General features: G+C 46.4%; 67 protein-coding genes. 52 read left to right on the top strand and 15 right to left on the bottom strand.

Going from position 1 to position 57,671, the window contains the following annotated elements:
- Positions 1 to 140: 140 nt before the first annotated feature.
- Complete coding sequence (locus PPRES148_RS03695; protein ID WP_223127937.1) at positions 141 to 500, top strand: hypothetical protein; 360 nt, start codon at positions 141 to 143, stop codon at positions 498 to 500.
- Positions 501 to 508: 8 nt separating this feature from the next.
- On the opposite strand, the gene PPRES148_RS03690 is transcribed toward PPRES148_RS03695, so the two are convergent.
- From PPRES148_RS03690 to PPRES148_RS03670, 5 genes are all read right to left on the bottom strand, one after another.
- A complete protein-coding gene (locus PPRES148_RS03690; RefSeq protein ID WP_149453287.1) occupies positions 509 to 982 on the bottom strand; it encodes a hypothetical protein in 474 nt (157 codons plus the stop codon).
- A 610-nt stretch (positions 983 to 1,592) separates the two neighbouring features.
- Entirely contained in the window at positions 1,593 to 1,898 is a 306-nt protein-coding gene (locus PPRES148_RS03685) for a hypothetical protein (RefSeq protein ID WP_149453286.1), read from the bottom strand.
- Between the two features lie 388 nt (positions 1,899 to 2,286).
- Entirely contained in the window at positions 2,287 to 3,306 is a 1,020-nt protein-coding gene (locus PPRES148_RS03680; protein ID WP_149453285.1) for an ABC transporter permease subunit, read from the bottom strand.
- Positions 3,303 to 4,238, bottom strand: coding sequence for an ABC transporter ATP-binding protein (locus PPRES148_RS03675; RefSeq protein WP_149453284.1), 936 nt, complete (start codon positions 4,236 to 4,238; stop codon positions 3,303 to 3,305). Before PPRES148_RS03675 ends, PPRES148_RS03680 begins: the two co-directional genes overlap by 4 nt.
- A gap of 3 nt (positions 4,239 to 4,241) precedes the next feature.
- Entirely contained in the window at positions 4,242 to 5,075 is an 834-nt protein-coding gene (locus tag PPRES148_RS03670) for a GDSL-type esterase/lipase family protein (RefSeq protein ID WP_187820536.1), read from the bottom strand.
- Between the two features lie 322 nt (positions 5,076 to 5,397).
- On the opposite strand from PPRES148_RS03670, the gene PPRES148_RS03665 reads away from it, so the two are divergent.
- The 6 genes from PPRES148_RS03665 to PPRES148_RS03640 all read left to right on the top strand — a co-directional run bounded on the left by PPRES148_RS03665 (position 5,398) and on the right by PPRES148_RS03640 (position 9,790).
- Positions 5,398 to 6,018 carry a LysM peptidoglycan-binding domain-containing protein gene (locus tag PPRES148_RS03665; protein WP_149453282.1) on the top strand — a complete coding sequence of 207 codons (621 nt, stop codon included), beginning with the start codon at positions 5,398 to 5,400 and terminating at the stop codon, positions 6,016 to 6,018.
- Positions 6,018 to 7,010, top strand: a complete 993-nt coding sequence (locus PPRES148_RS03660) for an aminoglycoside phosphotransferase family protein (protein WP_187820535.1) — start codon at positions 6,018 to 6,020, stop codon at positions 7,008 to 7,010. The genes PPRES148_RS03665 and PPRES148_RS03660 overlap by 1 nt, the downstream gene beginning before the upstream one ends.
- A gap of 70 nt (positions 7,011 to 7,080) precedes the next feature.
- Positions 7,081 to 7,935, top strand: coding sequence for a nitrilase-related carbon-nitrogen hydrolase (locus tag PPRES148_RS03655; protein WP_149453280.1), 855 nt, complete (start codon positions 7,081 to 7,083; stop codon positions 7,933 to 7,935).
- A gap of 6 nt (positions 7,936 to 7,941) precedes the next feature.
- Positions 7,942 to 8,799, top strand: a complete 858-nt coding sequence (locus PPRES148_RS03650) for an NAD+ synthase (RefSeq protein ID WP_246142889.1) — start codon at positions 7,942 to 7,944, stop codon at positions 8,797 to 8,799.
- 29 nt (positions 8,800 to 8,828) lie between these two features.
- Complete coding sequence (locus PPRES148_RS03645) at positions 8,829 to 9,569, top strand: YebC/PmpR family DNA-binding transcriptional regulator (protein WP_149453279.1); 741 nt, start codon at positions 8,829 to 8,831, stop codon at positions 9,567 to 9,569.
- Complete coding sequence (locus tag PPRES148_RS03640) at positions 9,566 to 9,790, top strand: hypothetical protein (protein ID WP_149453278.1); 225 nt, start codon at positions 9,566 to 9,568, stop codon at positions 9,788 to 9,790. Before PPRES148_RS03645 ends, PPRES148_RS03640 begins: the two co-directional genes overlap by 4 nt.
- Positions 9,791 to 9,892: 102 nt before the next feature.
- On the opposite strand, the gene PPRES148_RS03635 is transcribed toward PPRES148_RS03640, so the two are convergent.
- The gene (locus PPRES148_RS03635; protein ID WP_149453277.1) at positions 9,893 to 12,094 is read right to left on the bottom strand and encodes a hypothetical protein; all 2,202 of its coding nucleotides are present in this window, start codon (positions 12,092 to 12,094) and stop codon (positions 9,893 to 9,895) included.
- Between the two features lie 452 nt (positions 12,095 to 12,546).
- Here PPRES148_RS03635 and PPRES148_RS10870 point away from each other — a divergent pair, with 452 nt between their 5' ends.
- Both PPRES148_RS10870 and PPRES148_RS12840 read left to right on the top strand, forming a co-directional pair.
- Positions 12,547 to 12,708, top strand: a complete 162-nt coding sequence (locus tag PPRES148_RS10870) for a hypothetical protein (RefSeq protein WP_187820534.1) — start codon at positions 12,547 to 12,549, stop codon at positions 12,706 to 12,708.
- 315 nt (positions 12,709 to 13,023) lie between these two features.
- Positions 13,024 to 13,152 carry a hypothetical protein gene (locus PPRES148_RS12840; protein WP_281289909.1) on the top strand — a complete coding sequence of 43 codons (129 nt, stop codon included), beginning with the start codon at positions 13,024 to 13,026 and terminating at the stop codon, positions 13,150 to 13,152.
- 765 nt (positions 13,153 to 13,917) lie between these two features.
- Here PPRES148_RS12840 and PPRES148_RS03630 read toward each other — a convergent pair.
- The 5 genes from PPRES148_RS03630 to PPRES148_RS03610 all read right to left on the bottom strand — a co-directional run bounded on the left by PPRES148_RS03630 (position 13,918) and on the right by PPRES148_RS03610 (position 18,919).
- Positions 13,918 to 14,823 carry a metal ABC transporter permease gene (locus PPRES148_RS03630; RefSeq protein ID WP_246142888.1) on the bottom strand — a complete coding sequence of 302 codons (906 nt, stop codon included), beginning with the start codon at positions 14,821 to 14,823 and terminating at the stop codon, positions 13,918 to 13,920.
- 311 nt (positions 14,824 to 15,134) lie between these two features.
- Positions 15,135 to 16,013, bottom strand: a complete 879-nt coding sequence (locus PPRES148_RS03625) for a metal ABC transporter permease (protein ID WP_149453276.1) — start codon at positions 16,011 to 16,013, stop codon at positions 15,135 to 15,137.
- Positions 16,010 to 17,146, bottom strand: a complete 1,137-nt coding sequence (locus tag PPRES148_RS03620; protein ID WP_149453275.1) for a metal ABC transporter permease — start codon at positions 17,144 to 17,146, stop codon at positions 16,010 to 16,012. The genes PPRES148_RS03625 and PPRES148_RS03620 overlap by 4 nt, the downstream gene beginning before the upstream one ends.
- A 7-nt stretch (positions 17,147 to 17,153) precedes the next feature.
- The gene (locus PPRES148_RS03615) at positions 17,154 to 17,960 is read right to left on the bottom strand and encodes a metal ABC transporter ATP-binding protein (RefSeq protein ID WP_149454219.1); all 807 of its coding nucleotides are present in this window, start codon (positions 17,958 to 17,960) and stop codon (positions 17,154 to 17,156) included.
- A gap of 11 nt (positions 17,961 to 17,971) precedes the next feature.
- On the bottom strand, positions 17,972 to 18,919 hold the full coding sequence (locus PPRES148_RS03610; protein ID WP_187820533.1) for a metal ABC transporter solute-binding protein, Zn/Mn family: 948 nt from the start codon (positions 18,917 to 18,919) through the stop codon (positions 17,972 to 17,974).
- Between the two features lie 506 nt (positions 18,920 to 19,425).
- Between PPRES148_RS03610 and PPRES148_RS12835 the strand changes: the two genes are divergently transcribed.
- The 6 genes from PPRES148_RS12835 to PPRES148_RS12235 all read left to right on the top strand — a co-directional run bounded on the left by PPRES148_RS12835 (position 19,426) and on the right by PPRES148_RS12235 (position 25,152).
- On the top strand, positions 19,426 to 19,551 hold the full coding sequence (locus PPRES148_RS12835) for a hypothetical protein (RefSeq protein ID WP_281289908.1): 126 nt from the start codon (positions 19,426 to 19,428) through the stop codon (positions 19,549 to 19,551).
- A 75-nt stretch (positions 19,552 to 19,626) separates the two neighbouring features.
- A complete protein-coding gene (locus PPRES148_RS12830) occupies positions 19,627 to 19,752 on the top strand; it encodes a hypothetical protein (protein ID WP_281289907.1) in 126 nt (41 codons plus the stop codon).
- Positions 19,753 to 20,756: 1,004 nt separating this feature from the next.
- Positions 20,757 to 21,362, top strand: a complete 606-nt coding sequence (locus PPRES148_RS03605; protein ID WP_149453273.1) for a GNAT family N-acetyltransferase — start codon at positions 20,757 to 20,759, stop codon at positions 21,360 to 21,362.
- 1,337 nt (positions 21,363 to 22,699) lie between these two features.
- Entirely contained in the window at positions 22,700 to 23,050 is a 351-nt protein-coding gene (locus PPRES148_RS03600; RefSeq protein ID WP_149453272.1) for a hypothetical protein, read from the top strand.
- Positions 23,051 to 23,246: 196 nt separating this feature from the next.
- Positions 23,247 to 23,690, top strand: coding sequence for a hypothetical protein (locus tag PPRES148_RS03595; RefSeq protein WP_149453271.1), 444 nt, complete (start codon positions 23,247 to 23,249; stop codon positions 23,688 to 23,690).
- A 1,153-nt stretch (positions 23,691 to 24,843) separates the two neighbouring features.
- Entirely contained in the window at positions 24,844 to 25,152 is a 309-nt protein-coding gene (locus PPRES148_RS12235) for a hypothetical protein (protein WP_149453270.1), read from the top strand.
- 107 nt (positions 25,153 to 25,259) lie between these two features.
- Here the strand turns inward: PPRES148_RS12235 and PPRES148_RS03585 are convergent, their stop codons facing one another.
- The gene (locus tag PPRES148_RS03585; protein ID WP_281289970.1) at positions 25,260 to 25,544 is read right to left on the bottom strand and encodes a group II intron maturase-specific domain-containing protein; all 285 of its coding nucleotides are present in this window, start codon (positions 25,542 to 25,544) and stop codon (positions 25,260 to 25,262) included.
- 113 nt (positions 25,545 to 25,657) lie between these two features.
- On the opposite strand from PPRES148_RS03585, the gene PPRES148_RS03580 reads away from it, so the two are divergent.
- From PPRES148_RS03580 to PPRES148_RS12805, 10 genes are all read left to right on the top strand, one after another.
- A complete protein-coding gene (locus PPRES148_RS03580; protein ID WP_149453268.1) occupies positions 25,658 to 25,846 on the top strand; it encodes a hypothetical protein in 189 nt (62 codons plus the stop codon).
- 127 nt (positions 25,847 to 25,973) lie between these two features.
- On the top strand, positions 25,974 to 26,228 hold the full coding sequence (locus PPRES148_RS03575; protein ID WP_149453267.1) for a UDP-N-acetylmuramate dehydrogenase: 255 nt from the start codon (positions 25,974 to 25,976) through the stop codon (positions 26,226 to 26,228).
- 846 nt (positions 26,229 to 27,074) lie between these two features.
- Entirely contained in the window at positions 27,075 to 27,512 is a 438-nt protein-coding gene (locus PPRES148_RS12230; RefSeq protein ID WP_149453266.1) for a hypothetical protein, read from the top strand.
- A gap of 376 nt (positions 27,513 to 27,888) precedes the next feature.
- Entirely contained in the window at positions 27,889 to 28,053 is a 165-nt protein-coding gene (locus PPRES148_RS10860; RefSeq protein ID WP_187820528.1) for a hypothetical protein, read from the top strand.
- A gap of 15 nt (positions 28,054 to 28,068) precedes the next feature.
- Positions 28,069 to 28,344 carry a reverse transcriptase domain-containing protein gene (locus PPRES148_RS03560; protein WP_149453265.1) on the top strand — a complete coding sequence of 92 codons (276 nt, stop codon included), beginning with the start codon at positions 28,069 to 28,071 and terminating at the stop codon, positions 28,342 to 28,344.
- Between the two features lie 671 nt (positions 28,345 to 29,015).
- Positions 29,016 to 29,141 carry a hypothetical protein gene (locus PPRES148_RS12825; RefSeq protein WP_281289906.1) on the top strand — a complete coding sequence of 42 codons (126 nt, stop codon included), beginning with the start codon at positions 29,016 to 29,018 and terminating at the stop codon, positions 29,139 to 29,141.
- Between the two features lie 36 nt (positions 29,142 to 29,177).
- Entirely contained in the window at positions 29,178 to 29,303 is a 126-nt protein-coding gene (locus PPRES148_RS12820; protein WP_281289905.1) for a hypothetical protein, read from the top strand.
- 6 nt (positions 29,304 to 29,309) lie between these two features.
- Entirely contained in the window at positions 29,310 to 29,432 is a 123-nt protein-coding gene (locus tag PPRES148_RS12815; RefSeq protein WP_281289903.1) for a hypothetical protein, read from the top strand.
- Positions 29,433 to 29,438: 6 nt separating this feature from the next.
- On the top strand, positions 29,439 to 29,561 hold the full coding sequence (locus PPRES148_RS12810) for a hypothetical protein (RefSeq protein ID WP_281289904.1): 123 nt from the start codon (positions 29,439 to 29,441) through the stop codon (positions 29,559 to 29,561).
- Between the two features lie 6 nt (positions 29,562 to 29,567).
- Positions 29,568 to 29,690: a hypothetical protein gene (locus PPRES148_RS12805; RefSeq protein ID WP_281289903.1), complete on the top strand. Its 123-nt coding sequence runs from the start codon at positions 29,568 to 29,570 to the stop codon at positions 29,688 to 29,690.
- 62 nt (positions 29,691 to 29,752) lie between these two features.
- Here PPRES148_RS12805 and PPRES148_RS13285 read toward each other — a convergent pair whose 3' ends face one another.
- On the bottom strand, positions 29,753 to 30,034 hold the full coding sequence (locus PPRES148_RS13285) for a hypothetical protein (RefSeq protein ID WP_425468258.1): 282 nt from the start codon (positions 30,032 to 30,034) through the stop codon (positions 29,753 to 29,755).
- Between the two features lie 793 nt (positions 30,035 to 30,827).
- Positions 30,828 to 32,165, bottom strand: a complete 1,338-nt coding sequence (locus PPRES148_RS03550) for an IS256 family transposase (RefSeq protein WP_149453264.1) — start codon at positions 32,163 to 32,165, stop codon at positions 30,828 to 30,830.
- A gap of 1,220 nt (positions 32,166 to 33,385) precedes the next feature.
- Between PPRES148_RS03550 and PPRES148_RS03545 the strand changes: the two genes are divergently transcribed.
- The 8 genes from PPRES148_RS03545 to PPRES148_RS03525 all read left to right on the top strand — a co-directional run bounded on the left by PPRES148_RS03545 (position 33,386) and on the right by PPRES148_RS03525 (position 36,202).
- Positions 33,386 to 33,640 (top strand): hypothetical protein, encoded by a 255-nt coding sequence (locus PPRES148_RS03545; protein ID WP_149453263.1) that lies wholly within the window; start codon positions 33,386 to 33,388, stop codon positions 33,638 to 33,640.
- A gap of 305 nt (positions 33,641 to 33,945) precedes the next feature.
- On the top strand, positions 33,946 to 34,080 hold the full coding sequence (locus PPRES148_RS12800; RefSeq protein WP_281289901.1) for a hypothetical protein: 135 nt from the start codon (positions 33,946 to 33,948) through the stop codon (positions 34,078 to 34,080).
- A gap of 65 nt (positions 34,081 to 34,145) precedes the next feature.
- Positions 34,146 to 34,319: a hypothetical protein gene (locus PPRES148_RS10855; RefSeq protein ID WP_187820525.1), complete on the top strand. Its 174-nt coding sequence runs from the start codon at positions 34,146 to 34,148 to the stop codon at positions 34,317 to 34,319.
- A 350-nt stretch (positions 34,320 to 34,669) separates the two neighbouring features.
- Entirely contained in the window at positions 34,670 to 34,825 is a 156-nt protein-coding gene (locus PPRES148_RS12225) for a hypothetical protein (protein WP_223127936.1), read from the top strand.
- Between the two features lie 211 nt (positions 34,826 to 35,036).
- A complete protein-coding gene (locus PPRES148_RS03540) occupies positions 35,037 to 35,312 on the top strand; it encodes a hypothetical protein (RefSeq protein WP_149453262.1) in 276 nt (91 codons plus the stop codon).
- A gap of 98 nt (positions 35,313 to 35,410) precedes the next feature.
- Positions 35,411 to 35,614, top strand: coding sequence for a hypothetical protein (locus PPRES148_RS03535; protein WP_223127935.1), 204 nt, complete (start codon positions 35,411 to 35,413; stop codon positions 35,612 to 35,614).
- On the top strand, positions 35,598 to 35,942 hold the full coding sequence (locus PPRES148_RS03530; RefSeq protein WP_149453260.1) for a hypothetical protein: 345 nt from the start codon (positions 35,598 to 35,600) through the stop codon (positions 35,940 to 35,942). The genes PPRES148_RS03535 and PPRES148_RS03530 overlap by 17 nt, the downstream gene beginning before the upstream one ends.
- An 8-nt stretch (positions 35,943 to 35,950) precedes the next feature.
- On the top strand, positions 35,951 to 36,202 hold the full coding sequence (locus PPRES148_RS03525; protein ID WP_149453259.1) for a hypothetical protein: 252 nt from the start codon (positions 35,951 to 35,953) through the stop codon (positions 36,200 to 36,202).
- A gap of 472 nt (positions 36,203 to 36,674) precedes the next feature.
- On the opposite strand, the gene PPRES148_RS03520 is transcribed toward PPRES148_RS03525, so the two are convergent.
- Entirely contained in the window at positions 36,675 to 36,932 is a 258-nt protein-coding gene (locus PPRES148_RS03520) for a hypothetical protein (protein WP_149453258.1), read from the bottom strand.
- 147 nt (positions 36,933 to 37,079) lie between these two features.
- On the opposite strand from PPRES148_RS03520, the gene PPRES148_RS12220 reads away from it, so the two are divergent.
- The 19 genes from PPRES148_RS12220 (at position 37,080) to spoIIIAG (ending at position 57,619) form a co-directional block, all read left to right on the top strand.
- Positions 37,080 to 37,325, top strand: coding sequence for a hypothetical protein (locus PPRES148_RS12220; RefSeq protein ID WP_149453257.1), 246 nt, complete (start codon positions 37,080 to 37,082; stop codon positions 37,323 to 37,325).
- Between the two features lie 426 nt (positions 37,326 to 37,751).
- Positions 37,752 to 38,804: an ABC transporter substrate-binding protein gene (locus PPRES148_RS03510; RefSeq protein ID WP_149453256.1), complete on the top strand. Its 1,053-nt coding sequence runs from the start codon at positions 37,752 to 37,754 to the stop codon at positions 38,802 to 38,804.
- A gap of 228 nt (positions 38,805 to 39,032) precedes the next feature.
- Positions 39,033 to 39,917, top strand: coding sequence for an ABC transporter permease (locus PPRES148_RS03505; protein ID WP_149453255.1), 885 nt, complete (start codon positions 39,033 to 39,035; stop codon positions 39,915 to 39,917).
- Positions 39,918 to 40,576: 659 nt separating this feature from the next.
- On the top strand, positions 40,577 to 41,437 hold the full coding sequence (locus PPRES148_RS03500; RefSeq protein WP_149453254.1) for a hypothetical protein: 861 nt from the start codon (positions 40,577 to 40,579) through the stop codon (positions 41,435 to 41,437).
- Between the two features lie 371 nt (positions 41,438 to 41,808).
- Complete coding sequence (locus PPRES148_RS03495) at positions 41,809 to 43,923, top strand: ABC transporter permease family protein (protein ID WP_149453253.1); 2,115 nt, start codon at positions 41,809 to 41,811, stop codon at positions 43,921 to 43,923.
- A gap of 154 nt (positions 43,924 to 44,077) precedes the next feature.
- Positions 44,078 to 44,365, top strand: a complete 288-nt coding sequence (locus tag PPRES148_RS03490) for a hypothetical protein (protein WP_149453252.1) — start codon at positions 44,078 to 44,080, stop codon at positions 44,363 to 44,365.
- A 122-nt stretch (positions 44,366 to 44,487) separates the two neighbouring features.
- Entirely contained in the window at positions 44,488 to 44,835 is a 348-nt protein-coding gene (locus PPRES148_RS03485) for a hypothetical protein (protein ID WP_149453251.1), read from the top strand.
- A 108-nt stretch (positions 44,836 to 44,943) separates the two neighbouring features.
- Positions 44,944 to 45,258 (top strand): hypothetical protein, encoded by a 315-nt coding sequence (locus PPRES148_RS03480; protein WP_149453250.1) that lies wholly within the window; start codon positions 44,944 to 44,946, stop codon positions 45,256 to 45,258.
- A gap of 1,954 nt (positions 45,259 to 47,212) precedes the next feature.
- Complete coding sequence (locus PPRES148_RS03475) at positions 47,213 to 47,869, top strand: hypothetical protein (RefSeq protein ID WP_149453249.1); 657 nt, start codon at positions 47,213 to 47,215, stop codon at positions 47,867 to 47,869.
- 895 nt (positions 47,870 to 48,764) lie between these two features.
- The gene (locus tag PPRES148_RS03470) at positions 48,765 to 49,100 is read left to right on the top strand and encodes a hypothetical protein (RefSeq protein WP_149453248.1); all 336 of its coding nucleotides are present in this window, start codon (positions 48,765 to 48,767) and stop codon (positions 49,098 to 49,100) included.
- Between the two features lie 1,167 nt (positions 49,101 to 50,267).
- Positions 50,268 to 50,777 (top strand): hypothetical protein, encoded by a 510-nt coding sequence (locus PPRES148_RS03465; RefSeq protein WP_149453247.1) that lies wholly within the window; start codon positions 50,268 to 50,270, stop codon positions 50,775 to 50,777.
- Positions 50,778 to 51,520: 743 nt separating this feature from the next.
- A complete protein-coding gene (locus PPRES148_RS03460; RefSeq protein WP_223127934.1) occupies positions 51,521 to 51,979 on the top strand; it encodes a hypothetical protein in 459 nt (152 codons plus the stop codon).
- A 701-nt stretch (positions 51,980 to 52,680) separates the two neighbouring features.
- Positions 52,681 to 53,643 carry a stage III sporulation protein AA gene (gene spoIIIAA, locus PPRES148_RS03455; protein ID WP_149453245.1) on the top strand — a complete coding sequence of 321 codons (963 nt, stop codon included), beginning with the start codon at positions 52,681 to 52,683 and terminating at the stop codon, positions 53,641 to 53,643.
- A complete protein-coding gene (locus PPRES148_RS03450) occupies positions 53,633 to 54,154 on the top strand; it encodes a stage III sporulation protein AB (protein WP_187820516.1) in 522 nt (173 codons plus the stop codon). The genes spoIIIAA and PPRES148_RS03450 overlap by 11 nt, the downstream gene beginning before the upstream one ends.
- Before the next feature lie 68 nt (positions 54,155 to 54,222).
- Positions 54,223 to 54,429 (top strand): stage III sporulation protein AC, encoded by a 207-nt coding sequence (spoIIIAC, locus tag PPRES148_RS03445; protein ID WP_149453243.1) that lies wholly within the window; start codon positions 54,223 to 54,225, stop codon positions 54,427 to 54,429.
- A gap of 36 nt (positions 54,430 to 54,465) precedes the next feature.
- Complete coding sequence (gene spoIIIAD, locus PPRES148_RS03440; protein ID WP_149453242.1) at positions 54,466 to 54,855, top strand: stage III sporulation protein AD; 390 nt, start codon at positions 54,466 to 54,468, stop codon at positions 54,853 to 54,855.
- Positions 54,856 to 55,022: 167 nt separating this feature from the next.
- A complete protein-coding gene (spoIIIAE, locus tag PPRES148_RS03435; protein WP_223127933.1) occupies positions 55,023 to 56,324 on the top strand; it encodes a stage III sporulation protein AE in 1,302 nt (433 codons plus the stop codon).
- Between the two features lie 18 nt (positions 56,325 to 56,342).
- Positions 56,343 to 56,993 carry a stage III sporulation protein AF gene (locus tag PPRES148_RS03430; RefSeq protein ID WP_149453240.1) on the top strand — a complete coding sequence of 217 codons (651 nt, stop codon included), beginning with the start codon at positions 56,343 to 56,345 and terminating at the stop codon, positions 56,991 to 56,993.
- A gap of 35 nt (positions 56,994 to 57,028) precedes the next feature.
- Complete coding sequence (spoIIIAG, locus tag PPRES148_RS03425) at positions 57,029 to 57,619, top strand: stage III sporulation protein AG (RefSeq protein WP_187820514.1); 591 nt, start codon at positions 57,029 to 57,031, stop codon at positions 57,617 to 57,619.
- Positions 57,620 to 57,671: the final 52 nt, after the last annotated feature.

The following is a 57,671-nucleotide window of genomic DNA, read 5'->3' as shown; positions in this document are numbered from 1 at the left end:
GGAGAAAAAATTTATATAGTGATCGAACGCAGACGGGATAGGAGATCCTTTATGTTGGATACGGCCTTTCCGAAATGTCGAGCAACCTTGGAACCAGGCCCTCAAAAATCTTCGTTCATTGGGGTTTATCATCGGGTCCCTTGATCGTCACCGACGCCCACCCTGGCTTCAGGACAGCCATTCGTGGGAACGATTCCGCATTGGACTGGCAACGGAGCCCATTTCCTTTGTGGAGATTCGTGTGTCGTATCGTGCTCTATGAGGGAGGGGGAGGGGCCCCTGAAATCGGCAGGTTGGTATGCAGGTTTCAAACCGACCGGTGCTGCTGTTGTAAAGAGCAAGGGTGGTGGGCGTTCTGGGAAAAGGCAGGACGAAAGAATCCTGTCTGGTGTGAATCAGGGAGATTAGTAAAGCGAACCACGGGAAGAAAGCATCGAAAGACACAGTCGACGTCGAAACAAAGGGTATCATCGGATTCTATCCTTGGAACGAAGCCATGAAGGGTGAATCACCTACTGTCCTGGCGGCATCCGGTGCGCCGCAGATGGAATGAACCCTGATGTAGGCCCTCATAGGGAACCACGAGAGACTGTCGCACGGACACCTTGGTCTTAGCCGGGTGTAAAGGGCTTAAGGGTATACCAAGACCTTCGTGAACAGGGTCGGATCGACTCATAGTAGTGGAGAAACCCTTGTAATGAGGGTGGAGTGAAGGGGTTGAAGGGTCCGCTTGAACCAGCCGACGTACAATCCGAAGCAAAAAGAGATGATCGTGGGTTAGACCAGGCAACATCGGATCGAAACCCGGATCGAACACAGCAAAGGAAGGTACGAAGAACGGTGACACCAGACTGGGGTTCTGAACGGGGCAAAATCCCATGGGACCATCATAAGAGCCACATAATGCGAGAGTAGTACGTGTGGTCCTGTGAGAGGGTTGGCTGAGATGCCAGCCCTCCTCGACGGGGGGATGATGAAACAATGGCCCCGAAAACTCCAAAGATAATGCAAAAGAGCCCACGCAAGATCACGATCCATCCGATCGTACCCATCGAAAGTCGAATCGGAGTATCCCAGGAAACCTCATGCATTGATGGGGAAAATGAACGATAAAGGGAGGAAGAACAAGAACGAATTTTCTATCTATAAAAATTAATAATAAAATTATTCTTCAAAGAAACTCTAGGGAGTGTTCCCCTGAAGGGCTAACAATTGGAGAGTTCCCCCGGGGGACGCACACACCCGTTAGGATGCTGCCTTCTTTCTGTTCCATCCTACCCTCGAGCCTATATTCTAGTCCTTTGGGATACAAGCACGAACGACAGGCATTACTGTATCCATTTCCCAGGGGTATCCTTGCATCGGATCTCTTCCTCCTACTGTCAATACGGACGAATTTTATATCACTTCTATGTATTCTGTCTACTAGCGGGGGACGGAATGTACCTGAGGATGTGATTAGGGGGTCTGGGAACATCGGGGGCCCCATGCATGGGATCGTTCCCGTGGAGAAAAACCCCCCCGTGGGGGGGTTATAACGAAACACAGGGGGTATATACATTTGCACCCTATGCTTCTGGTTATTCCACTCATCAAATATCGAAACAACCGGCCAGCTCGCATACGCCTCTTATTTTCTGGCATACTCTTTCTGTGTGACGATCTAATTGATTTATGTCCATAATATCACATTCACCTACAGCGGGCACACATTGGTAACAAAGATTTCTTTTACCACGTGGATGTGTACCCTCTTCTCCTCCCTTGTTGGGTGATTCTTGTCTACCTATTGGTACTACTGTTTCTGGTGGTATTGCTGCTTCTGAGGCAGAGGAAGCTAACAGCGTAGGCGTGCCCAGGAAAGCCACGAAAGGTACAATCAGAAATCGGAATCGCATACCATCAACGTCCTTTCTAGAGGATGATCAACCCTTGCTTGTGCTTCTTGGTTACAATCTCCCTTGTGTCTGGCCCAGATGTATCTACGAAGATCGAACCTATGTACGATTATATTCATAATAATTTTTGCTAGTCAAGTTCACACACCTTTTTTTAGTAGTTTACAATAGTTTCCACCTCACTCCTCCCAATGATGTTTTGAAAAGGACCACAACGAGGATAGCCCCTACGACCCCTTTCGATGGTCCATCCATAGTTACAATATAAATTGTATATTAGCATTTATAAAAAAATGTTATAAAAAAGTCATAATAGTCATAAGGACATTATGATTATGGCGGGAAAGGTATCCGCGCTCGTGTTCCTAAGTTACTTTGTATTTCCTTGTTATTCCCTGATGTCTTGTCGGTAGAATAGTATCATTGCTAACAGGAGGGAAGCCAGGGACCATATTCCGAGGACAGAGAGGGAGAATGACAATCCTACATCCTTCAAATATCGAAACATCGAGTCACTGAGGAGGTAATGAGGTAGTCCTAGGTGGAAAAAGGGAAGGTAATGTAGGATCTGCCATTTGGGTACCATGATCTTGGCAACGTGAGTTATAGATATACTGACAAGTAGGATACAGGCGGCTGTGGTGGAGTTACGAACCCAAACAGAGGTCAAGAGACTGAAAGCAGCAATTGCGAGGGAGCTGAGCCAGGCCAGTCCCATGCTCATGATCATTGCTTGGATTTGTGAGATTACTTCGATTTGAGGATCCAATCTCCAAAGACTGGAATCCATGACAAGAGGTGCATTCCCATTTTTGTAACCCAAAAAGACGCCGGATAGGAGAAAGGTCAGACAGGTAAAAAGCAGGAGGAGGAGGGATACGGTTGCTATACATGTGATGGTTTTACTGATCAGAATATAAAATCGGCCGGGTACGCTTGTCAATAGGGCACGTAGGGTTTTTCGTTCGCGTTCTCCCGAGATGATGTCGGCGGTGAGGAGAATGACCAGTGCAGGTAATAGAATTTCTGAACTCATAGATATAAATTTTTCCGTAAATCTAAATGCAGTTTGCGATCTTGGATCCATGTCGTAATGTAATGCATACTGTAAATTTCGTATTTGTTTATGTATCATGCTAATTCTATTATTCTTTTCAACGGGTTGCATGTGAGAATAGAATCGATGTTCCCCTTTTTTGATCTGTTCCTCCCGCTGTTGCAAACGTAAAATTTGTTCCTGCACGTGTGCCCGCCAACCTTTGGATCCTATATTTTCTGTCTCACGATTGTATTCCCACAGGATGCCCGTACTGATCAGAAGGACGAGGAGGCTGATGATAGCGGAAGCGATCCACCAGCGTCGGATATACCATGTCTTTGAAAACTCATTGTGTATGAGCAACATCATAGAGGCATCGTCCCCCCTGTTGTTTTGGCTATGAAATGTTCTTCTAGAGTGGGCTGACGAACCCGGATCCCCTCTACCTGGATTTCTTGTTCGACCAGAAATCGGGTCAATGCGGCGATAGAGGTAGTCTCCATAGTGACGATCATACCATCGGGGGACAAGGTACGCACTTCCCCTGAAATGGTGGGATGATTCTTCAAGGAATCGACGGCCTTCTTTAAGGGTCTTACCTTCCAGATCACCTCCTGCTTATCGGACGTGTTTTGGATCCTTGGGGATCCTAGGTATAGTAGAACCCCTTCATAGATCATAGCGATCCGATGACAGAGGATTTCGGTTTCATGCAGTAAATGGGTGGAGAAAAGCACACTTACTTGTTGATTTTCCACTAGACCCTGTAGAAGGGTGCGTAATTCTTGGATACCCAATGGATCCAAACCATTGGTGGGTTCATCGAGAAGGAGCAGTTTTGGTTTTGTTAGTAACGCTTGGGCAATTCCCAAACGTTGTTTCATTCCGGTGGAATAGGTTTTGACCTTATGATTCAAATATTGGGTCATTTTCATCTGCTCGGCGACTTCGTTCAGGCGTTCTTTAGGTATGGAGGAAGGGGACATATTACGAAGAAGCTGCAAATTTTGCCGACCCGTGAGAAAGGGATAGAGAGTGGGGGGGGATTCCAGCATACAATCTACATAACGGATGGCGGAACGAAATTGTCGTTTTACGCAGTGACCCGCAATGTAGATACGGCCCAATGTAGGGCGGACCAAACCTACCAACATGCGCAGGAGGGTGGATTTTCCTGCGCCATTGGGTCCTAAGAGGCCGAATAATTCGCCCTCTTCCACAGTGAAACTGACATGTTTGATAATGGCACGTTTACGGGTTACTTTGCAGAGATCTTTCACAACAAGAATGGGCTGGGCCACGGTTCAATCACCTTCTTTTGATGTGGGGTGTGGTGTGAATCGTGGGAGGAGGTGTTGCAGAAGGCGCATCTGGATGTCGCGATAACCATTGTGACTGGGATGTATGCCGTCCCTGGCCAGGGCGTCCCTACGGTTTCTAAAAATGTCATTGACGGGTATGACAACCACATCAGTGAATTCATTACTGAGGTTTTCAAGTTTCAGATTCCATCGGTTTACAACGGCATTATTTTCATCGAGGGATTTTGTGGGAAAGGGATTGTAGAGACCGATCAAGTAAAGGGGTGCGTCGGTGAGGGATCGAATTTTTTCCAGGGAAGCGCGTAGGGAATCTATATAGTCCTTCAATTCCCTCTCCTGATCTTTTCCCTTGTTCCTTTGCAATTTTAAAAGAGAATTACCACCTATAGAAATGCATAGGAAACCGATATCCCTGCGGAGTAGGACATCATACCTACCTCCCTCCAACTTCTCTTGCAAATGAATGGGTAAGCTTCCTGGTTCAGAGAAATCGGAGAAATTCCATTTCTTTCCTGTGCGTTGATCCAGGGCTGATTTCAAAACAGGCAAGTAACCAGGTGGTTCTTGGTCATCCCCCGTACCACTGGTGATAGAATCACCGAAGGCAAGAAAGGAGGGACCATTGGGTTTGGCGACGGGTACGGAGGAAGGGGGGGGAACGGAGGCGTATGTCAGTGTTTCCTTGGTGGGGGGATTGAGGAGGAATCTGCAAACATAAATGGCCGCCGCTGAAGTAAGGGCAATCGCCGAACCTGCGATTGCAATGGTAGTATAATGGGGGTTGTCGCGGAGAAGAGATCGAAATCGAAACCACATGCAGATATCCTCCTTTAGGGGTGGTTGAACCGGGTGCGGGATGTAAATGATGGTGGACTCATGAATGATGTGGGTGCAAATCATAGGGACGGCCCTAGTCATCGTCCCAGCCACGTTCTTTTTTACTCCCTACTATCCACTCTATAGAATTTCGGGAAATACAACGGTTGATCAGCAGATGCAGATCAGGGGGCGATTTTGTTTTTGCACCGGAACTATGAATTGAAAATTCGTAAAAATTAGGGGACGCAGATCTCGGAGGGGTTGCGTGTGCATAGGCATGGGTGAAGGAGAATTTTACGATTAGGGGGCTGAGGAGACGGTGAAGATTCACATCGCGCGCGCTGGGGATCGCCTTGCCGATCTTATCAGGAAGTACAAAATTGGGCAAGAGCAGTTGCTGTCTGCTAATCCACACCTTAACTTGCATGGTTCCCTGTCAGCCGGGACGAAGGTTCGAATCCCTACAGGCCGGATCCCTGTGGCAACGATCGAACGGGGAGGGGTGGGTACCCCCCCCCCTGTCGTGGAGCCATCCCCCCAGCCACCCATGGGTTCCCAACATACGGGGGAGGAGGGGGGATGGCAGGTGGGGGATTTGCCACAGGTGGGCTCGAATGCATCGTTTTCCGTCGTATCTTCCTTCAGCAGCGCGGCCCAGGTCCATGAGGGGGATCCCTCATTGATGGTGGCAGAGGAGGGATGGCTATCGGAACAGGAGCAGGTCCTACCCGAGGATGTTTCCCCTGTGCTTCATCCACCGGGTAATCCCTTCCCCCTATCCATGGCACCAGCGCCATGGGGGGGGGGCATCCAATCATTGGTTCCCCCACTCCCCCCTGTCCCCTTTTCCCAATTATCCCCCCTTTTGGTTGGTTCCTCCCCCTGCCCGTCCGAAGGACTGGGTGTCCCCCCTAGCAATCATCAAGGAAAGCTCGTCTAGTGAGGCCTAGAACCGGGATGGCTTTGGCAACGGTACCATCGGAGCCCCATGTACGTGACTGGGCTAGGGTTCTCCAAACGGATGTCCACCACGTTACTGCCTACAGGAAAAACTATCGTTTAGAAACAGGACAGGGAACGTGGATAGCGAAAAAAATTGAACACGTGGAGCGAATGCGTTGGTGGCTAGAGGTAGATCGTTATATGCGTACCCAGGGGTTTCGTTCCATGCCGATTCCCCTGATGGGTGGACAATGGTTACTGACACCCTTTGTTCCAGGTACCATAGCTTCCTACGCAAATCGGGAACATATAACGGCGACAATGGTTGAGTTGGGGCGTTTTCATCGAATGGGGCGCTGCATCGCAGTCCCTCCTTTTGCATCGAAGCCCTTTCTACTATATCGTCGTGTATATCATCGCCTATCCCAATTTTACCGTTTGTTGCGTCGTTCCACAACGATGGATGGGGAACTTGGTGAGTTACTACAAACCTATGGACGTCCCTTTTATCTTGATGGGTTCAAGGCCTGGCAACGGTTGTTACGATTGCCCCTACGTTCTTGGGTGGATGAGGCCCATGCCTCTCGTCAGATTGCCCACCGTGATTTGGCTAGCCACAATTGGATGATCGATGCCATAGGTCAGCCCTGGTTGATTGATTTTGAAACGGCAGAGTACGATTGCCAATTGGGGGACGTTTGGCAGATGGTAGCGCGTATGTTAGCGGAGAATCAGTGGGAGAGGGGAATGTTGGGTCTGGCTCTAGGTGCTTATCTCCAGGAGCGACCTTTAGCACCCTGGGAGGAAAAGGTGCTTGTCCTACTGCTCAGTTTTCCCAACGAATTCTTTCGCGAGGCGATTGGTCTGGCTTCACGTCGTAGGGGATACCATATGCGTTATGCGCTTCCCTATTTGCAACGCTTGGCAAGTACCCGGAAGAAATGGAAAGAGCAAACGAGGGTTTGGCTGGCGGGGGAGGATCTGTTTTGAGGGATGAATCACTTCTCCTCGTGTTTGTGGTATCCTGGTGTGGATACCAGCTTGGGGGAGGGGGCGGAGGATGCGTGTGGGGTTGGCCCAAATTCGGCCACGTTTGGGGAGCATCAAGGATAACTTAGAATTGCATCGAACCTTTGTGAAGAATGCGAAATCGGCCAAGGTGGATTTGTTGATTTTTCCAGAGCTTTCCCTGACGGGATACCATCTATTGGATCTCACGTATGAGGTGGCCCGCTCCCTTCATAGCCCCGATATTCAATCCCTGGTACGGATGTCTAAGGACATCGGTATTGTTTTCGGTTTTGTGGAGGAGAGTTCCCAGCATATTCTATACAATACGGTAGTTTATGCTGCCGAAGGAAGGATTCAAAGATGGTACCGCAAGGTACATTTGTCGACATACGGAATGTTTGATGAGGCCCGTTATTTGGGGGCAGGGTGCACGATTCGTAGTTTTGCTGATGTGACAGGGACAGTAGTAGGGTTTATGGTAGGCGAAGACGCATGGCATGTGATGACGGGCTATCTTTTGGCACAAACAGGGGCTACCGTTTTCATTGTGCCTGCTAATGTCCCGATTTGTGGCATGGATGAGAGCGGGGCCACCCTTCAGGGGAACTGGTTACGATTGTTGCAGGTTTTGTCCCAGGTGCATGGTGTTTATTGCTTATATGCGAATCGGATTGGGACAGAGGACGGGGTTACCTTTGCGGGAAATTCAATGGTCATTGACCCGCGTGGCCATGTCAGGGGGGAGTTACCCCTGTTGGAGGAGGGTTTGTTGGTGGAGATGTTGGATAAGGAAATCATCCGTCAGGCCCGCTTGAAGATGCCGTTGTTACGGGGTAGTCGGGCCGATTTGGTATTGCGGGAATTGCATTGGATTGTACGGCAATCCTATAGGGAAGGGGACTGAATTCTCTTGTCTCAGCAGTCGGACCCGTCCCTGCAAGGGGAATTGTCTCTTTTGCATTTGGATCCTGAGTTGACAGTGGAATTGCTTACCGTTTCCCTACGGGAGGAGATTCAGAAGGCCTCCTTTTCACGTGCTGTGGTGGGGGTGTCGGGTGGGATCGATTCTGCGCTTAGTTTGTCTCTTGCAGTGCGGGCGTTGGGTAAGGAAAGTGTGTTGGCTGTCTTCATGCCTTTTCAGGAGAGTGCCGTTGAAAGTCATGAAGATGCTGGGACCCTCATTCAGCAGCTAGGCGTGGAATCCCTTACGATCGATATCACACCGCAAATTGAGGCTTATTTTTCTTCCATGAAGGAGGTTTCCCCTCTGCGTCGTGGGAATAAGATGGCCCGTGAACGGATGAGCATTCTATACGATCTCTCGTCGGAAAGACAAGCCTTGGTGGTGGGTACAACCAACCGAACGGAGTTGCTACTGGGATATGGTACGTTGCATGGCGATACGGCATCCGCCATCAATCCGCTGGGGGACCTGTACAAGACACAGGTTCGGCAGTTGGCAGCCTATATGGAGGTACCGGAATCCATTCTGACGAAACCCCCTAGTGCTGATCTATGGGAGGGGCAAACGGATGAACAGGAATTGGGGTTTTTGTACACCGATATCGACCGGTTGCTTTACTACATGATTGATCTACAATATCCCCTGATTAAGTTGCGTGCCCTACGGTTTGCGGATGCTTTCATTGAAAAGATCAGTCGGAGGGTGATCGGTACACAGTATAAGCGTTGTTTACCCATTATTCTCAAGGTGTCGCAGCGTACCATGGGGATGGATTTTCGTTATCTGCGGGATTGGGGATCGTAGACTGATATACCTGGGGGGTAGAAGAGGTTATGGCGGGGCATTCGAAATGGAAAAATATCCAACATCGTAAGGGACGGCAGGATACGAAGCGGGGACAATTGTTCAATAAAATTTCCCGGCAACTCTATGTGGCGGCGCGTGAGGGGGATAAGGATCCCGATGGAAATCAGCAGTTACGTGCAGCGATTGCGAAGGCACGCTCGTACAATATGCCTCAGGAAAATATTGATAGGGCTATTCAAAAGGCCTGCCGGGGGACAGAGGGTGATTCTTTTTACGAGATTTCCTATGAGGGATATGGACCCGGTGGTGCCGCTGTGCTGGTGGATTGCCTGACGGACAACCGAAATCGAACAGCAGCGGACTTGCGGTTGATTTTCAGTAAGAATGGCGGCAACTTGGGTGAGGCGGGTTGTGTTTCTTGGATGTTTTCTTGGAAGGGTCTTATCATTGTGGATCAGGGGAGTATGAAGGATGCGGAACGGATGCTCGAAGATCTCTCCGCCGATGTGGAGGAGATTGAGCTTCGTGATGGTATGTATGAGTTGGTAACTTTGCCGAATCGTATGTCTAGCGTGGAGGAATATCTACGGGACAAGGGGATCACCGTACAATATGCGGTGGTTACCATGTTGACGCCGCATCGACTGGAAGTGGATGTGGATACGGGGAGGGCTTTAGACGTTTTGCTTGAAACACTCGAGGATCATGATGACGTACAAAACGTGCATACCAATGCAGACATTCCGCAGGGAATTGGGACTTCGTGAGGATCGATTCCCAAGGGGGATGTCCTACAGTTGGGGGAGAGAGTCCCTTGTGGTTTGGGTTGATTGGCCGCAAAAGAGGGGGCCCGGGTCAAGCAAGCCGGGCCCCCTTTGTTTTCTGTAATGGCGCGTTGTTCTCATTCACTAGTACCTTCTTACTGGAACAGCAAGGGAAAAGTCATTCAACGAATACGATTATGGATGTTGGCAGGGTGTCCAGGTGATATAGGGTCGCTTGGTGATAGGGGGGAATACTAGGGGAGATCCCAAGTATATTGTGTCTCCCTAACCTGTGGTCCGCATAGTTTCGGAGGGCCCGGGTACCACTACAGGGATGGGATCCCATGAGAGGGGTATTTCACGTTGACCTTCTCCGGAGAGGTACTGCTATCATGTAAATCAACCTGCATCAATCTAGGCTCAGCAATAGCCACCTCATCCCGTAGCCTACTTGCAGTAGCCTTGAGGTGACCTATCCACAACTGCTTACTCCAAGTCACTAGACCCTCCCGCCTTACATCCGCATGGTTTTCATACATTTTCCCTATCACATTTCTTAACTTATTCCCAATATCCTTGGGAATATCAACCCAACTACTCTCTTGATATATACGTATCAACTCTGATCGCCACCAATCGAGTGATTCTTCGTCATACCCATGCGGAAACACAAGAGGAAACAAACGTTCCCGTTTCAGTACGTCTCTCTTTATCCACGGGGGTTGGAATATGAACCATTCTTTTGGACGAGGGTCATGATCCTCTCGCCACCTACCCCACGTTTGCTGCTCCCGGTCCCATGTCTGTTTTTCAACCCTTTCCACTGCCGTCTCAAAGGAATCGAAATCTTTCCCTTCCATTGCCGTCCTAAGGAGATCGACATCCTCCCTACTGTAGCGTCCTTCAGTTTCCTTTCGATACGATGGATCAATGATTTTGCTCCATAAACGTCTACCCTCAGTAGCCAACATTTCCTTAAGGTCCTCGAGCTCCCTTTTCTCCAAGTACCATTCCCGAGCGGGACGGTTCATGTTTTTCTGTATGTTTTGTATCCTCTGTTTGAAATTAAGCGCATCTGATAGTAAACTCTGCATCTTTCTCAATTTTTTCTGGGAACACTCCAGCTGTCCTTTTCCTATGCACTCTACATTCGATTCTGTTCCCTTCCCTGCTCCTTCTATGCTCCCTTCGGTATCCTGTTCCCATTTTTCCGCAGTATCTCTTGCCAATCCTTCCCATAGTTCTGCTGTGTGTAGCATATGGTTCGATCGCCATTCCCATCGAAGGAGATGTTCAAATGCCTCGTTGTACCGCGCATTACCTTTTCTCATATCCTCTTTATTTGTCTCTATGAGGGTTTTCATCTGTCCAGTAATCTTGCTCAAGAGAGCGGAATTTTTATCCCCCCTAAGCCCACTCATAAGGGAGGAGTTGGGGTAATCTCTTTTGAATTTCCTCTCATTCTCTAGATCATCCTCGAGTTCATCAAGTATACCCCTTGCGATGGATATCTCAGAATCAAGAGGGGAGAGCTCTCTTTTTTTCTTCTCAACTATTTCCTTCTGCGATTCCACCCAAAAATTCTTTATCCTTATTCTATTGTTGACATCCGAGAATCTCTGATCAGTTTTTTTCGTAGTATTCCACAATTCAGTGATATGGTTCCTTAGCGTGAATGAACTATTAGCAGTTCCCACTGCTCCCGCCACCCCCGCCACAAGAAAGGGCAGACTTCTCTTCACCCGATTCTGATTCGGAAACGTCCGATCTACGAATTCCCCTGCTTCACTGGGATTTTTCGTTTGGTTTTCATCCCCCGGCACGGGTAGGTCATGATTCCTTACAGGTACAACGGATTCCCCGGGGGAATGTTCATTCATGGCTGTTTCATGTAGCCCTCTGTTTTTCCTGTGGGGTTCCTTCTCTGATTCCCGGGATGATCGTAGGCTCTGATCTCTTACACTCGGCGGAGGACCCTCTTGGTTCCCATTCGGTGCCCCTCTTGTCTGTCCTATACCCAATGGGTTGCTTGTAGTATTCTGGTGTGCATTGTTGTCGTATCCCCTCCTATTTTCGGATGGGGGATTTTGAATCCGGCTTTCATCCTTCGGTAAAGTTATACTATTATTTTCTAAATACATAAAAGATTCCCCAAGGGGATGTTGATTTGTAGCCGTTTCGTGTAATCCCCCGTTTTTCCTGTGGGGTTCCTTCTCGGGTTCTTGGGATGGTGGTACGTTCTGATCCCCTACCCCGAGCGAAAGACGATCCCGGTTCCAACTCTTTTCCTCCCACGAGGGTTGTGCTTCCCTAAAGCGTAGGGCCTCTTGATTCGCTCCGCCATCCTCCCTCTTTCCTACTACAGAACCCAGCGGGGAGGAGTCCTGTTTTTCCGTGCCTAACTGCTCTCCAAACGAGATGGGAGAGGGTGAAAGCGCTACCATACCGATACTATAAAAAAATAGGGAACAATTGCAAAAAGACAAGGATCGAATCGATCCTTTTTTATCAATCTTATCCATACTCAACCATCATCCTCCTACTTCCCTAAAACTACAGCATAGCGTATTGTGGCATAACAATCGCTAGAGAGTCAATACCCTAAATTTTTAGGATCTACGGTGTTCATAGCGGGTAGATGAACAGCGGAGACCCTAGGCTTCCCTATCCATGGTGTACAAAAATATTTTTGCATTCAAATTTTTTTATTTTCTTTTTCCCTACATTGTTGGCTTTTTTTCTAACATTCTGTTAAGTTTATTATGGAACGAGGTTGTTAGAACGCTGGCTGCCCGTTGAAATAGAGGTAGGGAACAAGCTTTTTATTTCTACTGGGATCGTTATTTTTATGTGGTTGGCCTTCCAGGTTGCAGTTTTCTTTCCCGCGCGTTCATGGGTATTGCGTAGGATTAGGAGATCATAGGTTTCGGGTTGGGTCCAGAGGGATTTGTTTTGCTGCATTCGATTGGGGTGCGGAACCATGGCCGGGGAGAGTTGTTTAGGATGGAGGTTGTTTGGTCCACTATCATTGCCTGGTGGCAGTAAGGTTACGAACTGTCCCGGTAGTGTCGTTGGGGTAGAGCATCCTGGTCGTGGGCGCGGGCTTAGGATAAAGGGGCTCTGGACCGAACCTCAGGCCTAGGATCGTATCAGGTGGTTTTTTCCTAATTCTGGATTCTAAGGGCAGATGAAAGGAAAGGACCCTGATTCAGGCCCACGTAGGGAACCACGAGAGACTGTTGCACGGACATTTGGCCTTAGCCAGGTGTAAAAGGGTATACCAAGGCTTCCGTGAACAGAGTCGAATCAACAACTCATAGTAGTGAAGAAGTGAAGAAACCCTTGTAATAAGGGTGGGGCGAAGGGTTCGGTGGGTTTCACCTTCGCATTCCTTGCCTGCAGACCATTCTTCGTTACGGTTTCACACCCTTTGAGGGGCAGGGGACGGATCCGTACTGTGGGATTTTCCCCCAATTTTATCGATTACCGCCTCTCATTTGCCATTGCTGTTGTCCGGTTGGCTATAGGGCCGGATTTCTGTCCATCCTTGCTATTATGGTCCTATCGGTTGGAACCCATTTCTTAATCTACTGGGACGTTGTGGCTATGGTAGAAGGGACATGGACTTTTCAGCGCTTTTCCCTAATACGGGAAGTCAATGGACAGGCTGCCTATCCCCATCGAACTTCTAGCTATCCATGATTTTTCTTTCTGGATACTGATTTTTTCTGATCACGTTGTACCACGGGTGTGGATGTTTATGGTTTCCCTTCCCTGAGTTTGCTGTTGACCCATATTTTACCGGAGGTAGAGGACATGAGTCATTCCCTTTTTACATAGTAACGATAACTTTCATTCCTTTCCATTAGTAGATAGTGTCTCATTTGTTGATCGGATCGTCTTGTCCATGGTAATGGAACAAAGTTCCGTCATTTCTGTAACATTGTCAACATTACAGGTTTTTTTGTTGTTTTTGCACTCCCCATGAACAGAATGAATCTTATATGTAAATTTAATAAAAATTAATATGAAATAATGTACATCCCTGAAGATACAAAACAGTAAAATATTATTATGTTACCCATTGCTCCACCCTATAGTTGGACTAGATTCACAGATAGGGTATTCCCCACAAGAGGTTGCACGGTCCTGCAAGGGAATGTTTTCCCGGAGGGCCAAAAACCCCCCGGGGGAGTGTACACACCCGTTCGAATACTGTCAGGGAAATCCTAATCTTAAATATTTTTTATAAAAATTATTTTATTGTTTGGGTCTATTGTATATTGCATGATCCAACGTTTGCCCTACCTATACATGGGGATGGGACGATCAGGTAAGAAGGGCGGGATCCCTAGGACTGCAATGACGATTTCCCACGTTCCCAAATGCGGGATAACCACTTATAGCGGGGGGAAAAACAAAGAGCCAAAAGGAAGCAGGCCCCTGCGATGAAGGACGTAGTTCCTGCTATGCTGCTTCCCCATTGGAGGGATAGCCAATAACCTACAACGGAGCTGAAAATTCCGATTCCCATGCTGATCAGGAGCATGGGGGAAAAATGTTGTGTCAGCATATAGGCCGTGGCGGCGGGTAAGATGAGCATGGAGATAACGAGTACGATTCCTACGCTTTCGAAGGCAGCCACTGTGGTCAGAGAGGTGAGGCCGATGAGAATATGATGGAGAAGGAGGGTGGGTATTCCGAGGGCGGATGCAAACAGGGGATCAAAGGTACTAACTTTGAGGGGGTGATAACACAGGATGATGAACAGAAGGTTAGTACATAAAATTCCGATCATGATGATGAAGGAACGCGGGACCTCCCAAGTTCCTATGGACCATGTATCTAGGGGAACGTAGGCGATTTCGCCAAAAAGAACGCAATCAAGATCAAGGTCAATACTTTGTGCGAACAGTGAAATGAGTAATACCCCGGTGGCAAACAAGGTAGTAAAGGTGACGCTAATAGCAGCATCATTCTGCACTCCCGTTTGGCGCAGGTATTCTACAATGAATCCTGTAAGCCAGCCGCATAGGGTGGCACCAATGAGGAGGATGGGTGTATGGCGTACACCCGCTAGACAAAAGGATGCGGCGATGCCGAATAGGATGGCATGACCTATGGCATCCCCCAGCATAGCCATTTTACGCAAGAGAAGGAAGCACCCCACTAATCCGCAGGTGGCGGCTACGGTAGCACCCGTGAGGAGGATCCAGGTATGATCCATTTGTTTGTCCTCCCTTTTTGGTCCTATCATTTTACCCCCTGATGCCGGATGAGGGGTTCCCTTGTTCATATAGTACCAGATATTGGGGGAGGCAGCATATCAATGAATATAGGGGGACAGTATTATCAATGAATATAGAGGGGGAGGAATTTTTATACATTTTGTAGGGTGTGGAGTTGCCCCGGGGAGAGTATAGGTGTGTCATTCCAGGGGATGTCATTCCGCAACCGTTCCTATGGGGGTGGGTGATGAGCAGCTTCCAGTTACAAAATTGATTGCATTGGTTCTAGGAAGTCATTCAAAAAAAGTCCCCCGCATGGGGGGATCGGAAGATGCGGGGTTCAGTCACGGGATAGTTGAATTTTTTGACGACAGAGATATCCAATCCAGCCATAATGGGGGGAGAAGAGAAGGGCAAGAACAAAATATCCACCCGCGGCTAATGCGATAGCCCCTGAGGAGGATATGTTCCATCGTATGGCCAACCCATAACCCGTCATCGTACTCATAATACCAATTCCCACGCTGGATAAGAGCATAGTGGACAAGTGGCGTGTCAGCAGATAGGCGGTGGCGGCCGGTATGATGAGCATGGAAATGACAAGAACCAGACCGCCGCTTTTTAGGGAGGTAACGCTGGTTAGGGAAACCAGACTCATGATGACATGATGGAGAAAAGCGACGGGAAGCCCTAACGATGCGGCTAGGAGAGGATCAAAGGTGCTGATTTGCAGGGGACGGTAGAGGAAGAAGAGGACCGTGAGGATAAGAATCAGGACGGCCGTCATGATTGTAAGGGGATAGGGGATTTCCCAGGAACCCATAGATAGGGTATCCAGTGGTATATCCATGAGTTCTCCAAATAGAGCACACTCTAGGTCGAGATCGATATTATTGGCTACTGTTTTTAGGATGACAACCCCTAGGGCAAACAGAGTGGTGAAAGTGACACTGATCGCTGCATCATTGGGAACACCCTTCTGGCGGAGGTATTCGATAATGAAACCCGTTAGCCAGCTGCATAGGGTGGCACCGATGAGGGAAAAGGTTGTGTTTCCATTTCCTGTAAGGTAAAAGGAAATAGCAACTCCGAATAGAACGGAGTGGCCAATAGCATCCCCCAACATAGCCGATTTTCGCAGTAAAAGGAAACATCCCATGATCGCACACGTGGAAGCAATGATAGAACTCGTGAGTAGGATCCAAATGTGACTCATCATGGAACGTCCGGGCACCTCCCCCTTGTTTCTCCTGGATCAGGGGTGGTCGGTGGGGGTATGATTGCCCTCCCTTTGGTAGTCAACTGAATGGTTATTTGCCCATCCCCTTGGGTGGTAGTATTTAGGCAACCCTTGTGTTTCCAGTACTGGAGGGCGGGGCAGAGGGCACGATGTCTGGTATGTAGATCTTTCCATGACCAGCAAGTGATCTGTTTTTCCGCATAATCCTGCACGATGATATCCCATAATTGATCACATTGGAATTTTTTTCGAAGATGACGCCGTCGACGGATTCGAGCTATGAGTCCCGTGTGGGGTGCATAGAGGAAGGAGAGCATGAAACACATGGAAGTAACAAGTATGATTAGGGGCCCTGTGGGTAGATGGTCCCCTAGAGTACTCAGAAGGGTTCCCGTCACCCCGGAGAAGGCACCTAAGCTGGCGGCCAACCAAGTCATGCTACGTAGATCCTTTACCCAATAGCGCGCGGTGGCTGCGGGTGTGATGAGTAGGGAGGCAACTAAGATAACGCCCACAGCTTGTAGGCCGATGGTGACTGCCAATGTGGACAGTAAGAGGAGGAGTCCGTCCAGTCGGGATGTGGAAAAACCCATGCTTTCGGCGAAGGCTGTATCGAAACAGAGAATTTTCAATTCTTTGAAGGTGAGAAAGAGGAGAAGTAGTAGAAGGGCTGCCAGGATGGCCATGGCCTTTAAGTCATCCCGGATCAAGGAGGCCGCTTGCCCAAAAAGCATTCGATCTAGCCCACTTTGCTGGGCGTTTTCCATTTGCTGCAAGCGGGTTAGCATAACAATGCCGGCACTGAAGAACACAGAGAGAACAATGGCTAGGGTTGTGTCCTCCTGTAAGGGTGTATGACGGGGGAGCCAATAGATGCAGAAGGCGGCGCATAGAGAGGCCCCCATGGCCCCCATGAGGAAGGGTATAATTTCCTTTCCACCCGTTAGGAAGAAAGCAACACAAACCCCGGGCAGAGTTGCGTGCGCTAGGACGTCGCCTACTAGACCCCGACGGCGTAGGAAAACAAAGGTCCCCAGGGCCCCACAGCAAAATCCCAATAGGGATGTGCCTAGCAGTACCCACCAGAGATTAGGGAGTACATTCCAGAACATGGACGATTCACCCCGTTCTGCGTCGCGTAGTTACCCCCTGAGGAGTTAAGGGGCTCTGGATATGACCATATGCTTGTTGGAGAATCTCGGGATGTAGGATTTCGTCAGGATCACCAAGGGCCACCATACGTACATTGAGCAAGAGCATGGTATCGAAATATTCCCTTGCTGTGTGTAGGTCATGGTGAACCACCAGGATTGTTTTTCCTCCGTCGCGTAGATCTTTCAGGACATCGACGATGGATTTCTCTGTAGTGGCGTCCACACCCGCAAACGGTTCATCCATTAAGTAGATATCAGCATCTTGTGTCAGGGCACGGGCGAGAAAGACGCGTTGTTGTTGGCCGCCAGAGAGTTGCTGTAAGGGTCGTTTGGCTAGGTCTTGTAGTTGTACCTTCTCCAAACAGTTCCAGGCTATATCGCGATCCTCTGGGGTAGGACGTCGGAACCATCCACATTTTCCATAGCGTCCCATTAGGACTACGTCGAACACATGGGTGGGGAAGTCCCAGTTCACACTCTCGCGCTGTGGAACATAACCTACGCGAAGACGTTGTTTCTGGTAGGGCGCACCGTAAATCTCGATCTCCCCCTGGGAAGAGGGGGTGAGACCAACAATAGCTTTGAGTAGGGTTGATTTTCCCGCCCCATTAGGACCAAATATTCCTGTTAGGGTCCCTTCCTCCATTTTGCAACTGACCTGTTCTAAAACATACTTGTGGTGGTAGGCTACGGATACCCCTTTCAGATCTAGGGGAGGAAAGGCGTTAGGGATCGATTCTCCTTGCCGGGAGGTGTTCCCTTTATTTTCCATTTGATTGGTTATCATTTCAGTCCCTCCACAATGGTTTTCACATTGGCCCTCATCATGCCGAGGTAGGTACCGGCGGGCCTTTGTGGATGATCCAGGGAGTCAGCAAATAAAGTTCCCCCCTGACGTACGGTGATTCCTTTGTATTGTTTAGCGCCCTCAACGATGGCCTCGATACCCTTTTTGGGTGCGCTTGTTTCTATGAATATGGAACGAATGTTACGGTTTACGATGGTTTGTATGACCCGTTGGATATCGTTCATACCGGCTTCCAAGGAGGTGTTTATACCCTGTAGACTGGATATCTCTATTCCGTATGCTTTCATGTAGGAGAAGGCATCGTGGGAGGTGATGAGTACCCTCCTCTCCTCGGGTATGGAAGACAAGCTCTCCCGAATTTCGGTCTCTAATTGAATGAGTTTCTGGTCGTAAAGATTTGCTCTTTTTTGGAAGTCTGTGCATTTCCCCGGGGTCCCCTCACAAAGGGCTTTGGCAACGATAGGAACAGTTTTTCGATATAGATTGACGTTGTTCCAAAAGTGTGGATCGAAGGACCCCCCATCAGCCTGAATGAGCTGATCTTTGGGAAGGTGATCCCCTACTTGTACGACTTTTTTGCCTTTCTTGCTCATCTTCCTGATGACCTCATCGGTGCGTCCTTCTAGTTTCAGTCCGCTTGCGACAATGAGGTCGGCGTTTCGCAATTTACCAAGATCCCCAGGGGTAGCCTTATAGGTATGTGGGTCAATTCCGTGACCCATGAGGCTCCTGATTTCTACATCTTCACCGCCAATTTCCTTGATGAGGTTTTCCATGATGTTGGTGGTGGTGGTTACCTTCAGGCGGTGCGGGCCGATTGTGGTGGTTTCTGAGTTCTGAATTGTGTTGAGTATCCACAGGAAGAGGGCTACAAGGAATAACGAACAGCCACCCACCCAGAATATATAGCGACGGTTGATCATGGTGGGTAACAGACCTCCTTGAGGGGTTCTAAAGATTTTGCTGAACGATTCCTTATCGCGGGAAATTTTCCGCAAGTTGTGGCTACCTTGTGATTCCATTGTAATGAGAATCTTTCTCGATTGTCAATGTTGGGGTGGGGATCTTTTTCACTACAATCGGGGGATGGGTTGGACTAGGGAGACTGATGGAGGCATATGGGGACCCTGCATGGGATGGTTATTATACATATATGAATTCTAGAATATTTTTAAAACATGAATCTATTCTTTTTGCAGTAGGTAGTGCATAGGCATATGCTAGGAATGTCAGTCCTAATCGTGGGGTAGGCAATTTTCATCATTACTGGGAATATTTCCGTGGGTATCATTGGCATGGGACCGACAGAATTTGGTGCTTCCAGACTTTCTATTCAGAGGGCTTATCCGTTTGTTGTTTATTGTGGGGGGCCTCTTTTTTGTAGTTGATTCTATATTTCCCTTTTACCCTTTTCTGATGGGGTCTCCCCTTGGAGTTACTCGGGGCGGAAGCATGGGTTGCTGGGGAAATTCAACCAACCGGGAAGCTTATGGTAGCCCCGGGCCCTGTTTTGGGGTACCCCTTGGTTTCGGTTTGGTGTATTTCCTTCTGTTGACCTTCTTGGTTTTTACTTCCACCTCGGGGTGTTTCCTTCTTTCTCCTTATTTCCGCGTTTTCTGGGAGTCCTTGCTTGGCATACGATGTGGGAAAGTTTGTAGTTAGTGTGGCTAATTATGACACCTTGGATTGGGCTTGTTCTCCCCTTTGGAACTCCTTTCGAACCAAGAACCAGATGGTGGATACCCTAATAGGATGATTATTGCATTCAAACAGGACGTCCCTTTCAGTGGGGTTGGGATTTTGTAGGCAGACAGGGTTCGAGGGTTTACGGGACAAACCCGAAACCGATAGGGTTCAATTTGCCTATGGGGAGGGTGTGGCTAGGGACCGGGGGGTATAAATTTTTATTTAAATAAATTTTATATAATATTATAATCAATTCTATTTTTGTTTCTATTGATTGTTTCTATATATGCTCTATATGGTAAGGATGTTGCTCCCCTGGTCCCGTAGTTGGGAATAGGGAGGATTTTACTAGGGAAGTACCCTGGTTTTGGATTGTTATGTGCATTTCAGTAAAATATACATAATATTTTATTTTAATAAATATTATCATGCAATATCAATATCAATAAACAAATAAACAAGGTCTCGGGTGGTAATACCCACAAGCGTGAATGGGGGGTTATTTGTTCCCTCCTATGAGGGTTTTTAGGACGTCGGTCCTATGTGATGGTTGGCTTTTCCTCTTGTGATTTACTTCATGATCCAGTGCAGGGACCGTATGATCCCTGGGTGGCATTATATGTAGAAGGAGCTACGGGGTGGTTCAGGGTGGGGTGCGGTCCGAGATTCCCAATCGATAGGGGTATTGGGACGGGATGCTTATTGTTTATAGTTGTTTGCCAACAACATTATGATTAGGAAAAAGGGGGGAATTTTCTTTCCCTATGGTAGGGATGGTGGCTTTAGATATCCCGTTCTCTTCGAGTTATCTGATGGACCTGGTATGCATTAGGTCCGTTGCATTGATTATTTTTGTATATTTTTTCAAGGGGTGATCTTTTCTCTAGATTGGGTTTTCCGCTATCTCCTATAAGAGGTCCCCGTCAGACAGATGGGTCTACCGTTTCACACTGCAGGGACTACGCGCTTTGTATTTGTGAACGCACCAATATCGTATTGTTTACCACAGGATCAACATGTGAAAAATAATCGATCACCTAGGTATCTGAGTAAGGGGGAGGTGGTGGATATCATATGGGGTGCCACATCGAGACGGAACGCCTCATTCTACGGGATTGGGAGTATGAGGATTTAGAACCCCTATGGAAAATGAATCAGGATCCTAGGGTGAGAGAGTTCTCGCCTGTCGGATATACGGGATGGGAAACAGAGGACATGGTTCGGTGGTTTTGTCAGCACTGGTGGGAATATGGATTCACCAGTTTTGCTTGTGAAAGCAAGGAGAATGCAACCTTTATAGGCCATGTGGGATTGGTTGTCTGTTCTTTTGAGGCCCATTTTACCCCCAATGTGGAGATTGGGTGGCGCTTGGATGCACGGTATTGGGGTAGGGGGTATGCCACGGAGGCGGCTAGGGCGGTATTGGCGAAGTCCTTTACGGATTATGGACTGAACGAGGTAGTGTCGCTTACGGTTCCCAACAATATGCGATCGAGGAGGGTGATGGAGAAGATTAATCTCCTCCATGATGAGGATGGGGATTTTCAACATCCCTATCTACCCCAGAATCATCCGCTGAGTTGGCATGTTTTGTATCGATTATCCAAGGGTGAGTATATCCATAGTACGGATCAAAAAGCTCATGGGGATGAAGGAGGATGGGTGTGTTGGGGTGAGTGATGGTTTGCCAGTTTCGTAAGAGAGGGGTAGGAAGAACGTGACACCAGACTGGGATACTGAATGGGTAAAAATCCCATGGGACATAAGAGTCGCATAATGTGAGGAGTAGTGTGTGTGGTTGTATGAGAGGGTTGGCTGGGATGCTAGCCCTACTGGACGGAACACCAATCCCTATCAGGGGAGTATGTTTATCCTAAAAAAGCAAGGGGGGAGTGTAGGTAATTTATGGGCAGTAAAGGATAGGCGTTCTATTCACCCCTACCCGTCTACTGGCCTCAATGGCATTGGAGGATTGGGGGGATATAACATCGAATAAAAACAGGCATAAAAATAATGGTCCCAACTCGTCATACAAAAGTAAAGAGTTATTATTGGATATGAAGAAACTCGATAGTGAATTTAGTCTACTATTTGAAAAAACAATGCGGAATGAAATATCTAGGGAAGATGTGAGGGAGCTTGTATAGGTTGCATTTCAAATTTGGTGTCGGGGCCCCGTAGGGTCCCTTTTTTTGTCCTCCCCGCGTCGTCTGATGACCTGTCTCTGAATCTTCTTTTTTATTAATTATTTAAATATAATATATAATAAAATCTAAATTGACCCTATTTACTCTATAGATTCATTCCTCCCATTATTTTCCTTCCACATAGGACCCCTTTGTTGGACCTGTCTTAGTTACCTCCGATTGAAATCCCTTGCAGGGGGAGATTTTTTCCTCTGTACCCCTCCCTTTTGGTCCGTTGTTTCGCCGTTGAATAGGACTGATCCGTGGTGCACAGAACCCTTCCCTTTCTCTTCAGGGGTTTAGCGGTACATTGCTCGGTGAATGTACATCCCTCGCATATGATTATATAAAATAATAATATGTTGAATAAATCGTTGTAAAATTGACTTGAAAACATAAAAAACACTCTTAGGGAATGAATATCCCCTAAGAGGTTGCACGCAAAACGTATCGTAGCACGTGCTCAGGGTTCCCAAAAAAATTTACATGCCCGATCGAATGCAACTGAGGGCTTCTTTGCGTAGTTGACAAACCATATAATGGAAAGTTATGATTCTGTTGTGAGTGGATTTTCCGAGAAATTAGCCGGGGGAAGAAGGGAGAAAAGCCAGTTGAGTTATGATTTTTTAAGTTAATTTAATTATTTTGGACAAAGATGATATGATAAGTGAATCGATTTGTATCTACTCCTGAGGATGTACAAAAAAAAAAAATAAATTATTATATGCCTGTTTTTGAAAATAGAATAAATAGGGAACAGTTCAATGAAAGTATTGTAATAACATCATACTCCCTGTTCCATCACTGTAAAATACTACAAAAGGGGATGTGATGAGTTTGTTCTTCAACAGGAACTTGTATCGAAAATTGTCGCCTGGGACAAGTGCTATCGCGCTGGTTGCTGCTATCTCCTTTCCTGTAGGGGGGGCGGCGTCGGCAAAAGCCACTGCATTTGGATCCCCACTATCTGGTGGTCAAGAGCGTCAGGTAGGACTGAATGTCCCTCAGAATATGGGTGATTACCCTACAGGAGAGGGAATGGATGGGCAGATGTGTGACATGACTGCTTTGGGGAGTTTGTTCGTGGAAAATGAAATACCCCCCCATGCAGTTGCCCGGTTACGATCGGAACTTACACATAGAACGTGTGAATCGGTCCCCGGAGGCCATTCGGAAACTTGAAGCACATACATATTTGTAGGACAGGGATAGGGTCATCAGTGGGAAAGTGGAAGATGCTAAATTTTTTAAGGTTGATTTGAGGGACAGAGATGATGTCCCTGAGGGATTCAAGAAGGTATTGGGTTTCTCCCCTCCTGGATTTTTTGTTTCCTACCCAATTCTCCACAAAGAAACAGGGGAGAATATTGGGTCCATTATGAGGCTTTGGGCTGACGATGTGTCTACGCCCACGATAGCTGTAACTTCATACAATGGCAAGGATTCTTTTTATTTCTTTGATGAAAACAATATGGAATCTCTTCACCTTGATGAGAATAAGAATTTGTTGAATGACAAAGGCGAGATCATTCAGAAAAATTTAACTGAATATTATGTTAGAAATGGAATGGATGGGCGTAATAGAAGCAAGCGTTTTGGGTTTGGGAGCTTGTGTCATAATTGTACTGCAATACTAGATATGGTTTCTGCACTTGGTAGTGGAGGCTGCGGCTGGGCATGCTCTAGGGTAGCCGTAGTGTGGGGACGTGTGCCTATGGGTATGTTTCTCCTAGGTTTTGGCTGTTATGGAGCTTGTGAATATGTCAAGACTTATGGATACGGTCATGCACACAGGCGTTTCTGTGGGGGGCTTTGCGATTAGCTTGGTTGAGTTTTTGTTGGAATTTGGTACTGATGAGGATGTCCCGTTCTCTAGGGAGGGTATTCTGCTGATAGAGGCCCCTGCAGTGATAAATTTAGCATTACAATAATGGATGGAGGGTCCTTTCCTTATGGGAAGTAGCCTTAAAAAACTCTCACATCCTATAAACAGTATGCTGCTGAGAAGGACCCTATCGTGTGTACTGTTTTATTTTCACAAGGTTAGATTGTATATTTGATATAGAGTAAATCTATAGGTCTGTGTCCTCCCCTCTTCCCTAGATTTCAGAAAATTATGGGGAGTAGTTTTTATATCCTGGGTACTTGTTCTTTCAAATATGTTATTCCAATTTTACTATGTATGAAGAATTTGGATAATTTTTATGTTAACAATTTTCATATTTTTATTTCCCTTTTCTTACCCACGGATAGGATCGTGAAATACGGTTTTTTCTCAAAAATCATATTGTAATGGGAATCAGACAAGGTCTGGGGGAAATTCCCTATTCTCGACCCCAGGGGAGATTGCTATGAAAATAACATTTCTTTTTACCTTATATTTTTTTCTTCCATGTTTTTTATTATTTCTGCCTGTCATCATATGGATAGAGTCAGGTTTCTCCAATACAGGATATACTTTATCTGGTTTTGCTCCGGTTCCGGGTTTCCTTTCTTTCTATATTGTCCTATTCATTCTTTCTGTTTTTTATCCTATCAGTACAGTAAGAATACCCAATGATGATGTTTTGTCAAAAAAAAGGAGAACTACAACCATAGTGATGGGGATTGTTATAGGCATGTGTTTTGGAGTGGTAAGGAGGATTATACATGAATACAACACGGGTTTTGCCTATTCCTTGGTCTTTTGGTCCCTTTTGTCTATTTTTTTCTTGTTAGTCATGATTGTAGTAGTAATGTGGAGAAAATGTTCACAGTCCTTAGGGGAGAACAGCCGGATTTTAGAGCATTATTTGCTATTGTGGCATAAAGAATGGAGGAATAGTTCGTCTTTTAATAATAATTGTAATTATCATAAAAAATATTTTCACATTCCGTGGTTGGTATTGTACATCGCATCCACTTCTCTCATCTGTATGTACGTGGGTGAGACATGGCCAGTAGTCCTGGGTTTTTTAGTGAGTTACGGGAGTCTGATGGCTTTAATCTGGCAATTGGGTTTTGGTTTGGGACCCTTTCACCCTTGGTATCCTCCCCGTTGGTGTAATTCTGTAATGATGAGTGTAGTTGTTTTGATTGTGTTTGGATATTGGCTTACTCACCAAACTCATTTGCTGTTTCTTCGGGAGTATCTCTGGGATCATTTTCCCTATCTTTTTCTAAGTCATCCACCAATTTTGAGTCAAGTGGCTGCATTTAGCCTCTTTTTCTACCTCTCATATTGCCAGCCCAATTTTACTTATACATGGACACAAGGTCATGGTAAGGGGAGGAATGTCGAGTAGATCCGGCATCTCAGCCGTCGAGTAGGGTTGGCATTTCAGCCAACCCTCCCACAAAACCAAACGTAATACTTCCGCATTATGTGGTTCTTATGGTCTCATCTTAGCGCCTAATTGATGCCAATGGGCGAATATTTTCCCGTATCTTTTTCGTAATATACTGGATCCACATTCAGGCTTTTCGCATGCTGTTGAGCTTCCTGTATTTCTTTTTGGCCTATCAAGGCCAAAACATTGTCATCGAAGCTGCGTAGAGCTTTTCTTAGATGTGAGGGATAAAGGGCGCCATAGTAGTTGACCCAACCCATCAATATTGGATCGGATATTTCCTCTATCCCATGCAGTTCCATATCTGTCCTCAAATGCCTCCTTATTTCTTTCCCCCGCTTGGCAATCCTCTTCCTCGATTTTCGGCTGATGGCTGGATTGTATCCTAGAAACTATTAGGCCCCCTAGCATAATTGACCCTGATCGGTACAATAGGGGTACTTTCCCGTGAGGGGTAAACATGAAAACGGTTCGAAAAAAATTCCCGTTGGAATTCAAACAAAAGGCGGTTGAACAAGTAAAGAATGGACGTATCTCGGCTGAACTTCTGATTCCCCTCCCCGCGGAGTGGGGGGTCTTTCTGGAAAAGGGGTGCAAAGTAACAGACATCGATAGTCGGCAATCATTGGGCCATCAGCCCCCTCGGTGAAATGATGGCATTTTCTAGAGAACAACTTACTTTTCGCTATCGTTTCTCCTGTTTACAGGGGGGCGTTCAGCAGTATATAGTGGTGAGTGCTGATTTCCAGTTGTAGCCCGCCGAGGCTGGGCATTGTTTGGCTCGTATTGCTGCCTATAAGGAATATCGGCTGCGGACACAACCTATCTCTGATCCCTGTAGTGGTAGCGTATTTCGTAATCCGCCGGGCGACTACGCAGGTAGGTCGATCGAGGCTGCTGGGTTGAAGGGACACCGGATTGGTGATGCACAGATTTCCCCCCTGCATGGTAATTTTTTTCTCAATCGTGGTTCGGCCACTACTACTGATATGCTAGGCGTTGGTGGATCATGTTCAAGGGGTTGTAGATGAGAAATTTGGGAGAGATCTGGTATCGGAGATCCGGATGTTAGGACAAGATTCCATTTCCTACTAATCGTAGTCAATCTTAATAAACGGTTAAGCTTTCTGAGCCATAGGTTGTCGACATGGTACTGTTGGAGACCTCCCCAAGGAAGGGGTAGGTCCATTATACGCCTTGCGGCCTGCTCTGGGGGGACAGTAAACCAGTCTATTGTCCCTATAATTGGCCGGCGGAAGTTGCGTCTACCAGGTTCCGAAACCCCTTTGGTGGTTTTTGCAGGGGGGGGGAAGCCAGGGATCGCTATGGATCAATCAGTCTGTGCAGGTCCTTTTGCCTCGTTGCAAGGGTCGTTCTGGGGGTTAATTTTGTTTACATTACAGGGGATCGTGAGAGAGCTAAACAGTGTTGGGAGGGGTCGGGAAATCCATCCAACATAGCGGTTGTTCCTATGTGTACGTTTTCGGAAGTTTCAAGAATTTGATTTGTTGTATATTCGTAATATATTTTAAACTATGGAGGCAACATTTAATATAATGAATAAAGCAAATAATAGATGTGCGTTCGCTATATTTTTTATCGTTCCTATCTTATGGGGCCCTTACCATAAATCTACAGCTTCTCCCCCAGAGAAGCTAGCCGGGTCTGATATCCAAAATCTATCATCCCCATATTCGTTGCCCCCACATGGGGATATATTGTTACCCAAGGAAAACAATTCCGAACGTGGTAGACTTAGGGAAAAAAGGTCTCCTATGAGAAGGAGAGGTTCTAGAGAATACTCAGGATCCTCGTACGGATCCAACTCGCACGAATCCAATATAAATGATAGATCCCCTATGGATGGTGGATCCCCTATGGATGGTGGATCCCCTATGGATGGTGGATCTCCTATGGATGGTGGATCCCTTATGGATGTATCGGATCCAAATCTACCATCTTCGTCTTCGTCGGAGGCACAACTGGAACGACAACGGTGGCAACGACTGCAGCAACAACTGCAGCTGCAGCAACGGGTGCAGCAACAACTGCAGCAACGGATGCAGCAACAACTGCAGCTGCAGCAACAACTGCAGCAACAAATGCGGCAACGTGAACTGGATCCGGGGCCATCCATACCATCTTATGAGTCGGTGATAGCCCCCAATGGCCGCCAACACCGACAACCGCCGCCGTCGTATACTGCGTCGTATACTGCCCGCTATGACCAACCGCCACGTGTAGACGACACAACCCCGCCCCCGTATACTGCAGCACGCTCCCCACATGATACCCATTCCGATTCCGATTCATAGGGCAGAAATTCGCATCTACCATCATCAACTTCGTCTTCGTTGGGGACACCACAACTGAGGAATCAGCGACAGTAATAGGTGTAGGGGCCCCCTACGGGGCCCTTTTTTGTCCTCACCCTTCCAGGGGCGATATCAAAAAGCAGGAGGTACTGGATGCATGGTTCCAGGTTAAGCAAAATGGTGGAATACACGGGATAGATAAAGTATCTATTGCCAAGTTTGGAACCAAACGAAAGAAAAATCTATACAAGATAGGGAACCGAATGAATGCAGGGTTTTATTTCCCGCCCAAGGTCCGAAGGGTGGAAATCCCGAGCCGGACGGCGGGAAGAGACCCCTCAGAATACCCACAATAGGGGATAGGATCGCCCATACGGTGGTTAGGAACCGACTCGAATATTGTGAGAGGTGGCTCAAAGCTTCGGTGCAACTACTCGATGGAACGATTGAAGAAAGGACTAAGGGTACACCACAAGGGGGTGTAATTAGCCCCCTACTGGCCAATTTGTTTCTGCACTATGCCCTAGATCGATGGTTATAGGAACATCATCCAGATATTGAGTTCGAAAGATATGTGGATGACGTGATCCCTCGTTGTGAAAATCAAGTCCAAGCCGAAAATCTTCTAGGAGAACTGCAACAGAGAATGGCTCAGTGTGGTCTGGAACTACATCCGACAAAAACCAAAATCTTTTACTACAAGGATGGCTGGAAGACAGGGAAGTACAAAGGAACTTCTTTTGACTTCCTGGGGTTTACGTTTTGCCCGCGTCAGGCTGTAACCCGTGTGGGGAAGAGAAGGTTTTTAGGATTCAATTGGGACTCTTTGTAGGGAAGACGGGGAGCAAAGGGGGGCTTGTTGGGAGGGTTCAGGGGGGAACCCTCAAAAAAATAGATTCAGGGATGGGTCATCAGACGAAGCAGAGGGGACAAAAAAGGGCCCCTACGGGGCCCCGATACCAAATTTGGGATGCAACCGGAATGTACATTCATTCGCCGAGTAATGTGTCGCCAAACCTCTGAAGAGGGGGGGAAGGGTTTCTGCGCAGCACCACGGATCAGTCCCATTCAACGGCGGAACAATGGGACAAAATGTAGGGGTACAAAGGGATAACCATCATACAGCCGTGAAGGGGGTTTGTTGGCAGGGCATCCCGTTGGGTTGCATCCCAACGGGATGTAATCCCCTAGCTTAGATATACCACGTCGATCCTTTTGGCCTTATAGATGCTGCCGATTGTTCTGATCCCGATGTTGTCGATTGTTCTGATTCCGATATTGTCGTCGGCGTCGTACTGATGTCTGGGTATGAACTTGATGACTATTCCTGTCGTCTAGATAATGGACTCACTCGGGCCACTGATCGTCCAGGTGTTATGCCCCCTGACTGTCCGAGATTTTGCTAATGCTCGTTCTGTCCAAGCTGCGGTTGTTGTCATACTGGTGGTGGAGGGGGAGGTAAGGTAGGACGTTGCGGTACCTGAGCCACTGGTTGTCTAGATAATGGACTTACTCGGGCCACTGGTCGTCCAGGTGTTATGTTCCCTGACTGTCCAAGATTCTGCTGATGCTCGTTCTGTTCAAGCTGCGGTTGTTGTTGTACTGGTGGTGGAGGGGGAGGTAAGGTAGGATGTTGCGGTACCTGAGCCATTGGTTGTCTAGATAATGGATTTACTCGGGCCACTGGTCGTCCAGGTGTTATGTTCCCTGACTGTCCGAGATTCTGCTGATGCTCGTTCTGTCCAAGCTGCGGTTGTTGTTGTACTGGTGGTGGAGGGGGAGGTAAGGTAGGACGTTGTGGTACTTGGGCCACTGGTCGTCCAGGTGTTATGTTCCCTGACTGTCCGAGATTTTGCTGATGCCCGTTCTGTCCAAGCTGCGGTTGTTGTTGTACTGGTGGTGGAGGGGGAGGTAAGGTAGGACGTTGTGGTACTTGGGCCACTGGTCGTCCAGGTGTTATGTTCCCTGACTGTCCGAGATTCTGCTGATGCTCGTTCTGTCCAAGCTGCGGTTGTTGTTGTACTGGTGGTGGAGGGGGAGGTAAGGTAGGACGTTGTGGTACTTGGGCCACTGGTCGTCCAGGTGTTATGTTCCCTGACTGTCCGAGATTTTGCTGATGCCCGTTCTGTCCAAGCTGCGGTTGTTGTTGTACTGGTGGTGGAGGGGGAGGTAAGGTAGGACGTTGCGGTATCTGAGCCATTGGTTGTCTAGATAATGGACTCACTCGAGCTATTGGCCGTCTAGGTGTTGTGTCTTCTATTGGTATATTTGATACATGTCTTTGTGCAGACGATGGTATTTGTGAGTTCGATGTTATTGGTATATTTGATACATGTCTTTGTGCAGACGATGGTATTTGTGAGTTCGATGTTATTGGTATATTTGATACATGTCTTTGTGCAGACGATGGTATTTGTGAGTTCGATGTTATTGGTATATTTGATACATGTCTTTGTGCAGACGATGGTATTTGTGAGTTCGATGTTATTGGTATATTTAGTACATGTCCTTGTGCAGACGATGGTATTTGTGAGTTCGATGTTATTGGTATATTTAGTACATGTCCTTGTGCAGATGGTGAGGGAGGCGATGGACGGTGGGGACTACCTATTGCCATGGTCATGTTAGTGGGGAACATGCTAGCTAGAAAAAATGATGATATTATTAGTGTCGACACTCTTTTGTGGTTACTATTCACTACATTCGAACCCCTTTTTAAAGTTTTAATATTTTTTCATAAATTATCATTACTTGTCTTCATGGTACCCTAAATCATTATAGCATCGATTTTATCTATGTTGTATTTCTTTTTATATATATATAATTTCTATATTTACAAAATATTTACATGTACCCGATATCTTAGAAAAAATTGGGGGATGGTACGATCGCCCCTTCCCTGATGTTCAAACAGCCCGGGCCACCCTCTTAATTATTTATAGAAAATTTTATTATATATTTTATTCTATATATTTATCGATACTACCCCCTCGTCGTGATCAGATTGGGGTGGCTCAAGAGGGATTTTCTTCTTTCCCTTCCATAACCCCAAAGCATTACTGGTGATATCCCTTTTTCGGTTGTAATCTCCCCCTGATTGACTTTCTTGGGTTCCCCATCCTTCGGAAATCATATCATCGTAATGAATTATAACCATTGACATACATAATAAAAGTTAAAATTACACAATAATTTAAAAATTATAATAAAACATAAAAAATTACTGTAAATGGCAATTATGTAAAAAAATGGAAGCCATACCCATACTCAGGGTAGGTTGGTTTTCCTGAAAATAAATGTAAGAATATTATTTTTTTAGTGTGAAGATAGGGGATACATGGCAGGGATAGCGAATTCTCCCAGTCCCCATGCGGACACAGAGTGATTATCCATCCCACTAAGTTTCTTTGCCTGCTCTAAGTTGAAATTTTTATACACGGAATCAATCACCCTTTGGAATGAATCAAGGGTAGGATAACAGCTCACTCCATTCGTATAACGTCTGGCCTCCCTGTGATTTCTCTCTAAGGAACCCGTTGTACGATTTTGAACAGCATCCGCTAGGTCGTAATCGAGATACGTTGTCACATCATCAAAGGAAGCCCATAGACCTTCAACGAGCTTGGGCAACTTGGATTGATAGTCATCACTAAAGCGTATCAAGCCATGAAGGGCTTCTTTTTTGTCAAGAACATGAAAAATGTCTTGATAAATCCGGCTTCGGATGGGTTCCCACTTCACTCCTTTTTTTCTCGGTCTATCCTTTCTGAAGGCCTGGTAAAGATTCACCATTTTGTGGAATTGACACCCTTGAAAACCTGCTTCGGGATATACTTGGCTTAGCGCCTTTCTGATTCCCTTATGACCATCAGCAATAAAAAGGGTATCAGGACCCATCCGTAAACCACGGTCGTAAACATTTTGGAGGGCTTCATACCAAGTTTCAGCTGTTTCGGGGGGATTTACCAAACTTGATAAAACCTCATCTGTTTTTATCCCTGATGTATTTTTCCTACTCGCTTTTATGACATAGACAGCTACTTTCCCGAATCCACGAACGGGTTTGTAGTAAGCATCCACCTTTACGGTCCTAATTTCATGCGGGTTTCTTATGGGTTCCTCATTGAATCCTCTATTCTCTTCCTTTAGATGTCCCATAAGTAATCTTGACACAGTGGAGCGTGAGATTTTTGATCGCAGAATATCATTCGACAATTCGGATATTTTTTTTATGGACATACCGGCCTTACGTAAGGAGGAAAGAATATCTATACACGACTTCGTATATTTTTTGTAGGGTTTAGTAACCGCAGATCGGAAATGCCCTTTCCTTGGCTGGGGGTCATAGTAAACCACAATTCCTTTGCTGGTGCGTTTTTTACGTTTTTTATAACCATTTCGGTCTACTTTTGGGAAATCGGGACCCCTTTGGTGTTTCTCCCGGCCACCTAAAATTTGTTTTTTAAACTGATAATTGGCTATAAAAGTATAAGCCCTCCCCATGGGACCAGGAGCCCATTCAGAATCTTCCTCGATCTCTTCCACTACATGGGGGATGGATTCCTGAAGCGATAATCCTTTCTGTTCGTAATGTTGTATACGTTCTTCTATCCTTTTTTCCATTCTGTCTACATCCAAGTCAATTGGAATCATAAAACCAACCTTTCCTATATTAAGTTTTTCATTTCAGAAACCAAGCGGTTGTCCTCTATACATTTCCCCACTCTTGTCTTGTATTTCCCTTTTTTATCTCACCTAACCCTGTTGATCATCATGCATATCGCGGAGGATCCAGAAGGGATCATGGAACAGAGTTTTTGAGTAGAGGATCGACTGTTTCCCAAGGGCAATAGCGGGAATTGCGTATGTAAAAGTGAGAAGGACTATAGGGTCGCATAGGGCTACATAAGGGCAACGACAGTCATAGAAGAACCCCCCTTCCCCACAAGGGAGAGGGATAAAAGAAGGCCATGCAGCAGCGCCATTCTGGAGCCCCCACGATGGAGAAGCCAGGCGCCATTACACAATGGGCCAGGCCAACACAAACAACAATGGTGAGTTGGAGGGAGGAGGGGTAGGGGCGCGAAAACCCCCTGGCCTAGGCCAGGGGGCAAGGGGAAAAGAACAAAAACACAAGGGAATCAAAACAAAAGATCAAGGGACTAAAGGCAAAAACAGAGACCAAAAACAGGGGGAGGGAGAGCTTTAGGTTCTACTGAGATTCCCGTTTCGTGTAGGAGGGACGTTTTGCTGACCTATGGATTCCTCCAGAGGGAACCCCCTGATTAAAATAAAATTATTCTGAAGATATATCTAACCACGATTCCGAGAAAAAGCACCCCTATAACGCCTTTTGTGCTATTTACAATATGATTTAACAATAAATTTCTATCTATTTATTAAAAACATAAAAACAATTGTTAATCGAAAAGACGCAAATAGGGAATTTTTAGGGACCACAGACTACCCGCTCTTGAATCTTACAGCGGAAAGTGGGATATGACCGCATTACTACGTAAATTTTATGTAGGAAGGGCCCTAATTCGCTTATGTTAACCATGGGACCGGGGAAAATGGCATTCTTTACATATAAACTTATATTGAATAAATATGGAAAAAATAAATATAAATAAACATAGAACGGTGTATAAATATTATATAAAATTTATTTAAATAAAAATATACACATCTTCATTAGCCACTTCTTCATAAGTTTGAATTTCGATATTCCGGGATGAACAGGCCAACGTACGAACATTATGGATTGAAAATACAATGGGTTGGTATTGTAAGGGATCATTGGGAATTCCCTAACACTGCGGCACTTTCATATGGGATCAAACGAATTGCAAGGATCGGGGAACTGGGGTAGGATGAAAATCGGGAGGATCCCCTCTGGATACGCGGGATTCTGTCTCGTCTTGGAACCTGTTGCGTGTCGTTCCCCCGGGTCCTTGTGGGACCAGATACCATCCTATTTTCCCTCTAAGCGGGAAATTGTGGTGTGGGTTGATTGTATTGATCCGGTGGCAGATTCCGGAACCCACAATGTGTGGCGGTGGAGGGGGATTTTTTGTTTGCCAGGGCGTTTGTGTGTGGATAGGGAAACAGAGGGGTTCCCATCGTGATGGATTGCTTTGGGCACGGGGAAAGGGTGTGTGATCTTTGCATACGCATTGGTGTTGTGTGTCAAGAAGTCGTTCAAGAGATGAAGGTTGCTCGGCCCTTCGTAACCGGCTGGTAGGTAGCAGGTTACAAACCGCCTAGTGTTGCTGGGGTAAAGCGCCCTGGTAGTGAGCGATCTAGGAAAAGGCAGGGCATGACCCTGTCAGGTGGGAATCGGGGAGATCAGCGAAAGCGAACCGTTCGAAGACGCATCGAAAGGCGTAGTCCATGTCAAAACCGAGGTGGGGCACTAACGTCGGGATAAACCGTGGGGGACGACCTATCTTCTGCCCCGGTGGCATGCGGTGTACAGGCGGGATGTGTGTCAAGAAGTCGTTCAAGAGATGAAGGTTGCTCGGCCCTTCGTAACCGGCTGATAGGTAGCAGGTTACAAACTGCCTAGTGCTGCTGGGGTAAAGTGCCCTGGTTGTGAGCGATCTAGGAAAAGGCAGGGCATGACCCTGTCAGGTGGGAATCGGGGAGATCAGCGAAAGCGAACCAGCCGAAGACGCATCGAAAGGTATAGTCCATGTCAAAACCGATGTGGGTCCCGAACGTCGGGATGAACCGTGGGGGATGACCTATCTACTGCCCCGGTGGCATGCGGTGTTCAGGCGGGATGAACCCGATGTAGGCTCTTGATCGGAACTTGAGAGATCGTCGTACGGCGTCTGGCTGTCGCCAGATGTATAAAGACCGAGGACAAACCGAGGTTCCGTGCACGAAGTTGGATCAGCTCATAGTAGTGAGGAAGCTTCTGTAATGGAAGTGGAGCGAAGGGGCTGACTCATCCTGCGGAGGACAGTTAGATGAGAACTTTAGCGGGAGATCCGCTGGAGGAGATCAAACGACAACTTTAGTGGGAGATCCACTGGAGGAGGCCACTGGAACCTCGGAGCAACATCCCCATAATCGAAGTAGGACCTAAAGGGTCTGAAGATTGGGATGGGATGAGAAGAGCCGGATGATGCGAGAGTATCATGTCCGGATCTGTGAGGGACTCGGCTGAAATGCCGGGTCTACTCGACGAACCCGATTTAGGCTCTTGGTCGGAACTTGAGAGATCGTCGTACGGCGTCTGGCTGTCGCCAGATGGAAAGACCGAGGATAAACCGAGGTTCCGTGCACGAAGTCGGATCAGCTCATAGTAGTGAGGAAGCTTCTGTAATGGAAGTGGAGCGAAGGGGCTGACTCATCCTGCGGAGGACAGTTAGATGAGAACTTTAGTGGGAGATCCACTGGAGGAGGCCACTGGAACCTCGGAGCAACATCCCCATAATCGAAGTAGGACCTAAAGGGTCTGAAGATTGGGATGGGATGAGAAGAGCCGGATGATGCGAGAGTATCACGTCCAGTTCTGTGAGGGACTCGGCTGAAATGCCGGGTCTACTCGACGACCTTCATGGAACGGTGAAAGCTACACCTGCGGCAGCTAGGGTAGTGTGCAATCAATTGTTCAATTTGGGACTCTCACTGGAATCATCGGACTACCTTGCTTTTGAACCCTTTGGTGGTTGTGTGGAGGGTGGGCTGAGAGCGGGGGAAGCCGATCGTTTGTGGAGCCAGTGGGCAGCCTATTTTTATGAAAATGGTCATCCCTTGGAACATGCAGCCACTGCTCTGCAAAAACCCTAGGAGGATCACGAGATTCATTTCATTACCGCGGGAGGTTACGGAGACATGGTTGAAGAAGCACCTGTTTCCTTTCACGGGAAAAAAATTGCATATGACCTGTGGTTATGGAAAAAATAGGGTTATGTAAGGAATTAGGTATAGAAATATTTTTTGAAGATTATCCTTTTGAAGATTATCCTTTTGAAGATTATCCTGTTGATATTCGGGACCTGATTCATCATAAAATTCCGACTATCATCAAGGATGCACCGTACAATCAGTCTTTCCCATACCCCCTTGCGGCGGATGCGATGTTGGAGTGAGGCAGAGGGGCTTATTTGGATTGCATGCCAGGAGGCACGCAAGGTACTGAGGGCGTTGGGTGGGGACTATAAAAATATTCTATACGAAAATCTATTGTCCCGCCGATCCAATCCATTGGAAGTGCGGGGTTGTGGAGGGGAAACGGAGCGCGAACATTATGCGCGTGGGAACGGGGTCTCAGCTATATATCCGTCGGGGGATATCGGTTGCATGGTCAACGGTGTTGGACTAGCCATGGCAACGATGGATATTTTGCACCATTTTTGGGGTAGGCCCACCAATTTTCCTGATATAGGTGTGGGGTCACCGCTGATCGTATTGCGGTAGCCTTTGAGATGTTGATGTTGGATCGGCAGGTGCAGGTGGTGTTTATCAACATCTTTGGTGGTATGATCCGTTGTGATACCTTGGCGGAGGGTATCTTACAGGCAATGTCCTGGACGGCATGTCCCTATCCTCTCATTGTTCGTTTGGAGGGAACACATGCAAGGGAGGGTCTTGTGATGTTGAGGCGAGCCGTTCAGTTAGTTTGCCTATCATTACAGCTATCTCGATGGAAGAGGGGGCAAGATTGGCTGTTCAGGTAGCAAGAGAAGATGGACCGAAGAGTGTGCGCTGGAGGGAGGGCATGAGTAATTGACTGGGCCACCCCTGGCGTTTGTTGCTGTGTAAGAGATGACAGTGGGACAAGCTAGTTGTGTATGGAAATCATCTCTCCCATTGGACGAGTTCGTTGTTGGTGTGACATACAATGGGGGCCGGACAGAGGGTGGGGAGATTGTGTGCTATTATATTTATGTAGGTAGTGATATATTCCCATCGATACTAAAAAGGTTTTCGCGTTGAGGAAGGTATTCATACCCATTGGGGGGTCTGGCGGGTCGTGGACAGGGTGATTTGGATCTGGGATGCCGGTATGCGGGAAGTCTGTTCCTCCATGATCGGCTTTATTTGTGAGTAGCTATACCATCGGTTACGATAGTTGGTTTCGTGTGTCGTGTCGTGCTCTATGAGGGATGGGGGAGGGGCCCCCCGAAACCGGCAGGTGGTATGCAGGTTTCAAACCACCCAGTGCTGCTGTTGTAAAGAGCAATGGTGGTGAGCGTTCTGGGAAAAGGCAGGACGAAAGAATCCCTTCAGGTGTGAATCAGGGAGATTGGTAAAGCGAACCATCGGAGGAAAGCATCGAAAGGCGCAGTTGATGTCGAAACAAGGGTATCGGAACCTATCCTTGGAACGAAGCCATGGAGGGCGAACCACCTGTTGTCCTGGCGGCATCCGGTGCATAAATGGAATGAACCTGATGTAGTCCCTCATAGGGAACCACGAGAGACTGTCGGACGGACACCTGGCCTTAGCCAGGTGTAAAGGGCTAAGGGGTATACCGAGGCTTCTGTGAACAGAGTTGGATCAACCCACAGTAGTGAAGAAACCCTTGTAATGAGGGTGGAGCGAAGGGGTTGAATGGTTTGCCTGAAACAGCCAACGTACAATCCGAAGCAAGGAGATGCTCGTGGGTTAGGCCCGACGGGTCTAACTGGACGCACAATCTGCGATAAGGAGATGATCGCAAGTTGTTGGACCAGGCAACATGGGATCGAAACCCGTATAGAACACAGCAGAGGAAGGTACGAAGAATGTGACACCAGACTGGTGTTTAAAATGGGGAAAATCCTATGGGATCATAAGAGCCACATAATGCGAGAGTAGTACGTGTGGTTCTGTGAGAGGGTTGGCTGAGATGTCAGCCCTACTCGACGGTGAGGGGGGATTGGGGAGAATATCCTTCGGGCCCTTCTAGTTTGGAATTCCCATTGGGTTTCTGCTGAAATGGAAAATCCTGATGGGACGGGGTGGCTATTCAATACCTACACCGTTCTTTTCTATGATCTTCTCTTTTACCCAATGATTACGATCATCACATAAGGGCTTAGGTTGAAAAGTCAAGAAAGAGAAGGGATTATAATCTCCGGTGGCAAGGGTCTCGGTTCAGGGGTTTGCCTTCTATCCCCCTCTCGGAGGTTTAGTTTTGAATATGAATGTTATTAATATTGAAAAATAATGAAAATAGTACTTCCCCGGGAAATAGGTGTGGGGTTTATGGGTGGTTATGGACAGTGATCCTGTGGGAGGGGTTTGGGATTGTTTTTTTCCTTTTGGGATAGGATGAATCGGTTGAAATTGGGTTTTTTCATTTCCTTCATGATTTTAGGATTGGTGGGTTGTGGGGGGGACCCGGATCAAGGCCCCCCTGTTAGGATTGCGCTCGATTGGACCCAGAATACTCACCATACGGGTCTATACGTGGCGAAATACCTTGGCTTTTTCAGGAGGGAAGGTTTCGGTCACGTTGAAATCTTACCAACGAATGTGTCCGTGGAGAGGATAGTAGGCAGTAATCAAGCCGATGTTGGATTCATAGGACAGAAGGGTTTCTTAAGAGCAGTCGATCGGGACATTCCCATTCGCTCCATTGCAGCTGTTGTACAGAACAATGTGGAGGGAATTGCTGTGGCGGGGGATAGCAATATCATTCAATTTAAGGATCTGGAGGGTAAGAGATACGGGAGCTATGGGGGATCAACCGAACTTGCTGTTTTACAGTTTATGATGCGGAAGGCAGGGGGGGACCCCGGGAAAATGAGAATGGTTGAACTCGGCGATTTCAATGATTTGGAAGCAATTCGTCAGGGAATTGTGGATGCTGTATGGGTTTTTCAAGGATGGACGGGTATAGAGGCGGCTTTGAAGGGACACCCCCTACGTATGTTTTCTATAAAGGACGCTGATGGGCGGCTGGATCCTTATTATCCCCTCATAGTGGCTCATAAGGATGCCGTGCAACCACAGGGATCTGCCAGTACAAAACTCCATAGGATTATGCGTGCTCTAGATGCGGGGTATCGTTACGCTATCGAACATCCAAGGGAAGCATCCGAGATCTTCATGAAGGAAAATCCCCTCGCGAATAGGGAGTTAGTAGAGGCCAGCCAGCAGTTCTTAGCCCACCGTTACCAGGGACGGGCGTCTTGTTGGGGGTATCAGGAACCCAAACGATGGTTGGATCTTGGTGATTGGATGAAGGAGAACCAATTGATCTCACCATCGCTTAATGTCCAGAATTTCTTCACTAACGATTTTTTGCCTGGAGACTGTAAGGCCCTACACCCTTCCCCAAGGGGAGGATAGATGCCCAATAGTACGGACTCAGCCAAGCATTGGATTTATCATAGTCCTCTCCGATTCACGGTGACGTGCCCTTGAAGAGTTTCCAAAAAACCGGTAGCGGGATTATTTTGCGAGGGGTGAGTAGGTTCTGTGTATTTCATCGATTTCTCTGATAACATGCTGTAGGATTATGATGGGCGGGGTGTGTATAGTGTTGAAACCGTTCGATTCCCCCTCTGGGGTTTGGAGATGAAGAGGCGAGTCCATATGCTAGGAAGAGAACCCCATGAGCAACAGAGGAACGGGGTGATCATCAGGGGTTGGAGGGTGCTTATATCTCATTTAGGATGGGGCGGAATAGGGAATCGATGGCCAGCGTTTTTTTGTTTTTTACTTGGCATTCTATGTATTTTCTGCATTTGGGTGGGTTTGGCAACGATTTCCAAAACGCGGGGATGGGGTTATCCCTACCCTACCGAGGCCTTTCGTGCATTAGTACAGGACTATGAAATTTTGTGGGAGTGTACGAAAACAACGATGTCCCTATCGTTGATCGGGACGGTAGCCAGTGTTGTTTTCGGTATCCCAATGACTATTTTGCTTTATTTGTTACCCACACTCGGAAGATGTTTTCAACCTATTTTGACGGCCACTCAAAATGTTCCTTCACCCCTCTGGGCTCTTTTGCTGGTTTTACCCCTTGGTATGAACGTAGGAACGGGTCTCTTCATCGTTTTTCTGTCTACGTTTTTTCCCATTTTTGTTTCTATGAGCAATGGGATGCAACAAGTAGATCCCGGTCTACAGACCTATTTAAAGATTGCGGGGGCCTCTCGTTGGCAGCATCTTATCCACCTCGCGTTGCCTAGTAGTATAGGGCCCTGTTTTTCTGGGCTCCGGTTGGCTTTTACCTATAGTATATGGGCAGGTATATGGGCCGAGGGGATTGGGATAGGTGAAAATAGGAGGGGAATAGGATGGGTTGTTCGCGAATCCTCTCGTGTGAATTTTCGGATGGACCGCCTTTTTGCTGCCACCTTTCTCCTTGTGATTTCTGGTCTAATTTTCGTGGCTGTTCTTTACGTTGTTTTTTACTTTGTTTTCCGTCGATCAAGGAAGTGGGGAGGATTATAGAATGATAGTATTGTAAAGATTATGGATATATTGTCTGGTGGGTTCCTTCCCCGGCATGATGAATCCTCGGAAAAATCCTTTGGAAGTATCCCCCTGAAGGTAGGATGGTCGGACGCACCCAGAGATCTGTCCCCTCGGAAGGGGACAGGTTTTAACGTTCCGGTGGGTGCTTCTGTATAGAAAAATTGGGGTTTCCGGATCCTAATGGTTACGAAGGACCGGTAGGACTCAGCGATACTCTTTCAACGATGGATTATAGAAAGGTGAATGAAGGAATGATTTCAGAACTTTTCTATATTGCGATATTTTACTTAAAATAAAATGAATTTAAAACATATATTTATCTTACATATTTTCATAAATTAAATTATTTTTAAATAAAATTAATAAGTAAAAATGGATTTTCCTTATTCCCAGTGTCCTCGCCTGGTCTTGATGTTTTGGTCGGGACCCGTTCATTTTTTCGACCATCGTCCTTTCATAATATTGGACAGAATATATGAAAATGATATATCATTGTGACTAGTTCCTCCGGTGTTGATTGACAGGTAGGGGGGGTGGAATTTAGGTGTGGGAGGAAATTGTCTTGGGGGATATCATCGTACGTGTGTTGGATGGGGGTTCCTTCTGATTGTAAATTTATGATGGGGTGATCACATATGTTATCAAGAACATGGAGTGTGAAGTTATTATTAGGTGTGGGCGTTTGTTCATTGACCCTAGTACCCTCTTTCTCCCATGCTGAATCCATTAGGGTATCTGCCGAGGAAAAAATGGAGACAGCACCGGATCCTATCTTACAGGGTGAAGATTTTCGGGAAGTGGCTTCTATTTTCGAGAAAATAGGCAGAGGATTCGAAAAATGTTTAGGTTCAAGTGAGGATACGAATGGGGATACAAGGGATCTCGCCGATATATTGGGAAAAATGGATGAAAACGCACTAAGTTGTTTGAAGGAACAAGGGGGTTCCTACAACGAGGGGGACCTTCGGAAGGTATTCCAAACCCTTGGGAGAGCTGTTATGGGTACGGTTGATTACCTTGATATGGAGAGTTCGGTTGTACAGGGTGCTTCTATCCATAAAAAGTTACAGAAGTTTAATGAATACCTGCAAGGGAGAGGTATGAAAATTGGTGAAAATTCAGGTGATATAAAAGATATTCGTTTGACTTTAAAGAAAAATGCGCCTGAATTTATGAAAAAAGAGGAGGGGGGTATGGGATCTGGTCCTTTAATTATAAGGGTCTATCCTATTTACAAGGATGGGGAACTCGTTGGTTCCATATCGGATCCCCTGAATCCGACAAGGGAAGGGCTCCAAACGCAGGCTAATATTCTCGTCAATGGTAAGGCAAGTTCGTATAGTATTGGGCGGAATGGTACTATTGTACCCATAATCCTCGACGGGGAATTCAAAATACCACCCTTTACGGGTCTAAATCTCCCGTCCCCGGATGAACTACAGGGGGAGAATGCATTATGGGATCAGGTAGTGGAGGCGTCGCCTTTGGGCCAATGATCGAACCTATGGGCAAAAAATCCGGGTTCTTACCATCATTGAATTGAGGGCTGGTGTTTTAATGAAGAATCCCATATTCCGAATATGGGCTGCTTTTTTCGGCGGGGGCTTCCCTCCAAGGGATGTTCTTCCGGAGCGCTCCATCCCTGATGGGGCGCCTTTACCCCTTTGTATGGTTCCTTTCTTTTTGGAAGTGTACTATCGAAGGGATTGGCTCGGGTTGCTGCTATCAAAAAGAAGATGAAAAATATTGTATAAATTTAATTACATAATTATGAATAAAAAATGAGGAAGGGACCTGTTTTTTTTCGTACAAGACGAATGGTAGGGCTATTTTGCCATTGCTACCCTCAAGGGGAAGAGGGGATAAGGTGACGATTGTATCCTATGTATTTCGTATGGTTCAACGGAAACCGCAGGCCTATTTGGGTTTATTTATAAATGAGTTTATTAAATTTTCTTTTATTTTCGCTTATGATACGTTATTTTTTCATCCCCAATGGCAAATAGTACCAGGGTGGGAAAAATACATTCCCGTTTTATTATCCTTTATGGTTGCATCTGGTTTTGGTTTTTCCATTTACTATTCCCTGGCTACCCTTTATACAGGGCAGAGGAGGCAATTTGGAATTTTGTTGTCCTTGGGTATGGATAAAAGAATATTCAATATTATATTATTTTCTAAAGTTATGATCATTGATCTTTGTGCGTTTATGTTAGGGATACCGGCTGGATTGGCTCTGGGTTTTGGTCTATTATTTTTCGTTGGACATAGTTTAGAATATGTAGATCTATACCCTTATTTTTCTTTTGAGGCTTTGGAAATTTCTGTATTTTCCGCCTTAGGATCCTTTTTCATGGCTGTCGTTGCTATGCCCTTTTTTATGAAGGATAAGGTGCTGATTGGGTTGCTCCGGAATGAAAGGGGATTGGGGAACAGGTCGGGGAATTCTCTTTGGATTCTATATGTCATTTTTTTATTTTTTTCTTTAGGCGTCCTGGTCCCCATTTGTTTCTTCCTTCCCGTTGACTGGGGGTTGAATTTGTACGTGCCGGTACAGTTACCTCTCATGCCCGTTCCCCTGTTCATTCCTATGTCTGTGGTTGTATCTGGGTTTGTTATTTTACCTATTTTGTGTATGGGATTGGGTCAATGTTTCTACCGTCAGATTATTTTCTTATTTATAATTTTACTTCGTTGGAATAGGGATTTTTCATGGAAGGGCATACGATTGTTGTGGATAGGAAATTTGGTTCATCGTTTGCATGATAATGTCCGTTTTTTTCGTTCTTTTTCCATGGCCCTGGTGCCTCTTCTCGTTTTGGGTAGTTTTTTGGGAATCCTAATTCTGTTGCCAATAGATAGGATGGTGGGGGATGTTGGGGGATCGGAGTCAAGGGTGACTCCTATTTTTATTTATCGTCTTGGTGGGGGGGATAGGGTCGATTCCAACACATGGAGGAATCTAAATTTTGTCCATCGAACTCTCCTCAGCAATGGATTGACTCGTATAGATTCGTATCCGCTCGTGATGGGCCCTACTCCTACGAAAGATAGGGGGGAGTATATTTCTATATATGATAAACAGAAGAGGAATAGGGAAAATACACAGGATGGTTCTGTGGGGAACAAGGAAGGATTGTTTATTTCCTACAGGGATTATAAAAAAATACTGGACCTATCCGGGCATGATGTTCCTACCCTCGATCCCGATGAAATTGCGGTATTGTGTGCGCGCGGGGACTGCCCCGCCTCGGGGTCCCTTTCCTATTCTGTTCTTGAGGAATTTGGTGTCCGAGGGATGCAGTATTGGGATTCAGCGAAGTCCATTGTTTCTTTCCGTGATTTTTTTCCTCGGCAGTGGGTTCTAGGGGACAGGGTATATGCGAGGGCCTTGGAACACCGTGGTGTTCGTAAATTGTGGGATGTGAATTATGTACTGCCTAAGAACGGTATGAATACCCAAATTTTTGAGGCACTGTTTAGGGTGGGGTCTATGGATCTGGGGGGTGGAGGTAGGGGGAATATGGGGTTTCCCGATTCCTTTATTTATAATGGTGTGGTTGACTCATATACACCTCTCCTATCAGGAATTTTTTATTTAGTTATTTTTCTACTATGTTCCCTTATTATGGCTGTTAATGCAGGTAGTATGTTATTTCTCCGTATGTATAATGATGGGGAGAGCCAGAGAAGGCAGTTCCATAATCTACTACGGATAGGTTTTCCGGTACATTATCTACGAAAGTCAGTTACAGTGCAAGTTGCCCTGATTTTTTTTATACCTGTATTGTTTGCAGTACTCCTATCGGTTTGTGAGATTTATTATGGAGTAAGGGTTGCAAAATATTTTTCACATGGGGTTGGGGAAGAAGTAACAGAGATTTTATTCGCTGTTGGGTGGTCTATAGTTACCATTTTGTTCCTCCAGGTTGCAATGTTTTTTCCAATGCGTCTATGGGTATTGCGCAAGCTAGAGGGGTGAAGCGGGGTTCTCCTACTTACTAGTGATTTGCACCTCGGTCCCTTAATTGGGGCTGTTCAGTATGAAGGATCCCAACGCGGACTGCTAACGATGCATGGCCCACATTTTTCAGGAACATATGCAAAAAATCCTCTGGGAACTTTCCTGTTTGGGGGTGACACCAAATTTAGGATGCAACCTGCAGGATGGTCCTGTGGGGAACAAGGAAGGATTGTTTATTTCCTATGGGGATTATAAAAAAATACTGGACCTATCCGGACATCATGTTCCTACCCTCGATCCTGATGAAATTGCGGTATTGTGCGCGCGAGGGGATTGCCCCGCCTCGAGATCTCTTTCCTATTCTGTTCTTAAGGAATTCGGCGTCCGAGGGATGCAGTGTTGGGATTTAGCGAAGTCCATTGCTTCTTTCCGCGATTTTTTCCTCGGCAGTGGGTTTTAGGGTATATATGCAAGGGCCTTAGAGCACTGTGGTGTTAGGAAATTGTGGGATGTGAATTTATGTACTGCCTAAGAACGGTATGAAACACCCAAATTTTTGAGGCACTGTTTAAGGCGGGATCTATGGATCCGGAGGGTGGAGATAGAGGGAATGTGGAGTTTCCTGATTCCTCTATTTATAATGGTGTGGTTGACCTATATACACCCCTCCTATCAGGAATTTTTTATTTGGTTGTTTTCCTCCTATGTTCCCTTATTATGGCTATTAATGCAGGTAGTGTGTTATTTCTTCGTATGTATAATGATAGGGAAAGCCAGAGAAGGAAGTTCCATAATCTACTATGGATAGGTTTTCCAGTACATCATGTACGAAAGTTAGTTACAGTGCAAGTTGCCCTGATTTTTTTTGTACCTGTATTGTTTGCAGTACCTCTATCGATTTGTGATATTTATTATAAGGGGAGTAGTTGACAAACCATATAATGGAAAGTTATGATACCCTCCAATTAAGTATATTTTCCCGATTGATGCGTGATTGAGTTTCTGGCCTATTGGGTTTTCCTGGGGGATTGGTTCTCCTTGTGGTCCGGTAGATGCCTTCCCTTCACTAGTAGCGGGGTGTATAAGAGTACAATTGGTATTTTACGGGATTCTATTTTTAGAGTAGGAGTGATTCAGGCTGGGCAAGCGTCGTCTGCCGTGGAGGAGGCAACTAGCACGGTACATGCGGCGGAGGGGGATTTGCAAGCGGGCGATGTTATGTCAGATGTCGGTCGGATTCCTATCGTTGATGCTTATGTAGGGGATTTTGAGGAGAAACAACATAATCGTTCTAAGAGAGTGGCGTGTGCATTAATGGCTATGGGCCGTCGTATGTGTATTACGGCAGGGTAGGTTCAGGTGCGCGAATAGGTGCGGGTTACGGGTCGTCTGGTGGTTTCTGGGGTACGCTTGGTGGACTGCTGGTGGGTGGTGCTGTTGCCCTGTGAAGAGATGCTTTTAACAGCTTGGGAGTGAATCCGGGGTGCAGGGTTTAGTAAGAGTCCTTGTTATTATTAATTTTTCTACCGCGCGAGGGGTGCGAACAATCCTCTCCCATTTACCCAACGCCGCTGGTGTGGAAACACTCCGATGGTGAGCGGTTAGGAAAAGGCAGGGTTAGAATCCTCGTCCGCACGATTGGGGTCAATGGTACTCAAATGTGTTATACCCCTGGTCTTCGACTGGGGGTTTTGTTCGCAGGTTCCTTTGCTACATGCATGTTTTTGGAGTGATCATCAGGTTTGGAGCTTTTTTTGTGGTTTTTTGGTTTAAAACTGTGAAGTTATGGAGTTAGGGGATTTGTAACATGTTGGAAAAAATAATTATTTGTAGGTATGTATGGATACCTCGTATTTTTATAGATTATGCTTTAATTATATGGCTTTCTATTGTCATTCCCCCCTTTTACCTACCCTTGTCGCCGAGTTTGGGTATTGCGAGTAGTAAAGGGAGTATTTTATTGTGTTCCTGTGTTTTGTTTTCACTGCCTTATTTTCTCACTGTTTTTTGTATTTTTAGAAAAGAAAAAAACATTCTAATTGCTGCTAATCGTTCCCACGGAAGAAGGTTTGCCCTGTCTGCAGCTACAGAGGCAGTATGGTATGTTTTTCCGATTATTGTTTTTTTAATCAATTGGTATTTTTCTTTAGAAATATACTTAATACCATTTTTTTTGATATTAATTCTATATTCTGTGTTCATGTTTGGATTGATTGGTTCTACTAATTCAAATACAATCAAAAAACATTTAAAGTATAATGATTATATGACAAAATCACACAATGAATGGGGTTCCTTAGCCGTAAAACCCTGGCAGCGCCCTGCAACTTGGATCTGGATGTTTCTTTTTACTACATTTTTGATTGGTTTACCCTTTTGTCCCGACGGAACATGGGCCTCATGGATACTCTGTTTGATTTGTGGTACAGGAGTGTTGCTTATGCGTTGCATAGGTAGGGGTTTATCAGGGTGTCATCCCTGGCATCCTCGGCGATGGTATTGCATTTTTGGTAGTACGGTGATCCTATCTGTTGGTACCCAGGGGTTGTTTTGGTTCATTTCGAATCTTAATAGATATTCAACTTTCTTATTCCTTATTCCGGGGTTATTTTTTTCCTTTAGGGATCCTCTCTTTTGGGAAAAAGACAGCAGAAAAATTTCTCGGGTTTTATCCTCAAAATGAGCTAAAGTGGTCGAATAAGGGATGGTTTTGGGGGTTATGTAAGGTTGCTGTTGCTGTGTATCGTATCCTAGGAGGGAGGAGGGAGGGCTTAATTTCCAACAACCATGGTGTTTCCTATTCTCCTAGTATGTATAGAATATATAATTTAAAAATAAAATAATTAATGAATAGGTATAGGATAGGAGATGGCTTTGTTTTTGCACCAGCACCGACATATTATGATATGATACGTTCGTACTCGCGGGGCATCTCCCTGTGTAATCGCAGTTTGTGAATTTATTACGGTGGTTTTCCAAAGTTAGGAGGATAACGTATATTGTGTATAAAGAATTATGTTTTCCAATTCGTGTTCTTTTTGCTACGGTGACTGTTGTATCGGGATCTCTTCCGGTTAATGGGCATGAATATGATGCGAGTCCCCAAAATAATATTCATTCAGAGATGGGTAATCGCGAAGGGGAGAAGGTAGATGGTAAAGGGAAATGTGATGCACATAATTTCATGAATTTATTTTAGGAAAAAGAAATATCCCCTATACAATTACCTGACTATGATGGGAATCTGCATACAAAGCGGCTGGATCGTTCCCTGAAAGGGCTCCAAGATCTCGGAGTACATGCCTACTTGCAAGACAGGAGCATGATCATCAGTGAGAGAACGGAGGATGTCAAGTTTGTAAAAACGGATTTTAAAGAACGAAGAAACATTCCTGGGGGAACCGGGGATCTGTTTGGTTCTTCCTTCCCCATATTTTCTGTCTCCCATCCAATCCTCCATAGGGAAACAGGTGATCGTGTAGGCTATATTACACAATTTTGGGGTGACAATGCATTTATATCATCAGGATCAGTGACAGCAGCAAAAAGGGCCAGGATAGCGATGGCGGTGATTTCGTCTGATGATACATATTCTATTTACGTTTTCGGGGAAAATCAGGTAGAGTCTTTCCGATTTGATAAGGATGGAAACTTGTTAGATGATAAAGATAAGATTATTATGAATAATTATGCAGGTGATTTCGTAGAAGGGGGAACGGCTGGGAGCGATAGGGTAAAGCGCTTCCCGTTTGGGAGCCTGTGTCATAGTTGCACCTGGATCGTTGATAAGGTTGATGCTGCTTCCTCTGCGGGATGTGTGTTGGGAGCTATTCGGTTAGGCAGAAGTTTTGTTGTGCCCTGGGTGATGGTTGCATCGGGGCTTACCTTTTGGGCGATCTGTGATTATATCAGAACTTGGGGATATCCTGCAGCGAAGCATCACTTTTGTAGTGATTTTTGTTGATTTTTTATTATGAAATAATGGAGAGGGGGTTTTTGTCTATGGATTGATGGCATAGGTGATGTGGGTGCAAACAATAGTAGCGACAACAGGTACTGCCCTGATCCTGTTGCTTCTCAAACTTCCTAACATTTGTGCAATAAATTTTTTTAAAATAAAAATATTTGTAAGAAGATTAAAGTGTGGATCGGGGGGTTTCCTCTGCTCTGGGTCCATAGATCGTCCTTGCCTAGTTTTACCACTGCCAATCATGCATTTCGCAAGGGATTAAACCCATAGGAATTTCAAAATATTGGAATGGATGATTATGAAAAATTTATTTTTTTTCTTTCTATATATTATCGCACCCCGCCTGTTGTTTTGTTTTCCTGCTGTCATGTGGATAAGATCAAGTTTCCCTGCTGTTCATCGCACAGTCTGGGATTTTAGTTCATCCCCCAAAGCTTTTTTGTATTATATTGGATTATTTTTAATTTCCATATCTTTTGCTATTAGTGAAATAAAAACATACGATAGAGTTAAAACGAAAAAGATTAAAAAAACGATCACAGCAATTGGGATAATTGCAGGTCTGTGTTTCATGGTAGCTGAGGGTGTTATAAGTGCCTATAGTGATACGGTTATCCTGTATTCCCCAGTGTTCCCCGTGATTTGTTTGCTTTTTTGTTCCCTATTGGTTGTTCTTTTTTGGTTGATGCGGAGATATTTGATAATCTTAGAAAATAATAATTTTTTGAATAATTGTTTGTTTAAATGGCATAAGGAATGGAAAGATAATGTACTCCATGTAGATAATAATATTTATATGGGAAAATTTTCATTCATTCTATGGTTTTCTCTATATACAGCATCTATAGTTCTTGTTTGTACCTATGGGGGTAGGACATGGGGGGCGATTGTGGGTTTACTCGTAAGTTATGGGAGCTTGATAGCTTTGACCAGACAATTCGGTGGCGGCCTAGGACCCTCTCATCCTTGGTATCCCCCCTATTGGCGTATGTTATCGTCCATAAATATGGTGTTTTTTTCCTTTGGTTATTGGTTCACCCATCAAATTTTTTATCCCTTTTTACGGACCTATCTCCATGAAAATGTTCCTTATCTTGTCTTAGATTATCTACCTACCTTGCACGAATTTATTCTATTTTCCAGTATGATGCTCCCCGTTTATGTTCGTCCTGAGTTCACCAACACATTGGTGCAGGATTGCGAGAGAAAAGGAGAAGGAATTTGAGAGTCGCATCTCCAGATTTGGTGTCGGGGGGCCCAGAGGGGCCTTTTTTTGTCCTCCCTGCGTCGTCTGATGATCCGTATTTCGATCTTTCAATATATTATTTGATGATTATTTGAATATAATTATGTAGTGAAATCTAAATTTATCTTAATTACCCTATAGATTCATTCTTGTTCATTCTTCTCTCCCCATGTGGAACCCCTTTGTTGGACTTGTGTCCTAGGTCCCTGATTGAAATCCTTTGCAGCGGGGGGATCTTGAATTCTTGTGCCCCATTAGGGCAGGGCGGTCCCCTTCCTCTGGACCCTTCCAAATCCCTTCTCTCCGCGTCTTTCCAACGGACACCCGGCTCTCGAGAGGGGGGGCCCCTCCTCCATCTCTTATAGAGCACGACACGACACATAGATTCGGATGTGATACTTTTGCATTATCCCGACTCTTCCCATTCCATCCCCATCTTTCAGACCGTTTAGATCCTACTTTGATTATGGGGATGTTTCTCTGAGGTTTCAGTGACTTTTTCTGGTGGATCCCCCCACTAAAGTTATCGTTTTACTGTCCTTCTTAGAATGGTCAGCCCCTTCGCTCCACTTCCATTATGGAAGCTTTTACACCACTACGAGCTGATGCTGATCCTGTGCATGGAGCCGATGTGATCCTTGTGGCCTCTTACACACATCTTTGCGATAGTCATATGGGATCCGGTCCGTGCGATAGCCTCTCAAGTTCCGATTAGGATCCTAAATTGGGTTCGTCCCGTCTGTACATCGCATGCCACCGGGGCAGTAAATAGATCGTACCCTCGGTTTATCCCAATGTAGCGTGCCGATATTGGTTTTGACATGGATTACGATTTTCGATGCATCATCGAACGGTTCGTTTTCGCCGATCTCCCCGATTTCCACCTGATAGGGGCATATGCTCTCCTTGTACGACTTCTTGACACACACACGCGATCGGATGCAACCGAAAGATTCTGACTGTCCTCGCCCGTACTGTTATCTACAGAGCCATCATTTTTAAAAAATTTGTTAAATTTATAATACTATGGTATTTTGTGGCCTAGGGGGGATGCGATTTGTTTCTAGCTTTATGATGACGGAACGGATGATCATATATTCCCCTTACCTTATGGGGAACAATAAATTTAAATAAGGATGATTATATATGTTAACAAGATCCTTTTTCTTACGATCCCTATTTTTTATCGGTGTTACTATATTGGATTTATATTCCTCTTTCACACTCCTCTTTTCTCATGCTTATGCTTCGGGGGCACCCCCTCTAGAGAGAAAAGTGGAGGAGAACTATGCCAACCCTTCGAAGGTATTGGATGTGGGTCCTGAGGAGGGTAAGGGGGCAACAACGGAGGGGGAACGTCAGTGTCCGCTATCTGGGAACGCACAAGAAGGTCTAGGGGATGGGGAGAAGAAAGAACATGTAGGACGACGAGGTCGTTGTGCCGATTGTACTATTCAGCAGCCCTGGAAGGATTTTCCCAAACCTCTTCAATGCGAAATTTGTAGGTCGTGGGTGGCGGGTCTTGGTGGGTATGGGGGACACAGATTTTGCCAATTGTTTAAGGGTGGTCCCAATTGGGTGGCCGGACTCTGTGCCATTGGAACCGGTATAGCCGGCAATAAAATTCCCCCTATGTGTTCTGATGCGTGCAGTTGAATGTTTTTGTGGGGTGTGCCATGCCATGGTATCGAGGAGGATATAGCTGAGGATACTGGGGTCCTTGGAACGGGCCCTTTGTCCTCTTTTTCCCTAAAGCAAGGGCGACTTTCTAGAGTACAGAGGCAAAGAAAAAATTCCTGTGGAATCGGGAGGTGGTTGTGTCTTCTTCGGGGGAATAAAAAGGATACCTAAATTGAGCTGTTTTTGCATAGAAGTGTTGTGAATAGAACCAATCCCGGGCGGGCGGAGCGAAAGGAGCTTCGCTTATCAAAAAAGAAAGGGGTGGGGAAGAATCGAAATCCCTTCAGCGTACTCCAAAATTTTTCAGGGATGATCTGCCGCTTCTGTCTTGTTACTTCATACCCATTATCGTGTTCTTTCATACTATCATGGTCATTCATGTTTACGCATATCAGTTTGTTTTTGGGGAAAAGCGTTTTGGATATCTATGGTTCCTATCTCTTTTAGCCCTTCTACATTCCTTGTCAGAGTCGGGGCCCCCCTATCAAGGAAAACCGCAGTTCTCTCTTTGGAAACCGGAGTTAGAAGGCCACAAGGATCTTATGCGTAGCAAATGCGCGGATCTCGTATCATACAGAAAAAGATGCATTCGTGCTTACCAAAAACATGGCTTCTCCAAAGTAAGCTGGTATTTTCCCCTATTCCTAGGACCCTGTCTTTTCTTAGCTTCCCTGGGGTTGTTTTTTTTTCCCCATTGTCACTCACCATGGGTGCTAACCTTGGGGGTCGTGGGTTGGTGTGTATCCCTTCGGTGGCAGGTGAAGCGGGAGTGTCGATGGTGTTCCCAGGAAGGCCCCATTGATCGAAAATTTATCAACATCCGAATCCTCCACCTTCTCGTTCTCTATGTTCTCCCTTTGCATCTGTTTTCTATCTTAAGGGAGGATTGGCATCCTAGATTTCAGGAGTGTTATCTAGCTTACTTGGTGTTTCAAAGTGCGTTTTCCGTTTTCCCTGCTTGTTTACATCTCCAGCTAGGACAGCGCATTCCCCCTCAGAAAAATTTTCCTCTTTGGGATCTATGGGATTACTATGGGGATTTCGGAAGCGAGAGTATCCATTATTCACCTTCCGAGAGAAAGAAGAGAATTAGACAGAGAATCCTTAATCTTGCATGCATCCTACTTGTGATGGTGGTCTCCAATATTTTATTGGGTATCTTTATTCCTGGAGAATAGAAAATTTTCCTCTTTCCGAGAGTACGGGACCGTGCAATTTCTTGTGGGGAATGCTCCATCTATGAATCTCCTTTTGGCAAAGCAATTGATAACATAATAACATTTCATTATGACACTGTTCCTGTTTTGCGTCTTCGGGGGATGTACCTTATATTTATAAATTTTCTTTTATATGCTGATCATAGGATTCAACATTCTCATCAGGCGAGGGGGGTGATTTCTACTATATCCCGCCATTTCTTTTCACTGTAGATCGTATGATAGTGCTTTGTTTGTTGACCGGATCGCTTAGTCGATGGTAAGGGAACAAGGTTTCGTCCTATCCGTAATGTTGTCAACAGTACGGATTTTTTGTTGTTTTTGTACTTCCCATGAACAGAATGGATCTTATGTAGTGGAATACCCCTTGTTTGTCCTCTGTGTAGGTTCCTATTAAATTTCATAAAAATTCATATGAAATAAGGCATATCCAGCCGAAGATACAAAACAGGAACAGTGTCATAATAAAACGTTATCATGTTACCCATTGCTTTATCAAAAGGTGCGACTAGATTCGTAGGAAGGGCATTTCTCACAAGGAAGTACACGGTCCCGCTTCCCTTTGGATCCGTGTTGGGTCCGGAGGCATGAGGGATGACAAGCTCACATAGGTATGACCATGGTCCGATGACTTCGGTCAGGATGGTGGTGATGGAGACGTTATGAATTTAGGAGAGGTGTATGGGGTTCTTCCCGATGCACTGCGTTATCCCCTACAGAGGGTACCGGAACCTGTGCAAGCCCATCTGGAGGAAATTCGCATTCGTGTCGGTCGTCCTCTGGAGATAGGGACATCGAGGGGTTTTTACTTTGTGGGGTCACGTGGGGGTATTGATAAGGTTCCTAGGGGGGCTGTGGTACCCACACCAGAGGATGGGAAGATCTTATTAGGGAGACTGAGTCAACACTCCCTATATGCCTTGGAGGAGGAACTACAGAGTGGCTTTCTCACCTTGGCAGGGGGACACAGGGTAGGTTTGACGGGTAGGACTGTGGGAGTGGTAGGGGGTAGATATCGTTTGCGGGATATCACGGGTTTCAACATTAGGATTGCCCGTTCCTGTCCCCATTGTTCCCGATCCCTATTGCCCCATCTGGTGCAGAATCAGAGGCTACATAACACCTTGTTGCTCTCCCCCCCACAGGCGGGAAAAACCACTCTTCTACGTGATTTAGCACGTTCCCTGAGTCTGGGGAGTTCCCTGATCCCGTCCCTGAAGGTGAGTATGGTGGATGAGCGATCCGAGTTAGCGGGTTGTTATGCTGGGATTCCCCAGTATGATATAGGTCCCCGGACCGATGTTTTGGATGGTTGTCCTAAGATGATAGGCCTCATGATGCTCATCCGATCTATGTCCCCCGAGGTGTTAGTGATAGACGAATTGGGTCATCCGAGTGAAATAAGGGCCCTACACGAAGCCTCCCAGGCAGGGGTGCGGATTGTAGCCACCGCCCATGCTTTCTCCTATCGGTCCGCGAAGCAGCGTCCCTCGTTCTCCCCTCTGTTTCAATCGAAGATCTTTACTCGTATTGTGTTATTGAGCCGACGTGAGGGTCCTGGTACGGTAGAGCGGATCTACGATCATTTGGGACAAGAGATTACGGGGGGAAACCGTGTTTCTTAAGTTGAGTGGTGGTGTTGTATTGCTCATAGCTTCTGCCTGTTTGGGATGGCAGGCCTCGCATCGTTTACTCGAGCGACCACGCCGTTTACAGATGTGGCGTGCTTCCTTGACTATGATTCGTACGGAAATAGAGTATGGTTGTCGTCCCCTTGCTGATGTCATGGAAGCGGTAGCTACGAGAATTGAGGATCCTGTAAGGGATATTTTACGGGTTTGTGCTATGCAATTACGGATGGGTAGAGTTACCAGTGCGGAACACGCTCTACGAATGGCTTTCCAACGAACAGGTGCATGTTTGTCCCTGCCATCCTCCGAGCGCACTCTCCTTCTACAGCTCTTCGGCAATCTTGGTACCTCTACCGTGCAGGATCAGCAGCGACATATTGCGTTGGCACTGGAAAACCTACGGTGGGAGGAAGAACAGGTGCGGGGAAAGGCTATTACGACGGCGAAACTCTATCGAACACTGGGCTGGTTAGGGGGGTTGTTGTTAGTATTAGCACTCCTATAGAAAATGTTGATTTTATAAGGGGGATCTCCCTGTCTTCGTATTCAGAAAGGGGGAAGGGGGGAAAGGAATTGTCCGATCACCTGGACACAGTGTTCCAAATTGCTGGGATTGGTATTGTGGTTGCTATGATTCATACTATTTTGCGACAAATGGGTAAGGAGGATTTTGCCCATTGGGTCACCTTGGTGGGTTTTGGGGTTGTCTTGTTTATGGTTGCTGTGCTCATTCAGGAGTTGTTCCAGACCATAAAAAATGTGTTTTTGTTCCGACCCTAGCGCGTATGCATGTGCTGGCGGGGGTGGGTCATTCCTATGGAAATCATTCAGTTGGTGGGGTTTACCCTGATTGCCACCTTTCTTGTACTCCTACTTAAGGAACATCGTCCTATTTTTGCGATTGCCCTGTCCCTATTCGTTGGGATCTCCATTTTCCTCCTCTTATCACAGAAAATTCATGATGTAGTAACGGTTCTCCAACAACTCACACAAAAAGCGAATATTGAACCGCAACTTGTGGTACCCGTTCTCAAGATTATTGGTATTGCGTACATTGCTGAATTCGGCGCACAAATTGCTCGTGATGCGGGTCAGGAAACGTTAGCATCCAAGGTGGAGTTGGCCGGTAAGGTGTTCATTCTTCTATTGGCGATTCCTATTCTCTTACTCATTATTGAGACTGTTCTGCGGGTTTTGCCATGGTAGGAGGAGTAGAATCATGTGCTGGTGGGAGAGCGAAGGGAAACAGAATATTTTTACTACAAATTATTTTTTTATGTATTTTATTTCTATGTTTTCCGATAAGAAATGGAATGGTGGGTGCACAAATACAAGAATTTTCCGAATCCATCCCTCCTTGGCCGGGGGAATCTTTGTCACAATCACCTGAACCTATGAAAATGGATGCCTCACGTGATAGGGATCAGGGGTCTGGTTCTGGGTTTCCGTCTCCGTTGGAACATGTACCACCTGTAGACCAGCAGTGGTATTCCCCTTCCGTGGAAACACGGGAACATGGTGATAGCTATCCTTCCAAGGATACCCCCCTCACGGATTCCTCCTCGGCCCGTAGTATGTTGATACAGTGGATTGATAGCCAGCTTTCCTCCTTGCCCCTGGGACCCTTATTGGAAACGTGGCAGGATCTTCGTAAAAACTATGGTTCATACTTTACGCATGGTGCCTGGCCGAAAACTCCGTGGAGTCAGTGGATACCGGGGGGCGGCGAATCATGGCATTGGTCCGATTGGTTGAATGCCGCGTATAAGTTTCTTCTGGACGAGGTTATGAAGAGCTGGCAGTTGTTAGGAACGCTTGTTATGTTGACCGTGCTGAGCATGGTATTAGGGGCGATTCAAACGGCATTCCTACGACCTATTGTGAGTCGTGTGGCCCAAACGGTCATCGTTATGGTGTTATTGTTGCTTGTTGTCAACAGCTTCAGTTGGTCTGCTGGTGCGGTTTTGGATGCCATTCAACGAATGTCTCAGTTCCTGTTAGCCATGTTGCCGATTATGTTTGCCCTGCTTGCTTCCCTTGGTCATGTAGGTTCCGTAACCCTGTTTCATCCGTTGATAGTTTCGTTCATTCACTGGATTAGTTTAGGTGTTCAATATTGGGTTATCCCCCTTTTGTTTCTGGCTACGATTCTCTACGTGGTAAGTTCTCTATCGTCACATTATTCCCTGAGTCAGCTAGCGAAATTGTTGCATCGGATTGGTCTTTTCTCCTTAGGGACCATGTTGACGCTCTTTCTGTCTTCCCTTTCCATTCAGGGTGGGGCGGTTGCGGTTGCGGATGGAGTGGTATTGCGAACAGCCAAATATCTCACAGGGAATTTTGTTCCCGTTGTAGGGCATACGATCGCGGAAGCAGCAGACACGGTGGCCGGTGCCTCTCTCCTGATCAAAAATGCGATTGGTTTGGCAGGGGTTGTGGTTCTTCTTCTGTTGTGTGCTTTTCCCGCTCTGAAGATTGCTATGATTGCACTTCTCTATAATGTAGCGGCGGCGGTGTTACAGCCTATGGGGGAGAGTCCCATCATTGAGAGTTTGTCGCATGTGGGCAAGTTGTTACTCCATGTGTTTGCCGCTCTGGCAACAGTAGGTCTGATGTTTTTCCTGGCCATTACGATTCTATTGGCAGCAGGTAACATCTCTTTGTTTTTACGATAGGGTCAAGGGGAAACGGATATGGCCAATTTGGGTACTGGAATACAACAGTTGATTTTATTGGTGTTGTTGGCAACTTTTGTGCACCTGTTACTGCCGAGTTCAGGTTTGGAACGTTATGCCCGTTTGGTTCTCGGACTTACCATGGTATGGGCGATCCTACATTGGTTGCTGGGTCTGATTGGCCAGCGATCTGCGATGGTATTTCCGGATTTTCCATGGCCTGTCAAGAGGGGGGAAAGTGAGGTAACCTCCATCCAGAGACAGGGGGACTATTTGCGTCAGTTGCGCGAGAAAACAGCTCATCACCAGGCGGAGCAAGCACTGGCCATAGCCCTGACACGGTATGTAGAGAGCCAGTTTTCTGTTCGGGTGGTGAAGGCTTCTGTGGTTTTGGAATCCAGGGGGCAACAAGTAACGCAAGCGCGTGTTGTATTGACCCGGTTGCAGGGGGGGAGGGATGATTCAATATCAGGGGGACGCGAGCAGAGGTTCATCCGTCCCGTGGAAATAGGGGTCGACAGGTTAGGTGAAAAGGAAGGGGGGGTTCATCATGTTGAGGGGGGAATAGCGGGGGATTTATGTCGGTCTGTACAGAGAGCAGTGGCACAGTGGTTGGGAATATCACCGGATAGGGTGGAGGTGGTCCAGGAGGGGAGGGGGTTGGGCTGAAAAGACCCTCGTGGTGGGAGCGTTGGGAGACCAAGTTGACGGAGCGTTTGGGGGGAAGGGACCGACAGCGTCGTTTGGTTTGGCTTGTTTTACTGGGTTTGTTTGGAATAGGATTGTTGGTATTTTCTACTATAACCCATCGCAATACACAACCTGCACAGGAGGATCCTCCTTCGCCTCCTTTTCCAACCCATGGTCCGGCGTCCGATCATGGACTGGATCCGATGCTCTTATATGAGCAGCAATATGAACGGACACTGCGTGGGGTGTTGGGGAAGGTAGCTGGAGTAAGCGATGTGGAGATTGTTGTCAATTTGGATTCTACGGTCGAGGATGTGGTACAGGTGGATGTGCGGGATGCTGAACAGGTGACGACGGAACTAGATCAACGGGGAGGGAATCGTTCCATCACCCAGCACCATAAGGATAAGAAGACGGCTTATGTGAAGACCCGGGATGGGGAGCAACCTGTCATCATCAAACGAGTAAAGCCCAAGGTGCGAGGTGTTTTGGTGGTTGCTCGCGGTGTGGAGAGAGTGGCCGTTAGGGCCACCATCATCGAGGCGATCCAGCGTGCCCTGGAGGTTCCAGCCCATAGAATTGCGGTGTTACCCAAGGGTAATTGAGTATGGTTCATTTTGTTCGTTTTATGAATCATAGGCCAAGGGATTCTTCATG

This window comes from Pasteuria penetrans (assembly GCF_900538055.1).
In the GTDB taxonomy this organism is placed as follows: domain Bacteria; phylum Bacillota; class Bacilli; order Thermoactinomycetales; family Thermoactinomycetaceae; genus Pasteuria; species Pasteuria penetrans.
This window is presented reverse-complemented; position numbering and strand designations above follow the sequence as displayed.

Bases quoted from the DNA above. Each gene is read 5' to 3' on its own strand.
- PPRES148_RS03605 (WP_149453273.1), top strand. From the start codon at position 20,757: ATGGGGTGCCACATCGAGACGGAACGCCTCATTCTACGGGATTGGGAG.
- PPRES148_RS03485 (WP_149453251.1), top strand. From the start codon at position 44,488: ATGGATCCGGAGGGTGGAGATAGAGGGAATGTGGAGTTTCCTGATTCC.
- PPRES148_RS03505 (WP_149453255.1), top strand. From the start codon at position 39,033: ATGAAGAGGCGAGTCCATATGCTAGGAAGAGAACCCCATGAGCAACAG.
- PPRES148_RS10870 (WP_187820534.1), top strand. From the start codon at position 12,547: ATGGCCGGGGAGAGTTGTTTAGGATGGAGGTTGTTTGGTCCACTATCA.
- PPRES148_RS12235 (WP_149453270.1), top strand. From the start codon at position 24,844: ATGGCTTTAATCTGGCAATTGGGTTTTGGTTTGGGACCCTTTCACCCT.
- PPRES148_RS03580 (WP_149453268.1), top strand. From the start codon at position 25,658: ATGAAAACGGTTCGAAAAAAATTCCCGTTGGAATTCAAACAAAAGGCG.
- spoIIIAD (WP_149453242.1), top strand. From the start codon at position 54,466: ATGGAAATCATTCAGTTGGTGGGGTTTACCCTGATTGCCACCTTTCTT.
- PPRES148_RS03600 (WP_149453272.1), top strand. From the start codon at position 22,700: ATGAGTTTGTTCTTCAACAGGAACTTGTATCGAAAATTGTCGCCTGGG.
- PPRES148_RS03670 (WP_187820536.1), bottom strand. From the start codon at position 5,075: ATGTGGTTTCGATTTCGATCTCTTCTCCGCGACAACCCCCATTATACT.
- PPRES148_RS03545 (WP_149453263.1), top strand. From the start codon at position 33,386: ATGAAAATCGGGAGGATCCCCTCTGGATACGCGGGATTCTGTCTCGTC.
- PPRES148_RS12230 (WP_149453266.1), top strand. From the start codon at position 27,075: ATGGATGGTGGATCCCCTATGGATGGTGGATCTCCTATGGATGGTGGA.
- PPRES148_RS03430 (WP_149453240.1), top strand. From the start codon at position 56,343: ATGGCCAATTTGGGTACTGGAATACAACAGTTGATTTTATTGGTGTTG.
- PPRES148_RS03595 (WP_149453271.1), top strand. From the start codon at position 23,247: ATGAGGCTTTGGGCTGACGATGTGTCTACGCCCACGATAGCTGTAACT.
- PPRES148_RS03680 (WP_149453285.1), bottom strand. From the start codon at position 3,306: ATGATGTTGCTCATACACAATGAGTTTTCAAAGACATGGTATATCCGA.
- spoIIIAA (WP_149453245.1), top strand. From the start codon at position 52,681: ATGAATTTAGGAGAGGTGTATGGGGTTCTTCCCGATGCACTGCGTTAT.
- PPRES148_RS03615 (WP_149454219.1), bottom strand. From the start codon at position 17,960: ATGGAAAATAAAGGGAACACCTCCCGGCAAGGAGAATCGATCCCTAAC.
- PPRES148_RS03550 (WP_149453264.1), bottom strand. From the start codon at position 32,165: ATGATTCCAATTGACTTGGATGTAGACAGAATGGAAAAAAGGATAGAA.
- PPRES148_RS12220 (WP_149453257.1), top strand. From the start codon at position 37,080: ATGGTTTGCCTGAAACAGCCAACGTACAATCCGAAGCAAGGAGATGCT.
- PPRES148_RS12825 (WP_281289906.1), top strand. From the start codon at position 29,016: ATGGACTTACTCGGGCCACTGGTCGTCCAGGTGTTATGTTCCCTGACT.
- PPRES148_RS03685 (WP_149453286.1), bottom strand. From the start codon at position 1,898: ATGCGATTCCGATTTCTGATTGTACCTTTCGTGGCTTTCCTGGGCACG.
- PPRES148_RS03465 (WP_149453247.1), top strand. From the start codon at position 50,268: ATGTTAACAAGATCCTTTTTCTTACGATCCCTATTTTTTATCGGTGTT.
- PPRES148_RS03620 (WP_149453275.1), bottom strand. From the start codon at position 17,146: ATGTTCTGGAATGTACTCCCTAATCTCTGGTGGGTACTGCTAGGCACA.
- PPRES148_RS03625 (WP_149453276.1), bottom strand. From the start codon at position 16,013: ATGATGAGTCACATTTGGATCCTACTCACGAGTTCTATCATTGCTTCC.
- PPRES148_RS03630 (WP_246142888.1), bottom strand. From the start codon at position 14,823: ATGATAGGACCAAAAAGGGAGGACAAACAAATGGATCATACCTGGATC.
- PPRES148_RS12820 (WP_281289905.1), top strand. From the start codon at position 29,178: ATGGATTTACTCGGGCCACTGGTCGTCCAGGTGTTATGTTCCCTGACT.
- PPRES148_RS03500 (WP_149453254.1), top strand. From the start codon at position 40,577: ATGTTATCAAGAACATGGAGTGTGAAGTTATTATTAGGTGTGGGCGTT.
- PPRES148_RS03655 (WP_149453280.1), top strand. From the start codon at position 7,081: ATGCGTGTGGGGTTGGCCCAAATTCGGCCACGTTTGGGGAGCATCAAG.
- PPRES148_RS03645 (WP_149453279.1), top strand. From the start codon at position 8,829: ATGGCGGGGCATTCGAAATGGAAAAATATCCAACATCGTAAGGGACGG.
- PPRES148_RS03530 (WP_149453260.1), top strand. From the start codon at position 35,598: ATGCGATGTTGGAGTGAGGCAGAGGGGCTTATTTGGATTGCATGCCAG.
- PPRES148_RS03520 (WP_149453258.1), bottom strand. From the start codon at position 36,932: ATGAGGGACTACATCAGGTTCATTCCATTTATGCACCGGATGCCGCCA.
- PPRES148_RS03610 (WP_187820533.1), bottom strand. From the start codon at position 18,919: ATGATCAACCGTCGCTATATATTCTGGGTGGGTGGCTGTTCGTTATTC.
- PPRES148_RS03525 (WP_149453259.1), top strand. From the start codon at position 35,951: ATGTTGATGTTGGATCGGCAGGTGCAGGTGGTGTTTATCAACATCTTT.